The sequence below is a fragment of the Catellatospora sp. NPDC049111 genome, assembly GCF_040648615.1.
Classification (GTDB): domain Bacteria; phylum Actinomycetota; class Actinomycetes; order Mycobacteriales; family Micromonosporaceae; genus Catellatospora; species Catellatospora aurea.
On sequence record NZ_JBEZEB010000004.1, the window covers coordinates 343,174 to 400,844 of the forward strand.

General features: G+C 70.5%; 44 protein-coding genes and 1 pseudogene (2 of these 45 only partly in view). 22 read left to right on the forward strand and 23 right to left on the reverse strand.

What is annotated here, in order from left to right; translation table 11 throughout:
• Nucleotides 1–1,267, forward strand: the 3' portion of a protein-coding gene (locus tag AB0B66_RS08650; protein WP_360525052.1) for an alpha-galactosidase. The gene continues 812 nt to the left of window position 1, outside the view; 1,267 of the gene's 2,079 nt are visible here — the last part of the coding sequence; its start codon lies beyond the left edge, outside the window; its stop codon occupies nt 1,265–1,267.
• Nucleotides 1,268–1,344: 77 nt separating this feature from the next.
• On the opposite strand, the gene AB0B66_RS08655 is transcribed toward AB0B66_RS08650, so the two are convergent.
• The 4 genes from AB0B66_RS08655 to AB0B66_RS08670 form a co-directional block, all read right to left on the reverse strand.
• Nucleotides 1,345–2,193 carry a hypothetical protein gene (locus AB0B66_RS08655; protein ID WP_360525055.1) on the reverse strand — a complete coding sequence of 283 codons (849 nt, stop codon included), beginning with the start codon at nt 2,191–2,193 and terminating at the stop codon, nt 1,345–1,347.
• The gene (locus tag AB0B66_RS08660) at nt 2,190–2,705 is read right to left on the reverse strand and encodes a SigE family RNA polymerase sigma factor (protein WP_360525058.1); all 516 of its coding nucleotides are present in this window, start codon (nt 2,703–2,705) and stop codon (nt 2,190–2,192) included. The genes AB0B66_RS08655 and AB0B66_RS08660 overlap by 4 nt, the downstream gene beginning before the upstream one ends.
• A gap of 148 nt (nt 2,706–2,853) precedes the next feature.
• Nucleotides 2,854–4,473 (reverse strand): SigE family RNA polymerase sigma factor, encoded by a 1,620-nt coding sequence (locus AB0B66_RS08665; RefSeq protein WP_360525061.1) that lies wholly within the window; start codon nt 4,471–4,473, stop codon nt 2,854–2,856.
• Between the two features lie 98 nt (nt 4,474–4,571).
• Nucleotides 4,572–5,366 carry a methyltransferase domain-containing protein gene (locus tag AB0B66_RS08670; protein ID WP_360525064.1) on the reverse strand — a complete coding sequence of 265 codons (795 nt, stop codon included), beginning with the start codon at nt 5,364–5,366 and terminating at the stop codon, nt 4,572–4,574.
• A gap of 253 nt (nt 5,367–5,619) precedes the next feature.
• Here AB0B66_RS08670 and AB0B66_RS08675 point away from each other — a divergent pair, with 253 nt between their 5' ends.
• Nucleotides 5,620–6,012, forward strand: a complete 393-nt coding sequence (locus tag AB0B66_RS08675; RefSeq protein WP_360525067.1) for a hypothetical protein — start codon at nt 5,620–5,622, stop codon at nt 6,010–6,012.
• A gap of 222 nt (nt 6,013–6,234) precedes the next feature.
• Nucleotides 6,235–6,627, forward strand: a complete 393-nt coding sequence (locus AB0B66_RS08680; RefSeq protein ID WP_360525070.1) for a hypothetical protein — start codon at nt 6,235–6,237, stop codon at nt 6,625–6,627.
• A gap of 34 nt (nt 6,628–6,661) precedes the next feature.
• On the opposite strand, the gene AB0B66_RS08685 is transcribed toward AB0B66_RS08680, so the two are convergent.
• The 3 genes from AB0B66_RS08685 to AB0B66_RS08695 all read right to left on the reverse strand — a co-directional run bounded on the left by AB0B66_RS08685 (nt 6,662) and on the right by AB0B66_RS08695 (nt 8,416).
• Nucleotides 6,662–7,552, reverse strand: a complete 891-nt coding sequence (locus AB0B66_RS08685; RefSeq protein WP_360525073.1) for a permease prefix domain 1-containing protein — start codon at nt 7,550–7,552, stop codon at nt 6,662–6,664.
• Nucleotides 7,552–7,962, reverse strand: coding sequence for a PadR family transcriptional regulator (locus AB0B66_RS08690; protein WP_360525076.1), 411 nt, complete (start codon nt 7,960–7,962; stop codon nt 7,552–7,554). Before AB0B66_RS08690 ends, AB0B66_RS08685 begins: the two co-directional genes overlap by 1 nt.
• A 67-nt stretch (nt 7,963–8,029) precedes the next feature.
• Nucleotides 8,030–8,416 carry a VOC family protein gene (locus AB0B66_RS08695; protein ID WP_360525079.1) on the reverse strand — a complete coding sequence of 129 codons (387 nt, stop codon included), beginning with the start codon at nt 8,414–8,416 and terminating at the stop codon, nt 8,030–8,032.
• A gap of 181 nt (nt 8,417–8,597) precedes the next feature.
• Between AB0B66_RS08695 and AB0B66_RS08700 the strand changes: the two genes are divergently transcribed.
• The 3 genes from AB0B66_RS08700 to AB0B66_RS08710 all read left to right on the forward strand — a co-directional run bounded on the left by AB0B66_RS08700 (nt 8,598) and on the right by AB0B66_RS08710 (nt 11,113).
• On the forward strand, nt 8,598–9,944 hold the full coding sequence (locus AB0B66_RS08700) for a cellulase family glycosylhydrolase (protein ID WP_360525082.1): 1,347 nt from the start codon (nt 8,598–8,600) through the stop codon (nt 9,942–9,944).
• Nucleotides 9,945–10,038: 94 nt separating this feature from the next.
• On the forward strand, nt 10,039–10,680 hold the full coding sequence (locus AB0B66_RS08705) for a M23 family metallopeptidase (RefSeq protein ID WP_360525085.1): 642 nt from the start codon (nt 10,039–10,041) through the stop codon (nt 10,678–10,680).
• Between the two features lie 4 nt (nt 10,681–10,684).
• Nucleotides 10,685–11,113 (forward strand): hypothetical protein, encoded by a 429-nt coding sequence (locus AB0B66_RS08710; protein ID WP_360525087.1) that lies wholly within the window; start codon nt 10,685–10,687, stop codon nt 11,111–11,113.
• Between the two features lie 16 nt (nt 11,114–11,129).
• Here AB0B66_RS08710 and AB0B66_RS08715 read toward each other — a convergent pair whose 3' ends face one another.
• The 4 genes from AB0B66_RS08715 to AB0B66_RS08730 form a co-directional block, all read right to left on the reverse strand.
• Nucleotides 11,130–12,515 carry a carboxylesterase family protein gene (locus AB0B66_RS08715; RefSeq protein ID WP_360525090.1) on the reverse strand — a complete coding sequence of 462 codons (1,386 nt, stop codon included), beginning with the start codon at nt 12,513–12,515 and terminating at the stop codon, nt 11,130–11,132.
• Nucleotides 12,516–12,631: 116 nt separating this feature from the next.
• A complete protein-coding gene (locus AB0B66_RS08720; RefSeq protein WP_360525093.1) occupies nt 12,632–14,533 on the reverse strand; it encodes an FAD-dependent oxidoreductase in 1,902 nt (633 codons plus the stop codon).
• Nucleotides 14,534–14,642: 109 nt separating this feature from the next.
• The gene (locus tag AB0B66_RS08725; protein ID WP_360525096.1) at nt 14,643–16,310 is read right to left on the reverse strand and encodes a heparinase II/III family protein; all 1,668 of its coding nucleotides are present in this window, start codon (nt 16,308–16,310) and stop codon (nt 14,643–14,645) included.
• A gap of 1 nt (nt 16,311) precedes the next feature.
• Nucleotides 16,312–17,436 (reverse strand): substrate-binding domain-containing protein, encoded by a 1,125-nt coding sequence (locus AB0B66_RS08730; RefSeq protein ID WP_360525099.1) that lies wholly within the window; start codon nt 17,434–17,436, stop codon nt 16,312–16,314.
• Nucleotides 17,437–17,766: 330 nt separating this feature from the next.
• Here AB0B66_RS08730 and AB0B66_RS08735 point away from each other — a divergent pair, with 330 nt between their 5' ends.
• The 9 genes from AB0B66_RS08735 (at nt 17,767) to AB0B66_RS08775 (ending at nt 35,422) form a co-directional block, all read left to right on the forward strand.
• Complete coding sequence (locus AB0B66_RS08735) at nt 17,767–18,777, forward strand: hydroxyacid dehydrogenase (protein ID WP_360525102.1); 1,011 nt, start codon at nt 17,767–17,769, stop codon at nt 18,775–18,777.
• Entirely contained in the window at nt 18,774–20,756 is a 1,983-nt protein-coding gene (locus AB0B66_RS08740; RefSeq protein WP_360525105.1) for a DUF2264 domain-containing protein, read from the forward strand. The genes AB0B66_RS08735 and AB0B66_RS08740 overlap by 4 nt, the downstream gene beginning before the upstream one ends.
• A 26-nt stretch (nt 20,757–20,782) precedes the next feature.
• Nucleotides 20,783–22,051, forward strand: coding sequence for an extracellular solute-binding protein (locus AB0B66_RS08745; protein ID WP_360525108.1), 1,269 nt, complete (start codon nt 20,783–20,785; stop codon nt 22,049–22,051).
• Between the two features lie 50 nt (nt 22,052–22,101).
• On the forward strand, nt 22,102–23,043 hold the full coding sequence (locus AB0B66_RS08750) for a sugar ABC transporter permease (RefSeq protein ID WP_360525111.1): 942 nt from the start codon (nt 22,102–22,104) through the stop codon (nt 23,041–23,043).
• Nucleotides 23,040–23,903, forward strand: a complete 864-nt coding sequence (locus AB0B66_RS08755) for a carbohydrate ABC transporter permease (RefSeq protein ID WP_360525114.1) — start codon at nt 23,040–23,042, stop codon at nt 23,901–23,903. Before AB0B66_RS08750 ends, AB0B66_RS08755 begins: the two co-directional genes overlap by 4 nt.
• Before the next feature lie 5 nt (nt 23,904–23,908).
• Complete coding sequence (locus AB0B66_RS08760) at nt 23,909–24,553, forward strand: DUF624 domain-containing protein (protein ID WP_360525117.1); 645 nt, start codon at nt 23,909–23,911, stop codon at nt 24,551–24,553.
• 665 nt (nt 24,554–25,218) lie between these two features.
• Complete coding sequence (locus AB0B66_RS08765; protein WP_360525120.1) at nt 25,219–28,047, forward strand: LamG-like jellyroll fold domain-containing protein; 2,829 nt, start codon at nt 25,219–25,221, stop codon at nt 28,045–28,047.
• A 95-nt stretch (nt 28,048–28,142) separates the two neighbouring features.
• Nucleotides 28,143–34,940: a polymorphic toxin-type HINT domain-containing protein gene (locus tag AB0B66_RS08770; protein WP_360525123.1), complete on the forward strand. Its 6,798-nt coding sequence runs from the start codon at nt 28,143–28,145 to the stop codon at nt 34,938–34,940.
• Entirely contained in the window at nt 34,934–35,422 is a 489-nt protein-coding gene (locus tag AB0B66_RS08775) for a hypothetical protein (RefSeq protein ID WP_360525126.1), read from the forward strand. Before AB0B66_RS08770 ends, AB0B66_RS08775 begins: the two co-directional genes overlap by 7 nt.
• A 263-nt stretch (nt 35,423–35,685) precedes the next feature.
• Here AB0B66_RS08775 and AB0B66_RS08780 read toward each other — a convergent pair.
• The 3 genes and pseudogenes from AB0B66_RS08780 to AB0B66_RS08790 form a co-directional block, all read right to left on the reverse strand.
• A pseudogene (locus tag AB0B66_RS08780) lies at nt 35,686–35,916 on the reverse strand (NAD(P)-dependent oxidoreductase); the annotation flags it as partial.
• 161 nt (nt 35,917–36,077) lie between these two features.
• Complete coding sequence (locus AB0B66_RS08785; RefSeq protein ID WP_360525129.1) at nt 36,078–36,743, reverse strand: response regulator transcription factor; 666 nt, start codon at nt 36,741–36,743, stop codon at nt 36,078–36,080.
• Nucleotides 36,731–38,062: a sensor domain-containing protein gene (locus AB0B66_RS08790; protein ID WP_360525132.1), complete on the reverse strand. Its 1,332-nt coding sequence runs from the start codon at nt 38,060–38,062 to the stop codon at nt 36,731–36,733. The genes AB0B66_RS08785 and AB0B66_RS08790 overlap by 13 nt, the downstream gene beginning before the upstream one ends.
• A 326-nt stretch (nt 38,063–38,388) precedes the next feature.
• On the opposite strand from AB0B66_RS08790, the gene AB0B66_RS08795 reads away from it, so the two are divergent.
• Entirely contained in the window at nt 38,389–42,114 is a 3,726-nt protein-coding gene (locus AB0B66_RS08795) for a S8 family serine peptidase (protein WP_360525135.1), read from the forward strand.
• Nucleotides 42,115–42,166: 52 nt separating this feature from the next.
• Here the strand turns inward: AB0B66_RS08795 and AB0B66_RS08800 are convergent, their stop codons facing one another.
• Nucleotides 42,167–43,573, reverse strand: coding sequence for a family 43 glycosylhydrolase (locus AB0B66_RS08800; RefSeq protein ID WP_360525138.1), 1,407 nt, complete (start codon nt 43,571–43,573; stop codon nt 42,167–42,169).
• A gap of 191 nt (nt 43,574–43,764) precedes the next feature.
• Here AB0B66_RS08800 and AB0B66_RS08805 point away from each other — a divergent pair, with 191 nt between their 5' ends.
• Nucleotides 43,765–44,757, forward strand: coding sequence for a winged helix-turn-helix domain-containing protein (locus tag AB0B66_RS08805; protein ID WP_360525141.1), 993 nt, complete (start codon nt 43,765–43,767; stop codon nt 44,755–44,757).
• 173 nt (nt 44,758–44,930) lie between these two features.
• Here AB0B66_RS08805 and AB0B66_RS08810 read toward each other — a convergent pair whose 3' ends face one another.
• Nucleotides 44,931–45,917 carry an NAD(P)-dependent alcohol dehydrogenase gene (locus tag AB0B66_RS08810; RefSeq protein ID WP_360525144.1) on the reverse strand — a complete coding sequence of 329 codons (987 nt, stop codon included), beginning with the start codon at nt 45,915–45,917 and terminating at the stop codon, nt 44,931–44,933.
• 86 nt (nt 45,918–46,003) lie between these two features.
• Nucleotides 46,004–46,699, reverse strand: coding sequence for a TetR/AcrR family transcriptional regulator C-terminal domain-containing protein (locus tag AB0B66_RS08815; RefSeq protein WP_360525147.1), 696 nt, complete (start codon nt 46,697–46,699; stop codon nt 46,004–46,006).
• 153 nt (nt 46,700–46,852) lie between these two features.
• Between AB0B66_RS08815 and AB0B66_RS08820 the strand changes: the two genes are divergently transcribed.
• Both AB0B66_RS08820 and AB0B66_RS08825 read left to right on the forward strand, forming a co-directional pair.
• Nucleotides 46,853–47,398 carry a sigma-70 family RNA polymerase sigma factor gene (locus AB0B66_RS08820; RefSeq protein ID WP_360525150.1) on the forward strand — a complete coding sequence of 182 codons (546 nt, stop codon included), beginning with the start codon at nt 46,853–46,855 and terminating at the stop codon, nt 47,396–47,398.
• A gap of 8 nt (nt 47,399–47,406) precedes the next feature.
• Nucleotides 47,407–48,591, forward strand: coding sequence for a CU044_5270 family protein (locus AB0B66_RS08825; protein ID WP_360525153.1), 1,185 nt, complete (start codon nt 47,407–47,409; stop codon nt 48,589–48,591).
• Between the two features lie 78 nt (nt 48,592–48,669).
• Here the strand turns inward: AB0B66_RS08825 and AB0B66_RS08830 are convergent, their stop codons facing one another.
• Together AB0B66_RS08830 and AB0B66_RS08835 are read right to left on the reverse strand one after the other, a co-directional pair.
• A complete protein-coding gene (locus AB0B66_RS08830) occupies nt 48,670–49,788 on the reverse strand; it encodes a DNA alkylation repair protein (RefSeq protein WP_360525156.1) in 1,119 nt (372 codons plus the stop codon).
• A 104-nt stretch (nt 49,789–49,892) separates the two neighbouring features.
• Complete coding sequence (locus AB0B66_RS08835) at nt 49,893–50,327, reverse strand: SRPBCC family protein (RefSeq protein ID WP_360525160.1); 435 nt, start codon at nt 50,325–50,327, stop codon at nt 49,893–49,895.
• Between the two features lie 73 nt (nt 50,328–50,400).
• Here AB0B66_RS08835 and AB0B66_RS08840 point away from each other — a divergent pair, with 73 nt between their 5' ends.
• A complete protein-coding gene (locus AB0B66_RS08840) occupies nt 50,401–51,666 on the forward strand; it encodes a serine hydrolase domain-containing protein (RefSeq protein ID WP_360525163.1) in 1,266 nt (421 codons plus the stop codon).
• 6 nt (nt 51,667–51,672) lie between these two features.
• Here the strand turns inward: AB0B66_RS08840 and AB0B66_RS08845 are convergent, their stop codons facing one another.
• From AB0B66_RS08845 to AB0B66_RS08860, 4 genes are all read right to left on the reverse strand, one after another.
• On the reverse strand, nt 51,673–52,500 hold the full coding sequence (locus AB0B66_RS08845) for a DUF72 domain-containing protein (protein WP_360525256.1): 828 nt from the start codon (nt 52,498–52,500) through the stop codon (nt 51,673–51,675).
• 38 nt (nt 52,501–52,538) lie between these two features.
• On the reverse strand, nt 52,539–53,423 hold the full coding sequence (locus AB0B66_RS08850) for an exodeoxyribonuclease III (RefSeq protein WP_360525166.1): 885 nt from the start codon (nt 53,421–53,423) through the stop codon (nt 52,539–52,541).
• Nucleotides 53,424–53,610: 187 nt separating this feature from the next.
• On the reverse strand, nt 53,611–54,483 hold the full coding sequence (locus AB0B66_RS08855) for an alpha/beta hydrolase (protein WP_360525169.1): 873 nt from the start codon (nt 54,481–54,483) through the stop codon (nt 53,611–53,613).
• Between the two features lie 178 nt (nt 54,484–54,661).
• Nucleotides 54,662–55,693: a LacI family DNA-binding transcriptional regulator gene (locus AB0B66_RS08860; protein ID WP_360525172.1), complete on the reverse strand. Its 1,032-nt coding sequence runs from the start codon at nt 55,691–55,693 to the stop codon at nt 54,662–54,664.
• 247 nt (nt 55,694–55,940) lie between these two features.
• Between AB0B66_RS08860 and AB0B66_RS08865 the strand changes: the two genes are divergently transcribed.
• Both AB0B66_RS08865 and AB0B66_RS08870 read left to right on the forward strand, forming a co-directional pair.
• Nucleotides 55,941–56,867, forward strand: a complete 927-nt coding sequence (locus tag AB0B66_RS08865; RefSeq protein ID WP_360525175.1) for a sugar ABC transporter permease — start codon at nt 55,941–55,943, stop codon at nt 56,865–56,867.
• 2 nt (nt 56,868–56,869) lie between these two features.
• A protein-coding gene (locus AB0B66_RS08870) for a carbohydrate ABC transporter permease (protein ID WP_360525178.1) crosses the window boundary here: on the forward strand, nt 56,870–57,671 show its 5' portion. The gene runs 119 nt beyond the window's last position; only the first 802 of its 921 coding nucleotides appear in the window; the start codon lies at nt 56,870–56,872; its stop codon lies beyond the right edge, outside the window.

The window sequence follows — 57,671 nt, forward strand, 5'->3', positions numbered from 1 at the left end:
CGGCCTCGCCCGTGTCTGGCACACCTACCAGCGCAGACTCGCAGGCGATCGGCTCGACCGGGTCCGGCCGGTGCTCTACAACTCGTGGGAAGCCACCGGCTTCGCCGTCGACGCCGGCAACCAGCTCGCCCTGGCCCGCACCGCCGCCGACATCGGCGCGGAGGCGTTCGTCGTCGACGACGGCTGGTTCATCGGCCGCCACGACGACCGCGGCGGGCTCGGCGACTGGACCGTCGACGAGGCCAAGTTCCCCGACGGGTTCGACACGTTCATCGCGCAGATCCGCGCCATGGGACTCACCTTCGGCCTGTGGGTCGAACCCGAATGCGTCAGCCCCGCCTCACGGCTGTACGCCGAGCACCCCGACTGGGTGTACGCCGTCGACGGCCGCCCGCAGACGCTGGTGCGCAACCAGCTGCTGCTCGACCTCGGCCGGCCCGAGGTCGCCGAGTTCGTGCACGGCACCGTCGACGGACTGCTGCGCCGCCACGACATCGGCTACCTCAAGTGGGACTTCAACCGCCCCCGCACCGAACCCGGCCGGGCCGGAACCGCCGCACCCGTCGACCTCGACGGCGCACACGTGGCCAACCTGCACCGCATCTACGAGCAGCTGCGCCGCGACCACCCCGACGTCATCATCGAGGCGTGCGCGGGCGGCGGCGGCCGCACCGACCTGGCCATGGCCGCCCGCGCCGACGTGGTCTGGCCCAGCGACAACACCGGCCCACTGGACCGGCTCGCCATCCAGCACGGCTTCCTGCACGCCAACGCGCCGCACCTGCTCAGCTCCTGGGTCACCGACGCGCCCGGCCTGTTCGACCCGCGGCCGCGCTCGCTGGCGTTCCGGTTCGTGCTGGCGATGGCGGGCGTGCTCGGCATCGGCGCCGACATCCGGCACTGGAACGAGCAGCAGCGCGCCGAAGCAGCTTCGTGGATCGCCCGGTACAAGCAGATCCGCCAGGTGATCCAACACGGCGAGGTGCACCTCATCGGCGGCCCCGACCAGGCCCGCTGCGCCGTGCAGTACACCGCACCCGACGGCGCGACAGTGGTCGTGCTCGCCTGGAACACCGGGCGCCTCGACGGACCCGGGCTGCTGCCCTCGCGGCCGGTGCGCCTGCCCCTTGGCGGCCTCGGCCGCCAGGACGTCTACCGGCAGCAAGACGGACCGGAGTACTCCGGCAGCCACCTGAGCGCCGTCGGCCTGCCGGTCCAGTGGACCGCCGAACACGACGCGGAACTGATCGTGCTGCACCGGAGCTGACCGGACGGCGAACTCCCGGCTCCCGCCGGACGAGGGCGATCACCTGCGGGAAGTCCCGCAGGTGATCGCCCACCGGTTCAGCTCTTCGGCGCGGTCGTCGCCTTGAGCTCAGGCAGGTTCGCCGACGGAGTCGGCAGCGGGCCGACCGCGGTCGGGACGAGGCTCAGCAGTTCCTGGTCGGCGACCACGGCCTTCAGATCGTCGACGTCGATCACCGGAACCGGCTCCTCGCCGTCGCCGTTGCGCTCCATGACCACCGCCCGATGATCCGGGTAGACGGCTCCGACGGTGACCGTGGTGTCGGAATAGGCCGTCCCGTAGAGCAGCGGCGCGGCACCGACTCCCTCCTCGCAGAACAGCACGTCCAGGTCCTGTACCGTGCCCGCGAACGCGGTCAGGTCGGCGCAGGACTGCGGCACCCACGCGGCCGTCTCGTAGACGTACAGGTTCACGGTCAGGTGGCCGTGTTCGCGAAGGTGCCCCAGGTTGATCACCGTGTAGGCGTTGGAGGCTCCCGGCTCGCCCCAGTTGCAGACGTCGTAGGTGTTCTGCACGACGTAGTCGTCCCGGTCGGGCAGCAGCCGCAGCACCGTCCGCACATACTCCGGCCAATGCTCCTGCGCGACCTCCTTGGTGCTGGGGTTGACCATCGGCGCGTTCCGGCATTCACCCAGGCTCCCCGGCGACGCGGCGGCGCCCACCGGCAGGGTGAGTCCGGGCGAACTCGCCGGCGTCGTGCCCCGCATCGCGAACGGGGCGGCCAGCGCCGCGGTCGCGGTCACGGCGGCCACCGCCGTCACCAGTGCGCGCCTGCGCCGCAGGCCCTTCGCGCCCCGCAGCGCGGCATCGGCGAGGTCCGCCGGGCCGGCTACCTCCGACAGCCGCTGCATCGCCGCCTTCAATTCAGGTTCAGGTGGTGTGTTCACACTGGCTCCTCGATGTATCTCAGCTCCGGACACAGCACACGAAGGCGTGTCAGGGTGCGATGAACCTGACTGCGAACGGTCCCGATCGACGTGCCCATCAGCGCGGCCACCTCGGCCTCGGGCAGGTCCTCGTAGTAGCGCAGCACCACCACTGCCCGCTGCCTGCGGGTCAGCTCGCCCAGCACCCGTGCCAGCGCCAGCTTGAGGACCGTCTCACCGGCCGGGTCCTCGACAGCGCCCCGCTCGGGCACCAGCTCCGTCGCATACTCGCGGCGGTTGCGGCTGACCCGCCAGACGCTGATGTGCTGGCGATAGAGGATCTTGCGGACGTACGCGTCGGGTGACCCCGACCGGTGCACCCTGGGCCAGTGCAGCGCCAGTTTCGTCAGCGCGACCTGCAGCAGATCCTCGGCGTCCTGGTGATGCCCGGTGAGCAGGTAGGCGACGCGGTACAGGGCCCCTTGCCGCACCGCCACATACTCCCGGAACTCGCGCTCGGCGAGCTCATCCATCAGGTTCCTCCCTCGTGTCACCTGTCAACACGCGCCCGGGGAGGCGTCACTATGTCATGCGAGTCCCGTTTTCGCGGGCTCGCCCGCGGGGACTCGGCAACGGCCGGTGGCACCACTTCGCAGGTGCCACCGGCCGGCAAGAGCGGTCTCAGCCCTCCCGGTACGCGGCCTCGCGCCGGCAGCCGGGGAGGCGATAGGCGAAACCGTCGGCGGGCAGGTCGAGCGCCGCGCCGCCGGTCGTCGTCCCGAAGACGGCCCGCCGCAGCACCTTCCCGTCGCTCCAGATCAGGTCGCGGCCCTGCAGGCACGGGAACGCTGAGATCCCGGCCGACCCGCGGTGCCCGGCCAGGTCGATCCGATGCATCGCTGTGCCGTCCACCAGCGAGAACTCGACGTACGTGGCACGGTGCTCGCGGTCCTCGGCGGTGAAGACCAGGACCGCCGCGGTGCTGTCGGTGACGGGGACGACAACGGGCAGGTCCGCGTGGGCGAGCACGTGGTCATCCGGTTTCAGCAGGGCGGAGACGTCCACGTCGACATGGCGGGAACGGCCGGTACGCGGATCGGTCACCGACAGCGAGAAGCTGGTCCTGCCTGGTTTGTCGGCGGTGCCGCTCAGCACCTCGCCTGTGTCGAGCACGCCCTTGACGTCGTCCCATCGGCCACTGCGGGCCAACGGGTACTCCTTGCCGCCGGCCAGCGGGACGAGCCGCGTGCCGAAGGCGTCAGCCGGGTAGGGCACGTCGATGACGAGCCAGTTGCCCGAGCGGGACCAGAAGGAGGGGCTGCCGGCCAGGCGCCGCTGCGAGGTGCCGGTCAGGTCGCGCAGCATGACCTGCCCGTTCTGCTCGGTCCAGCTCAGCCAGCGCCCGTCGGGTGACAGCCAGAGTGTGGGCACATGCGGTTCCGGGGCGGCTATCCGCAGCCGGTACCAGCCTGACGCGGCGGCTATCTGCACCGTCATCACGCCGCCGTCGAGGTCCGCGCGCAGCAGCGACGCGGGCCCGACACCACGGTCTTTCGGCAGGTCCGGCAGCACCTCCCCGGCCGCCGGCACGCGCTCCGGCAGCGCGGGCGAGCCGGGCGGCGCGACCAGTGACGGGCGCGGTGACGAGGTCGGTGTGGGGGTCAGCGGCGGCGGGACCTTCGCCGGGCCGAGCGCCGCGTAGACGATCAGGCCGAGGGCGAGCGGCACCAGCGCCAATGCCGCGACCACGGCCGTACGCCGGGCCCGCCGCCTGGCTGCCGTGGCGACCGCGGCGTTCGCGTCGGCGTACTGGCCGGCCTGTTCGGCGAACAGCGGCAGCGCGCGGCGCAGGTGGCCCAGCGCCACGTGGGTCTGGCTCTTGACGGTGCCGATCGAGCAGCCCATGGCGGCCGCGGTCTCCGCTTCGGACAGGTCCTCGTAGAAACGCAGCACCACGACGGTGCGCTGACGCGGGCTCAGCGTGTCCAGCGCCTGCCCGAGCGCGATCCGGTCGACGATCTGGTGCGGTTCGTCGGGGCCGGGCAGGTCGGGCACGTACCCGACGGGCTTGGCCGGGCGCCGCCGCCACCACGTGATCCTCTCGTTGACCATGATCCGGCGTACGTACGCCTCGGGCTGGCCCTGGTCCACGATCTGCCGCCACCGGGCCGCAGCCTTGGCCAGCGCGGTCTGCACCAGATCCTCGGCCGCGTGATGCTCACCCGTGAGCAGGTATGCCGTGCGCGACAGCGCACCACCCCGCGCGACGACGAAGTCGTGGAAACCGTCGTACCTGTCCATCCGTCACCTCCGCCACCAACACGCGGTTCGCCGCCGGCGAGTTGGTGATCGCGCACCGGTATTTTCCCGAGCGGCCGGCGGCCTGTTCGCGCGTACGCTCAGCCGGGTTTGCGGCCGGACCAGACACCCGCGGTCCGCTGCAGGACCCGGTCCGTCGCGGGCAGCTCCATCCACCGGCGGTGGAACTCCTGGCGGTGCTCGTCCGGCAGGTCCTCGATGAACGCCCGGTAGCCGTGGCTCATCGCCCAGCGCCACAGCATCGCGTTGTCGGCGAACTCGACGGCGATCGTGGCGTGGTCCACCCGCAGGTCCACGAAACCCGCCTCTTGCAGCAGGTCCGCGGCGTCCACGACCCGGCCCATGCTCCCGTTCGGGGGCAGGTGGACCGCGAACTCCTCGAAAAGGGCGTCCATCCGGCGGGCGAGCGGCGGGGCTGCGGCGGCAGGCCGGGCGTCGCGCTCGAACTCGGCGGTGCGGGCGCTGCCGCCGGTGAACGCGAACCGCCCGCCCGGCGCGGCCACGCGATACGCCTCGGCGACGCCGGCCCTCGGATCGTCGAGCACATGGATGACGAACGAGGAGACGACGAGGTCGAAGGCGTCCGAGGGAAGATCCAGGGCCTGGGCGTCCATGACGTGGGCGGCCGCGGCCGGATGGTCGGCGGCCAGCCGCTCGACCATCGCCGGCGCCGCGTCGACGGCCGTCACGGCACAGCCCCGGGCCAGGGCCGGCGCGGTCAGCGCGCCCCGTCCGGAGCCGAGGTCGAGCAGCCGGCAGCCGGCGGGCGGGTCGAGCACGTCCACGATGGCGCGGCCGAACTCGGCGAAGAACGGGGCCACCTGGTCGTAGTCGGCGGCGACGCGATCGAAGAGCTTCCAGGTGGATACGTTCATGGCAGAGGAGTCTCGTGACGATCTCTCGGCCGCGCAAAGCAATTAGCCGCGCGCGGCTGCTGTTCGGTCGATGGTCCGATCCCGATGGTGCTCGCCGCCGGGACATCGTCAGGACACGCAGTTGTCATTGCCAAGCCCTTTCCGATGTCATGTTCGTCGATACCATGACGGTGTCCTGGAAGCCTCGGGAAGACGGCGGCGCATGGATCCTTTCGAAATCTTGGGGACCGGCAGCGGTGGTGGGACGTGGCTGGTGACCGACACGAACCGGCGGCTGACGGTGCACAACCACAGCGGCCGCGCCCTGTTCGTCGCCCTGTGCGGCGGCCGGGACTCCCACGCGGTGGGGTGGCGGCTGCTGCCGGACGGGCAGGGGCAGACCGTGCCCATCGCGGTGCCCCGCAACAGCTTCGGCACGGTCTACCTGTTCGCCAGGACCGCCGACGGCGGATGGTCCTTCGGCGGCGACGAGCGGTTCTATGTCGCCCAGCCGCGCGGCGACGACACGATCCGGCAGGGCTTCTCCTTCCAGGTCAGGGACGCGCGCACGCAGCGCCCGGCGATGGTGGCCGGCGCGGGGGAGCTGAGGGTCGTCGGCGGGATCGGCATCGCGATGACGGCCGACGTCTCATACCGGATCGCCTGACCCCGGGCTCGGCCGCCATCGCCCTGAGTTTTGCGAGTGCGGGAGCTGACCGCCGACGCCATGCACCCCTGACAGCAGCATGCCGAGGACCCGCGGCTGGGCCTGCACCAGCGGCGCGGGGCCGCCGCCGTCGTACGCAGCTGCGAGGGCATGCTGGTCGCCCTGGGAAACTGACGACGTCACCGGTCACGGCCGGTTGCCGATCACCGATAGCCTCGTGGCGTGAACGCGATCTGGCGTCATCTGCGCATCGTCGGCTTCGCCGCGGTGACCATCCCGGTGGTGATCGGCGTCCTCGGCGGAGCGGCCCTCGGCCTGCTGGCGCTCGCCGAGGGTGCCTACCGGATAGTCGCCGGGCTGCTCGTCATGGTCGCGGGTTTCCTGGCGGTCGCCGCCGTGCTCATCGTCGCGATACTGGTGTTCCTCGCTGTGCTGGGGCGCGGCCTCACCAGGAGACTGTTCTTCGTACGCGGCAGGGCGCTCACGGACGACGCGGTCAACGATCTGAAGGCGCAGCAGGGCGCTGCCGCCACGGTCCCCTTCTTCCGGCTGACCGCGGGCGCCGCCCTGCTCGTCGGCATCGGGTGCGCGGTCTGGCGGCTGACCACCGGATGACCGGCCGGGTGTCGGAGCACCCGGCCGGAGATCGCTAGGCGGCGGGGTGCGGCTCGGAGCCGCGCGGGCGGAACATGGTGCGGGCCATGATGACCAGCACCGCCAGCAGACCGCCGAGCAGCGCCAGCCACGACCAGGCCCAGCCGACCGTGAACGTCAGCACCGCGAAACCCGCGAGCGCGGCGAGCCAGATGGCCGCGGTGTAGATGCCGAACCGGGCGGCGGCGGCCGGGTCGCCCGCGAACACGTCGGCCATCTCCTGGTGCTCGCGCTGCAACCGGACCATCCACGGCTTGTGCCGGTTGGTCTGGGTCACGCCCAGGTAGGTGAACGCGACGGCGGAGGCGACCAGCAGCACCCCGGCGGCGACCAGCAGCCCGACCGGCCATTCGGGACGGGCGGCCGCCACGCATCCGGCACCGGCCAGGCCCAGGGTCGCGGCCGCGCCGTAGCCGAGTGCGCGAGCCGCGGGCAGGGGATAGCTGGAGGTGGTCTCCTGCCGCAGCGCGTCGGCCACGATGATGCCGCCGGTCAGTGCCAGCACCGCGGCGGCGAGCGGCTGCCAGCCGTGCACGGCCGTGTCGAGCACGGACCAGACGAGCACGGCCAGTGCCGCTGCGGCCGGCAGCGAGAGCAGCAGTGTCCGGATGACGTACGCCGGTCGTGGCCGCACCCGCTGGTCGAGCCAGGGCGCGGCGGTCGGCGTCGCGGCGGCCTCGGTCACGATCGCGCGGATGTCGCCCAGTTCGGCCATCGCGCGTCGCGCGGACTCGGCTCCGCTCACGCCGGATCCTTGGAGTTCGGCCATGCGGGCGACCAGGTTGGCGCGCATCTCCTCCTTGAGGTCGCGCGCCTCGGGGGTCATCTCGAGTCCGGCGTACGCCTCGTCGAGCAGGCGGTGGATCGCCAGGCTGTCGTCGGTCATCAGGGCCGCCTTCCGGGTCGGGGCATGCCCGTTCGGGCGGGCTTGCCCAGTTCGAGCAGGGTGTCGATGAGGCCTCGGGTGATCTCCCAGGCGTTGACGTTGTCGTGGTACACGGCGCGTCCGGCGTCGGTGATGCGGTAGTACTTGCGCCGCCCGCCCTGGGTCTCGTCGCCCCAGTACGCCTCGACCAGGCCGTCCTTGAGCAGTCGGCGGTAGCTCGCGTAGAGGGTCGCTTCTTTGATCTCGTACGCGCCGCCGGTGGCGTCGCGGATCGTCTTGAAGATCTCGAAGCCGTAGCTCTCGCCCTGGCTGAGGACCGCCAACACGATCGTGTCGGTATGCCCTCGCAGGAGGTCGGCGGCGAACGCGTCGCTCGCCAGGAAGGTATCGCTGGCAGGTATATCGGGCACGTCGAGTACTGTAACAGATAAAGTACTAGCGCACGAGGAGTCCAAGCAGGGCTTGCCCGCTGCTGCGTCAGCGCAGGTCGCGGCGCAATGGATGGTCGGCGGGCACCTCGACGAGCACGATGGGCACCCCGTCCGGGTCCGCGATCCACATCTCGTCGAGGCCCCAGAACTCGCGCCGCGGCTCGCGCGTGATCACCGCGCCCAGGGCGGCGAGCCGCTCGTGCTCGGCTCGCAGGTCGCGCACCTGCAACCAGATCCGGACCGGCCCGACGGGCCCGATGTCGGACCGGCCGGACACCTCCAGCAGCCCCTGGCCGAGGAAGAACACCACGCCCGGATGCTCGGGCGGCCCGAACTCGCGGTACACCGCCAGCCCGAGCACGTCGCGGTAGAAACGCAGCGACGACTCCAGGTCGGCCGGGCGGATCAGGATGCGGCTGCTGAGAACCTCCATGCCCCGATCATCGCCTGCCGTGGTGCCGCCTGGCCTGGCTTGCATTAGTTGCACGTACCGACGAATGCGCATACGCTGACCGGCGCGCGGATGGGCCAGGGCAGCGATCAGCGATCAGGCATGTGTGCCTGCGGGCATGACGCGATCCGCCCCTGTCCGGGGCCTCCTCCAGAGGTAGGTCATGAAAAGACTGCTCACATCCGTCGGTGTCGCCGTGCTGGCGGCCACCGCATCCATCCTCGTCGCCGTCAGCCCCGCTGAGGCGGCCGTCGGCCTGCACATCAGCGGCCGCAACATCGTCGAGGCCAACGGCCAGAACTTCATCATGCGCGGGGTGAACCACGAGCACGTCTGGTTCATCGGCCAGACCAGTTCGTTCGCCGACATCAAGGCCGCCGGCGCGAACACCGTGCGGGTCGTGCTGGGCAGCGGCAAACGCTGGGGCCCGTCCAACGACGTCGCCAACGTCATCAACCTGTGCAAGCAGAACCGGATGATCTGCGTCCTGGAGGTGCACGACACCACCGGGTACGGCGAGGACGGCGCGGCCGCCTCGCTCGACGAGGCCGTCAACTACTGGATCAGCCAGAAGAGCGTGCTGGTCGGCCAGGAGGACTACGTCGTCATCAATATCGGCAACGAGCCGATCGGCAACACCAACGCCGGCCAGTGGACCGCCGCGACGGTGTCCGCGATCCAGAAGATGCGCACCAACGGCTTCCAGCACCTGCTGATGGTCGACGCGCCGAACTGGGGCCAGGACTGGCAGTACGTGATGCGCGACAACGCCCAGACGGTCCTCAACGCCGACACCCAGCGCAACACGGTGCTGTCGATCCACATGTACGACGTGTTCAACACCGCCACCGCGATCCGCGACTACCTCGACCGGTTCCAGAACAACGGCTGGCCGCTGGTCATCGGCGAGTTCGGGTGGCAGCGCTCGTCGAACAACGTCGACGACCAGACCCTGATCGCCGAGGCCAACGCCCGCGGCCTGGGCTACCTCGGCTGGTCCTGGGCGGGCAACAACGATCCGTACCTGGACATGACGGTCAACTTCGACCCCGCTCAGCTCACCACGTGGGGCCTGCGGATCTTCAACGGCCCCAACGGCATCAAGGCCACCGCCAAGCAGGCCACGATCTTCGGTGGTACACCGTCGCCGAGCGCGTCGCCGTCGCCGAGTTCTTCGCCGTCACCGAGCGTGCCTCCGTCGCCGAGCGGGCGCGGCTGCACCGCCCTGTACTCGATCGTGGGCCAGTGGCCCGGCGGATTCCAGGCCGACGTGAAGGTGACCGCCGGCGCATCGGCGATCACCAGCTGGACGGTGACCTGGACGTACGCCAACGGCCAGACCGTCACCCAGGCCTGGAGCGCGACGGTGACCAGCAGCGGATCGGCGGTGACCGCCCGCAACGTGAGCTACAACGGCAGCCTGGCCGCCGAGGCGAGCACGAACTTCGGCTTCCTCGGCTCGTGGAACGGCACGAACGGCGTTCCCGCGGTGACCTGCACGGCGAGCTGACCGTCGGCGCGGAGCCGGGCCGGGCGTCGCTCGCCCTGGCCCGGCTCCGCGGCATCGGGCACACGGCCTTGCCACGGCCTGGCATGCTCGGTCCGTGCCGACCGTGTACCGCAGCAGCAAACGCCATCGCGGCAGCCGCCGACGTACACGCGTGCTGCGCACGCTCGGCATCGTCGCGGCGATCGCCGTCGTGGCCGGTGCGGCGCTGTGGCTGTGGCCGGCCGGGCCCCGCCCGCTGTTCCAGCTGCCCGTTGCGTGCGGCGAGAAGTGGCAGCTGGGCACCTATCCCGGCCACGGCGCGGACGACGTGGACATGTTCCCGATGTCCGGGCAGTCCTGGGGGCGGCCGGTGCTGGCGTCCTACGGCGGCACGGTCGTCGAGGCGGGGATCAACGGCGAGCTGGGCGGGCGTACGCAGAAGAATCCGCAGGGCCCCCGTGGCAGCGGCGGCGGCTACTGGGTGAAGATCGACCACGGCGGCCGGTGGACGACGGTGTACATGCACCTGCTCGAACCGCCGATCGTCGAGAAGGGTCAGGACGTCGAGCAGGGCCAGCAGCTCGGCAAGGTCGGCAGCACCGGCGACTCCGGCGCGGCGCACCTGCACTACGAGCAGCGCCGCGGCCTGCAGACGGTCGAGAGCTGGTTCGACGGCGCGCCGTCGGGCATCACGAACGACGACCGGGAGTACACCGTCCTGCGCACCAGCAACAACTGCGCCGACCGGGACCGGTAGCACGGTGGACGACCAGTGGAACCCGCAGTGGTGCATCGTCGGCAACCTGCTGCCGTACCCGTACCGCGAGGAAGGTCCGCACGCCGACTTCCGCAGTCAGAAGATCTTTCCCGCGGGCGCGAAGCTGTGCGTGCTCGGCGGCATGGGCAACGGGACGATCACCGTCGTCGGGTACGCCCATCGCCGGCCCCACCCGGTGACGGCGCACCTCAAGGCCAGGTACGTCGGCAACTGGCGGGCGCGGCTGATCTACCGGCCGGTCCTGCTCCGGGCGATCCACGCCGCGCAGCGGGAGGAGAACACCTGCCACCGCTGGCTGTACGGCTACCGCGACGACCAGCGCGGCGACTACCTGCCGACCGAGCCGGAGTACGGCGCGCACCTGGCCGAGATCGCCGCCTCCTTCCAGCGATCCTTGCACGGCGGCGGCTGACCGCGCAGCACGCGCGTCACGCGCCGAAGCGGCGCACAGCCGCGCGCCTGCCCCGGTAGGGCGTCCAGCCGTGCGCGGTCAGCGCGGCCGCCCCACCGGCGGCGAACGACAGCCACGCCGAGCGCAGCGGCCTGCCGTGCTCGTGCACGTCGTCCCAGAGCTGCCCGGCGAGCATCGGCACCTGCGCCCACGCCGCCTCGTCGCCCAGCAGCCACGGCAGGTCGCTGCAGTGACCGGCCCGGTAGGGCGAGGCCGAAGCCACGCCCTCGATGCCGTACACGAACACGCGCGCCCCGGCCGCGGCCAGCAGCCTGGCGAACCGTTGCGTCGGCCGGGTGAATGCCGTCCAGGTGAACACGCTGATCAGGCTGTTCTCGACGGCCCGTCCGAGCAGCGGCACCCGCTGCGACAGCGGGCCACCGGCCAGGAAGTACGCCATCTCGCGGCGGGTGGTGCCGAGCACCACGTCGAGGTCGCCGGCGCCCGCCCGGCACGCGGCGAGCCAGCCGTCGGCGTCGGGCAGCGGATCCGCGCCGGCCACCGGCCCGTACGCCGGGGTGAAGCCGCGCCCGGAGACGTCGCGCTCGGCTGCCTGCTGCGCGGTCAGCACCTGATCGAGCGACGCCGCCAGCGGATCGCCGTCGAGCCGGGCGAGGAAGCGCTCGCCCAGCCGCCCGGTGTCGGCCGCGCCGCCGAGCCCGAGTCCCAGCGGCGGGCTCTGCAGCACGACCCGGCGGAACAGCGGCCGGGCCGCCGCCACACCCAGCAGGCAGGCGATCGAGTGCGCGCCCGAGGACTGCCCCACCAGCGTGACGTTGTCCGGGTCGCCACCCAGGTCGGCCGCGTTGTCGCGGACCCAGCGCAGGGCCTCGATCTGGTCGAGCAGGCCCAGGTTGCCGGGGGAGACGCCCGGCGCGGCCAGGTAGCCCAGCGCCCCGAGCCGGGAGGTGACGCTGACCACGACCACGTCGCCCTCCCGGGCGAGCCCGTCGGTGCGGTAGCGGTCCCAGGAGCCCGCGCCGGACCGGTACGAGCCGCCGTGCAGCCAGACGATCACCGGCCGGCGGGCTCCGTCGGCGGCCGGGGTGACGATGGTCAGGTTGAGGCAGTCCTCGGACTGCACGCCGATCTCGGGCCGGCCACCGGCCGAACCGGGTCGGGCCTGCGGCTGCGGGCTGACCCCGCCGTGCTCGACCGCATCGCGCACGCCCGACCAGGCCGGTTCGGGCACTGGCGGGCAGAACCGCTGCGCGGTGGCATACCGCACGCCGCGCAGCACCGTCAGCCCGTCCTCCCGCCTTCCGCGCAGCGTGCCGCCACGGACCGTGACCAGCACCTCCGGCGCGGCCAGGCCGGTCGGGCCGAGCGTTTCGTCACCGGGGGCGGAGGGCTGCGGCAGCACTGGGGAACTGGCCTTTCGTTCGGAGGTCGACGTCGCGCCGACGGCCGGACGCCGTGACGCGACGTCGCCACCATATGCCGGAGACGTCCGTTGATGCACCGCACCGGCAGGCCGGATCAGCTCGTGGTGACCGCCTCATCGTCGTGTCGCGCGGCGCGCCGCTGCGCGCCCGGCAGCGCCCTCGCGCCCAGCGCGCTCTCCAGCTGCTCCCAACGGGTCACCAGATCCGAGATCATCAGCATCATGACGTCGGGGAACGCGTAGAGGAACGTCTTGTACCGGTAGTGGTCCAGGTAGTAGACCTCGATGTCGCCGACGGCGGTGACCGTGGCGGTGCGGGCGCTGAAGAACAGGTCGTGACCGCCCAGCAGGGCCCCGCGGGCCATCGTCGCGCGCTCGTACACGCCGCCGAAGTCGACCTCGACCTGCCCGGCGGCGATCAGGTAGACCCCGTGGGCGGCATCGTCCTCGCGGCACACCGCCTCACCCGGCCCGAAGGACAGCTCGTCGAACATCGAGGCCAGCGTCTCCAGCTCGGCCTCGACCAGCGGCGCGAACAGGCGCACGCCGTACGGGTCGACGCCGTCGCGCAGGCACGCCACCCGCTCCTTCAGGTCGTGGTCGGGCAGGTGGCTCATGCGCATGCGCGCGAACCGCTTCATGCGATCGATGTCGCGGCGCTGGCGGCGCGGGGTCTCGGCGCTCGGCGCGGTGTAGAGGGAGGCGTCACCGCTGATCCGGGCGGCCTCGCGCAGGCCCGACTCGTAGGCGCTGTGCACGCAGCCCCAGTGGTGGCCGTTGGTCGCCTCACCGGCGAAGAACAGCAGGTCGCCGACCGGTTCGGCGAGCACGCCGAGGTCCTTCGGCGACGCGTCGACGCCTATGCACGCGTACGAGCCGCGGGCGAACGGGTCCGCCGACCAGCCCGTGCGCGAGATGTGCTCGGGGGCGGGCGCGTCGGGGCCGAACAGGTCCCGCACGACGGTGGCGCTGTAGTCGGCGACCTGCTCGTCAGGCCAGGTCTCCAGCTCGCGGCCGAGCGAGCCGCCGAGCAGCATCACCAGCACGGGTCTGCCGTGCGACTTCCACATGCTGATCACGACGGTCGGATGGCGGTCGGTGTCGCGGCACAGGTAGCCGAACGCGTACTGCTCCAGGGGCCAGAACGGCTCGGCGAAATGCAGTGCGATCTTGTTGAGGGTGCCGAAGCCCAGCCGGGCGATCGCCGACTGCTTCGGCTCGGGCAGCGGCGGGTCGAAGACCACGGCCCCGGCCTTGAGGACGCCGAGCGGCAGGGTCACCAGCACCTTGTCCGCCGTGAAGTCACCCAGTCCGGTGACGACGCGCACGCTCGCCGCGCCGGTCTCGACCCGGGTCACGACGTGATCGCGCCGGATGTCCAGGCCGTCGGCGAGCGCGTCCACGACCGACTGGTAGCCGCGGTGCAGGACGCTGTCGCCGTGGCCGTAGACCAGGTAGCCGTCCTCCCAGAACTTCAGCGACAGCCGATCGGCGTCCTCGGCGACGTCCTCGCGCAGGACCACGTTGAGGTGGTACCGCACCGCGTGCTCGTCTTCGGGGCTGTAGCCGCGTTCGGCGAGGATCTGCCCGAGTGCTTCGGCCAGCGACATGTCCGGGTGCCCGTGCCTGCGGGCGTGTTCGGCGCGCTGTTCGAGTTCGTGCAGCACGCCGTCGGCGAGTTCCAGGGTGCGGTTCTTGGCGGCCTGGCTGGTGATCCGCCGATCCGGACCGAACAGGTCCAGGTTGTCGAAGCCGCCGGTGTAGGAGCTGTCGCCGCCGACGTAGCTGTAGGGGATCTCCAGCCGTTCGACCAGCTCGGTGATCGGGTTGCCTTCGGTGCCGTGGATCCAGTGCGCGCCGAGGTCGACGCCGTCGGCGTCGGTCCAGATGCGCCCGCCGACACGGTCGCGGGCCTCCAGGACGGTGACAGGATGGCCGAGCCCGTGCAGTGCCCGTGCCGCCGCGAGCCCGGAGATTCCGGCCCCGATCACGAGCACGCGTGGCAGATGATGACCGATTTGATCCGACATAGGGCGATTGTCGGGGAAGCCGGTCGGCAGGGGAAGGGCCGCATGACGGACACCAGGTGCGCGCCGTCGGCGTCGATCACCCGAGGTCGAACACGAACCGATGGACACCCCGGCCGGCCGGCGTCGTGGTCCTGCAGCTCAGCAGGTACACCCGGTCCGGCCGCGCATGGTGGTCGGCGGCCGTCACCTCCTCCACCGAGGCCTGCGCGCACCCGTGCCCGAGCCTGACCAGGCCGCCCCAGTCCGCCGCGCCGGCCGACAGCGTCGGCTCCACGCGGCTGACGAAGACCTCCTCGACGGGCAGCTCCCGGTCGGCGTCGATCTCGTCCATGAGTTCGAGGCGGCCGTCCGGCCACCACCGCAAGCGCCGTACCAGCGACCGCAGGCCCGGCACCTGGTATGCCGCGGTGAGGTCGAGGTCGAGGCAGACCGTCTGCCCGTCGTCGCGGTAGCGCAGCACCTTCGCCGCCCGGTCCGCGCCCGGCAGCTGGACCTGCCCGTCGATGACGGGAACGGAGTGCCCGCGCGCCGACGGGTGCAGGTGGTCGTAGCGGCCGGGTCCGAAGTAGCCGGCGGTGTACTCGCCCGCGCCGAGGTCGTCCAGCACGCTGCGGCCACCGGTGTGCAGTACGAAATGGCCCAGGTCGTTGTGGTTGTGCGGCTCGTCGTTGTGGCCGCCCTTGGCCGCGAACGCGAATCGGCCCCGGCTGACGACCCAGGCGAGGTCGGGCAGGAAACTCGTCGCCTCGACCGCGGACGCGGGCAGACCGGGCCGGAACCAGGCGAGGGTGCGCGACAGGTGCCCCCACCGGTAGCAGTGGTCGTCATGCAACGACGGCACGACCCGCGCCGGTGGTGTGCCGAACCGCTCTGCCAGCCGGGTGAGCAGCCCCGCCGGCAGCCACGGCCGCTCGGAGGCGTCCGAGAACGGGGCGTACGCGCCCGCGCCCAGCGCCACCCGGTGCGGGAACGCCGCGATCTCGGCGACATTCGCCGGGGCCAGCAGGTCCTCGCCGGTGTGCTCGCGCAGCGCCTCGGCGAAGTACACGAAGTAGCCGAAGCCGTAGACCCAGTAGTCCACGCCTTCGGCGCAGCCGCCGTCGCCGCCGAACCCGGCCAGGTAGCGGTCCATGGCCGCGCGGCTGCGGTCGAGCATCGCGGCCAGCCGGTCCGTGTCGGCGGGGCAGTCGCGCAGCAGCGCCAGGGCCGCCATACCGGCCGCGCCCGCGCACACCGCCTCCCAGTTGTTGCGGTAGCCCTCCCAGTTCAGCGGCCGGGGGTCGGTGTAGGGCACGAAGACGCGGCGCTCCACTTCGGCGCGTACCCGGTCGGCGACGCGCCGGTCGAGGCGGCCGTGCAGGGCGGCCACGGTCTCGGCGAGGGTGTGCGCGGTCTCGGCGGCGAACAGGTCCAGGCACTGCTCGGGGCCGCGGCCCTGATCGGCGCTGTGGCGCACGTGCGCGGGCAGCGCCCAGGTGTACTCGTCGCAGACCGACCACAGGGTGTCCGACAGCGGTCCGAGGTCGGTGTCCAGGTCGAGCAGGGCCTGGGCGGCGCGGGCGGCCAGCCGGGCGCGGCGGCGGAAGTACTGCCGCTCGTACCGCAGGCGGTTGCCGGTGTCGAAGTAGTCGCGGTAGGCGCGGTAGCCCAGTTCGGGCATCGTGTCGTCGGCGGCCGCGGCGCGGATGTCGCGCAGCAGCGAGGTCAGCTCGCCCGCCGGGCGGGGGAAGGCGCTGCCGGTCACGTCAGCCGCGCGGGCCGCTGGAGTCGCGCACGATCAGCTGCGGGCTGATCAGCACGCGGTGCACGGGCCGCGCCGGGTCCTGCAGGCGTTTGGACAGCAGCTGCATCGCGCTCTCGCCGATGGTGTACTTCGCCGGCCGGACCGCGCTCAGGGCCGGGTTGGCCAGGCCCGCGACCTCGTCGTCGAACGCGACCACGGCCAGGTCGTCCGGGACCCGGATGCCGCGCTCCTCGCAGCGGGCGACCAGGGAGATCGCCTCCCGGTCGGAGTGCGCCAGCAGCGCGGTCGTGCCGTCGGCCAGCCAGGCGTCGATCCCGCGGTCGATCTCGTCGTCCCAGCGCGGGTCGCGGTGATCGGGGCTGATCAGTTCGGGGGCGTCGGGTTCGAGCCCGATCGCGGTGACGGTCTGCTGCCAGCCGCGCCGCACCGCCGGAGTGTGCGGGCTGCTGGCCGAGGCCAGGAAACCGACCCGGCGGTGCCCGCGCGCGGCCAGGTGCCGCACGGCCAGGCTCGCGCCGAACGCGTGGTCGGTGGACACGGACTCGACGTGCTCCTGGTACAGGCCCACGGTGGCGGTGCGTTCGAGGAACACCACCGGGATGTCGAGCCCGGCCAGCCAGTCGATGAGCTGGGCGGCCTCGTCGCCGATGGTGGGCGGTGCGATGAGCAGGCCCTGGATGCCGGCCGTCTCCAGCAGCCAGGCGGTCTGCCGGCGTACGTCGGCGACGTCGTCATAGGAGGAGCCGCGCAGCACGATGCGCACCCCGGCGTCCGGGGCGGCGTCGCGCGCGCCGCGCACGATCTCCGGCCAGTAGTAGTCCAGCGACGGCACGACCATGCCGACGGCGGGCAGGGACGCCTCGTCGGTGCTTGTAGACCGGCCCGGCTCCTCGACGGCGGCGCTGAACTGCGGCCCGTCGCCGCCGCGGGGCAGCCGGATGCCACCGTGGACCCGCTCGATCGCGCCCTCGTCGGCGAGCTGGGCGATGTCGCGGCGCACGGTGACGGTGGTGACGCCCAGCGCGCGGGCGATCTCGCTGACCCGCAGCGTGCCGTGGGCGTGCAGGTCGGCCAGGAGCCGCTCGCGGCGCTGGTCCGGCAGCAGCGGGGGCTCGGACAGGGTCACGGCTGGGCCTCCACGGTGGTGTCGCGCGCGTCGGGCTCGATTGTGCACGGACGCGGGCGGTGGCACGGCACGCGGCATGCCGCCGTCCGGACGGACCTGACCGGCCCGGACGGGTATCGACGGCGGTCTTCTCGCACCATCATCCCCTTCCCTCGCCCTCGAAACGAACATATTCGTTCACAAAGAAAAGCCCAGGTCTACGCGTTACGTGTTACAGCTTCGTAACGGGCCCTTGTCGTGCAGTTTCCGGGCTGGTCTACTCATCGCACTGTTCGAATGAACATAAACAAACATATCAGCAACGCTGGGAACCCCGGGAGAGGCCACCGCATGTACCGTCCGCAGGCACTGCTCGTGATGGGGCCCGAACCGTTCCGGCTCCAATTCGGGCCGCAGGAGCTGCAACGGCTGCGGACGCTCGCCGACCTCGGCGATCCGGTCTGGACCGACGACCTCGACGACCCGCACGTGCGCGCCCGCATGGCCGACACCGAGGTGCTGCTCACCTCGTGGGGCGCACCCCGGCTCACCGCCGACCGGCTGGCCGCCGCACCCCGGCTGCGGGCCGTGCTGCACTGCGCCGGCAGCGTGCGCAACCTCGTCTCCGACGAGCTCTGGCGGCGCGGCATCCTGGTCACCAGCGCCGCCGAGGCCAACGCCACCCCGGTCGCCGAGTACACCCTCGCCGCGATCGTTTTCGCGGGCAAGAAGGCCCACGTGCTGGCCGCCGAGTCCCGGCTGCGCCCGGCGAACTGGGACGCCGTGCACCACCGCGAGGACCTGTCCAACTACGGGCGCACCATCGGCATCGTCGGCTTCTCCCGCATCGGCCGGCGCGTGCTCGAACGGCTGCGCACCCTCGACACCGCACACGTGCTCGTCACCGACCCGTACGCCGACCCGGCCGCCGTCGCCGCCGCCGGGGGCCGCCTCGTCGAGCTCGACGAGCTGCTGACCAAGGCCGACATCGTCTCGCTGCACCTGCCCGAGCTGCCGCAGACCCGGCACGCCATCGGGGCCCGGGAGCTGGCGCTGCTGCCCGACGGCGCGACCGTCATCAACACCGCCCGCGGCGCCGTGCTCGACACCGCAGCCCTGGAACGCGAATGCGCCACCGGCCGGCTCAACGCCATCCTCGACGTCACCGACCCCGAGCCGCTGCCCGCCGGATCGCTGCTGGCCCAGCTGCCCAACGTCATGATCACCCCGCACATCGCCGGGTCGCTCGGCTCCGAGACCCGCCGCCTGAGCGCCCAGGCCCTCGACGAACTCGACCACTTCGTCCACGGCCGCCCCCCGATCGACGCCGTCACCAGCGAAGCGATGGAAGTGATCGCATGATTTCTCCGTACACGGGGTGGACCCGGACCGAATGGGCGGCGTTGGCCGACCACCTGCTCGCCTCGGCCTGGCGGCACGCCTCGCCGACCGGAGCGCGGATCACCCCGCCCGGTGCGCCCGGCGGTTACGGCACCGCCGTCGACGGACTCGAAGGCTTCGCCCGCACGTTCCTGCTCGCCGGGTTCCGGATCGCCGGCGAAAACGGCCGCTACCCCGGCAACCTGCTCGAACGCTACGCGCAGGGCATCGCCGCGGGCACCGACCCGCACTCGCCCGAACGCTGGGTCACCCCCCGCGAGCACGGCCAGGCCAAAGTGGAGGCGGCGTCGATCGCGCTGATCCTCGACCTCACCCGGCCCTGGCTGTGGGACAACCTCGACCCCGGCGTGCAGGCCCGGACCGTGGACTACCTCGCCCAGGTCGTCGGCGACCACACCTACCCGCAGACGAACTGGGTCTGGTTCCGCATCGTCGTCGAGCAGTTCCTCGCCTCCGTCGGCGGCCCCTGGTCACCCGACGACATCGCCGCCGACCTGGCCCGGCATGAGTCGTTCGCCCGCGACGGCGGCTGGTACTGCGACGGGCCCGAACGCAGCTACGACCACTACGCGGGCTGGGCGCTGCACCTGTATCCGATCCTGTGGAGCCGGATGACCGGCGCGCAGGCGCAGGCCGCGCCGCTACTGCCCGAGTACACCCGGCGCCTGGACCGCTACCTGCTCGACGCGGTGCGCCTGGTCGGCGCGGACGGCTCGCCGCTGATCCAAGGCCGCAGCCTGGCCTACCGGTTCGCGGCCGCCGCCCCGTTCTGGGCCGGTGCGATCGCGGGAACCGACGCGCTCGCGCCGGGTCTGCTGCGCCGGGCCGCGTCCGGGATCGTCAAGCACTTCGCCGACCGCGGCGCACCCGGCGAGGACGGGCTGCTCACCCTGGGCTGGTTCCACCCGTGGCGGCGCATCGCCCAGCGCTACTCCGGGCCAGGCTCGCCCTACTGGGCGTCCAAGGGCCTGCTCGGCCTCGCCCTGCCCGCCGAGCATCCGGTGTGGACCGCCGTCGAGCAGCCGCTGCCCGTCGAACAGGCCGACCAGCTCGCCGTCATCACCGCCCCCGGCTGGGCGCTGTCGGCGACGGCGGCCGACGGGGTCGTACGCGTCTACAACCACGGCACCGACCACGCCCGCCCCGGCGACCGCAGCACCGACTCGCCGCTGTACGCCCGGCTGGGCTACTCGACCGCGACCGCGCCCGCGATGGACGACGACGGCTGGGACTCCCCGCTGGACCAGTCCGTGGTGCTGCTCGACGCGCACGGCGAGGCGACCCACCGCAGCGGCTTCACCACCCTCGACGTACAGGCCCTCGACGGCGCGGCGGTGCTGGCCTCGCGGGCCCGCTGCCACTGGGTCAAGCCCGACCGCGGCGCCCCCGACCACGGCTCCGGCTACCCGGGCGACGCCACGGACGCCGCCACCGTCACCACGGTGTCGGTGGTGCGCGGCGCATGGGAGGTGCGGCTCATCCACGTCGACCCGGCCGGTGCGCCCGGCTGGGAGCAGGTCACCGCCGTGCGGGTCGGCGGCTGGCCCGTCCCGGCGACCGCCGACGACCGGTCGAGCCGACCCGCGTCGGACCCCGCGGGCCGCCCCGTCGCCGAGGCCGTGGGCACGACGCTCACCTCGACCGCGGTCGGCCTGCACGGCCTCGACGTCGCCGGGGTGCACACCGTGCACGACGCCACCCCGCTGGCCGAGCACACCGCCATCCCCTGGCTGCAGACCCGACCGGGGCAGGCGGCCTGGCACGTCGCGGCGTTCGCGCTCAACGGCGGCGACCGGTGGCCGCTGGCACAGATTTCGGGACCCGAGGACGCGCCGGTCGTCCGGGTCACCTGGCCCGACCAGGCCACCACGACGGCGGCGCTGCCCGTGCCGCCGACCGGCCCGCACCACCACGCACAGAACAGATCCTCCGCCGCGTGAGCGGCCGTCCTTAGGAAGGAACGTTCGTGAAAAGAAGGAAGATGCTGGCAGCGGTCGGTCTGGCGATGGCAGTCGCGCTGCCGCTGACCGCGTGCGGCTCCGGCGGCGACAGCGCCGAGAGCGGCCCCGTAGAGCTGACCGTCGCGGTGTGGAGCCTCGCCTCCACGCCCGAGTTCCAGACCCTGTTCGACGCCTTCCACCAGGCGAACCCCGACATCACCATCAAGCCCGTCGACATCCTTGCCGCCGACTACCCGACCAAGGTCACCACGATGCTCGCCGGCGGCGACACCACCGACGTCATCACCATGAAGACGCTGGCCGACTACGTGCGCTTCGCCGGGCGCGGCCAGCTCAAGGACGTCAGCTCGCTGGCGACCTCGGCCGACGCGGGCAAGCTCGCCGGGCTGGACCAGTACAAGCAGGACGGCGACAAGTACTACGCGCTGCCGTACCGGCAGGACTTCTGGGTCCTGTACTACAACAAGAAGATGTTCGACGCCGCCGGCCAGCCGTACCCGACGAACCTGACCTGGGACCAGTACGTCGAGCTGGCCAAGAAGCTCACCACGGGCAGCGGCGAGAAGAAGGTCTACGGCGCCTACCAGCACACCTGGCGCTCGATCGTGCAGGCGATCTCCGCCGCGCAGACCGGCGGCGACCAGCTCGGCGGCGACTACAAGTTCTTCGCCGACCAGTACAAGACCGCGCTGGCGCTGCAGGAGGCCGGGGCCACGCTCGACTTCGGCACCGCGGTCACCCAGAAGACCGGCTACGCCTCGATGTTCGAGTCCGGCAAGACCGCGATGCTGCCGATGGGCACCTGGTACATCGCCAAGGTGCTGTCGGAGAAGAAGAAGGGCACCACCGACGCCGACTGGGCCATCGCGCCGCTGCCGCAGCGCACCGGCTCGGCCGGGATCACCACGTTCGGCGCGCCGACCGCGTTCGCGGTGAACAAGAAGGCCAAGCACGCCGCGGCGGCGGAGAAGTTCGTCCAGTTCGCGGCCTCGGCCGCGGGCGCCAAGGCGATCGCCGGCATCGGCGTGGTCCCGGCATACTCCAGCGACGAGATCCGCTCGCAGTACTTCGCGCTGCCGGGCATGCCCACCGACGAGCTGTCGAAGAAGGCCTTCACCCCAGACAAGATCAACCCTGAGATGCCGGTCAGCGACAAGACCGCCAAGGTCGACACCATCCTCAACGAGGAACACCAGCTGATCATGACCAAGCAGAAGTCGATCGACGACGCGATCAAGGAGATGGAGACCCGCGTCAAGAACGAGGTCAACTGACGCAGCTACGCGGGGACGGCCGCCCGGCCGTCCCCGCCCGGGAGGACGAGATGGCAGACCTGCTCACCGCGACGCCGGCGACCGCGAGCGCCGCGCCCCCGCCGCGGGCCCGCGACAGGCGGCGCGCCCGGCGCAACACGCTCATCGGCTGGAGCTTCATCCTGCCGAACTTCCTCGGCTTCGCCGTGCTCACCCTCGTGCCGGTGCTCGCCGCGTTCGCGCTGTCGTTCATGGAGTGGGACTCCTACAACCCGCCCGAGTGGGTCGGCCTGGACAACTTCGAACGGCTGCTCAACGACGAATCCACCAAGATCGCGCTGCGCAACACGGCCTACTACGCCCTGGGCCACGTGCCGCTGACCATGCTCGCCGCGCTCGGACTGGCCCTGCTGCTCAACCGGAAGATCGCCGGCCTCGGCTTCTTCCGGGCCGCGGCGTTCTTCCCGTACGTCACCTCGCTGGTCGCCGTCGCCATCGTCTGGAACATGCTGTTCAACCCCGAGTTCGGGCCGGTCAACCAGTTCCTGCAGTTCCTCGGCGTGGACAGCCCGCCCGGCTGGACCACCAGCACCACCTGGGCCATGCCCGCGGTCATCCTCACCAGCGTCTGGCGCGACATGGGTTACTACATGGTGCTGTTCCTGGCCGGGCTGCAGGCGATCCCCGTCGAGCAGTACGAAGCCGCCAAGGTCGACGGCGCGAGCACCTGGCAGCGCTTCCGCGCGGTCACCCTGCCGGGCCTGCGGCCGGTCACCTTCCTCGTGCTCGTCCTGCTGACCGTGCAGAGCTTCAAGGTCTTCGACCTCATCGTCGTCATGACCGACGGCGGGCCCGGCCGGGCCACCCTGGTGCTGTCGCAGCAGATCTACCGCCGCGGCATCGTCGAGGGCGAGTTCGGCTACGCCTCGGCGATCTCGTTCGTGCTGTTCCTGCTCGTGCTGGTCCTCACCCTCGCCCAGTTCTGGTTCAACAACCGCCGGGAGCGCAGATGACCACCGCCGACACGGCCGCGGCCCCGCGCGTACGCGGCCCGCTCGCCCTCGCCCGCCGGATCGCCCTGTACGCGGTGCTGGCCCTGACCGCACTGGCGATCCTGGTCCCGTTCCTGTGGATGGTCAGCGCCTCGCTCAAACGCAACAACGACGTGTTCACCATCCCGATCAAGTGGATCCCCGACGAATTCCAGTGGGGCAACTTCACCGAGATCTGGAGCCGGGTGCCGCTGTCGACCTACCTCGGCAACACCGTGTTCCTCAGCCTGGTCATCACGTTCCTGCAGGTGCTGACCGGCAGCTTCGCCGCGTACGGGTTCGCCAAGGTGCGCTTCCGCGGCCGGGACACGCTGTTCGTGCTGTACATCGCGACCATCGCCGTGCCCTGGCAGGCGTACATGATCCCGCAGTACATCATGATGCAGAAGGCGGAGCTGACCGACACGTTCCTGTCGCTGATCCTGATCCAGGCGTTCGGCGCGTTCGGCGTCTTCCTGATGCGCCAGTACTACCTGACCATCCCCGACGAACTGTGCGAGGCCGCCCGCGTCGACGGCCTGTCCGAGTACGGCATCTGGGCCCGGATCATGCTGCCGCTGTCCAAGCCGGCGCTGGCCAGCCTCGCCCTGCTGACCTTCGTCAACACCTGGAACGACTACATGGGTCCGTTCATCTACCTGACCAGCAACGACCTGTGGACGATCCAGCTCGGCCTGCGTTCGTTCGTCGGCCAGTACGACGCCGACTACGCGATGATGATGACGGGCTCGGTGCTGTCCATCCTGCCCATCACGATCATCTTCCTGCTCGGCCAGCGGCACTTCATCCAGGGCATCGCCTCCTCCGGCATGAAGGGCTGACCGCCATGCGCCTGCTCGCCCGCCTGCCCTACGACACCGTCTTCGGCACCGTGTACGCCGCCCTGAAAATCAACCTCTGCCTCGTCGCCACCTGCCTGCCCCTGCTGACGGCTCTCGCCCTCAGCGGCGGCAGCCCCCTGCAGGCCTGGCCGTTCTACACCGCGCTGTCCGCACTCTGCGGCCCGGCCGCCGCCGCAGCCTTCGCCGCCTTCCAGGCGCTGTCCGAAGGCGAACACCACGTCGGCCGCACCTTCTGGACCGCCTACCGCGCGACGTTCGCCCGATCCCTGGCGATCGCCGCCGCCGCGGCCGCCGCCGTCATCGTGCTCGCCGCCGACTTCCAGCTCGCCCTCGGCAGCCCCTTCGGCGCGGTCACCCCGCTGCTTGCCCTGCTCATCGCCCTGGTCGCCGTCACGGTCACCGCCCTCCTGGCCGCCGACGCCAAACCGACCTGGCGAACAACCCTGGCCTGCGCCTACCTGTCGATCCGCCACTGGTACCTGAGCCTGGCCAACCTCGCGATCCTCGGCATCCTGGCCGCCGCAGTGGTCGCCAAACCCGCGATCGGTCTGTTACTCCTGCCCGCTCCTGCCCTCTACGCCGTCTGGGCCAACACCCGCCACCTCACGGCAGTTCTCACCCGCGGCTAGCGCAAGGGCATGGGCGCCCTCACCTTTGCGCGGGCATCCCGTATTGCATTGCCCTGAGTTCGCGACCTTTGAACGGACGTCGAGCCTGAACTCGCCACCATCTCATGCTGCCGTCGAAGCCGGTGCTACGGACCTGCCCGAATGGCCTTCAACGCCATTCGGGCTGGCAGCGTCGAAACAGTAAACGCCTGCTACCTGTCGGGTGGATGAGTCATCCATTGCAGACGGGGATGTACTCGATTAGTGCCGAACGTGCCGCGTCACTGGTGCGTATCGAATGACTGGTGTCCTGTAATCGACTCATCGCGACGAACGGTCGTGCAGCCTGATCATCTAGGCAATCTCGGCAGTGCTCGCCTACCGGAATTCTGCTTCCATCAGAAGCCGATGCGGAACCCCTCGGCTAGCGAGCTGGATGACCGAAGCCAAGCCGTAACTTAGCGTAGTTCCGATCCGGGCATCCCGTAGCAACGGGCCGACTGTGAACTGCAATGGCGTCCAATAGTCTGGCTTCACTGCGTGTAGTGGTCCGTTTTGGGATCTTGACGTCGACCTGGATCGATCGTAGGTTCCCGATCACTGTTTGTGATCGATCGTGTGTCAGTTCTACGGGGGTTGCCGCCGTGTTGCGGTCAGGCGTTGTTCGTGTGCGTTTGGTAAGCGCGTTGGTCGTCGCGATGGTGGCGGGGATGGCGCCGTTCGGTGCGACGCCCGCGGTCGCGGTTGTGCAGGAATGTGCATCCGGGGTCGATACGGAGGCCGCGGCGCTGGAGATGGCGGCCCGGTGCGGGCAGCCAGTGGAGATCGTATCGGCGCGCACGCCCTGGGAGTTCCTGTCAGCACGTCCGGATGGCCAGCTGACGTGGACCGGTGGTGTGCTCGCGGAGCGGACCAAGGTAGATGGCACATGGCGGGCGGTGGACACGACCGTCACCGTGGCCTCTGATGCAGTCAAGCCGGTGGCGCCGGTGCTGCCGATGAGCTTTTCGCCCGGTGGCGATCGAGCACCGCTGGCGCGTATCGAGCATGCGGGCAGGAGTTTGGAGGTGTTCTGGCCACTGGGCGCGCTGCCGCCGCCGACGGTCGCGGGTCCGCAGGTTACCTACATGTCAGTACTGCCGGACGTCGACCTGGTGCTGACGGTCGATGAGGACGCGACCGGCTTCTCCCAGGTGCTCGTGGTTCACACCGCGCAGGCGGCAGCGAACCCGGCTCTGGCGCGGATCAGCTTCCCGGTGAGGACGAGCGCGGGCCTGACGGTGGCCGAAGCCGACGGCGGATTGACCGTCACGGATGCGGCAGGCCAGGAGGTGTTCGACTCCCCTACGCCGATCATGTGGGACTCGTCAGGTGCTGTGGCCGGCGTTCAGGCGATGGCGATGCGGGGCGAGACGGTGGCCGCTGCAGATCGTGCGATTGCCCCGCTCGACGGCGACCAGGTCACGGTGATGGGTGTGGACGTATCGACGTCCGCGGTGACGATCACACCGGATCAGGCGATGTTGGCCGACACCGGCACTTCGTGGCCCGTGTATATCGACCCGGCATGGGATGCCGGTGAGGGCGTATCGCTGAACGAGCGGCAGATGATCGCCGAGGCGTGGCCGACAGAGCGATCGGCAGGCACGTACTACAACTTCACCAGCCCAAGCGGTGTGGGGTTGTGCTCCACCGCGAATGATTCGACGTGTAACTCCACGGGCCGCAAGCGGTTGATCTATGAGTTCAACATTCCGGCGGGAATCCGCGGAGCGAAGGTCTCATCGGCGGAGTTCAAAGCATACAAGACGTCTCAGTGGAGCTGCAGCGACACGAGCTGGGTACGGCTATACCGGGTCAACAGCATCACGGCATCGACGAACTGGAGCAACCACTACGCTCACTGGAACGAAGCCGCCGACGACGGCCTGATCCTGGATTCGCATGCGCCCAGGGTGTGCACGGGTTGGGAGAACTGGGACGCAACCAGCGGGGCGGCGATGGCCGCCGACAATTCGTGGACGTCGTTGACCCTGGGGTTGCGGTCCACCAACGAGACGTACATGGCCGGTAACTGGCGCAAGTTCCGCAGCGATGCCACGTTGTCGATCACGTTCAACAGCTTTCCGAACACCCCGGTCAAGCCGTGGCTCGACGGAGCCCATGCCGTGCCGAAGGGCACCGACGAGTATTGGGTGCGTGACACCACGCCGACGCTGTATTCGACGGTGACCGATCCCGACAACGACAACGTCAAGGCGAAGTTCACGGTCTACTACTGGGGTAGTTCGACGGTCGCGTGGGAGGGGACCTCACCCAGCTGCGTGGCATCCGGGTCGACGGTGTCGACCACGGTCAGCACCGAGTTGACGCAGGGCACCTCGTACTACATCCGCGTCGTCGGCATCGACTGCGGCGTCGGCGGTCTGCAGTCGAAGACGTGGTCGGACTACATCCGGTTCACCCCTGACATCACCGAACCGGGGACGCCGGGCGCAACCGCGCAGAGTGTGGGCACCGGTATCGCCGCGCAGTACAGCGAGAACAGCTGGGCGGGTGGTATCGGTCAGGTCGGCAAGTTCCAGTTCACGCCGGCAGCTGGGACCACGGACACGGACCGGTACCGGTACTCGTTCGACTCTGCCACCTACACCGCAGAGGTCGACGCGGACGCCGTGGGAAACTCAGCCGATCTGGTGTCCTACACGCCGAGCGCACCAGGCCTGCACACGCTGCGGGTGTGGGGCGTGGACCAGGCCGGCTGGGTCACTGCCAGCCCCAAGGTCTACAACTTCTACGTCTACGCGACCGCGAAGTCCGCATGGTGGAACCTCGATGGCAACGGCACCGACTCCGTGACCAGCAATCCGAACCCGTTGACGACGACGGGCACGGTGTCATGGACGGATGGCATCGTCGGACCGGTGCCGGACGACAAGGCTCTGCTGTTCAACGGCACCGATACGGGTGCCAACACTGCTGGGGCGGTGGTGCACACCACGGGTAGCTACACGGTGGCTGCTCTGGTGAAGCCGGTCAGCGCCGCAGGCCCCGCGATGGTGGTGAGCCAGGACGGTTTGCAACTCAGCGGGTTCCGGTTGGGCGTGTACGCCAATGCGTCGTGTCCGGTCGGGTTCGGCTCGACATGCTGGGGTCTGTCTGCACCTACCAGCGACAACGCGGCTGCTCCGGGGTGGGTTTATGCCATGCCCGCCGGCTCGGACCAGTTCAGGATCCTGCCGGGGGAGTGGACGGCTCTTGCCGCGGTGTATGACTCGGCCGCGCATGAGCTCCGGCTCTACATCAACGGTGTGCTGGCAGGCACGACGTCGTACACGGCTACGTGGGATGCCGTGGGCCGGTTCCGGGTCGGCTACTCCGTCGTCAACGGCACGCCCGACTTCAGGTGGAACGGCGAGATCGATGACGTACGTGTGTACAAGGTGGCCCTTGACCCGGCGAGCATCTTCCGCATCTCGCAGGGTTCCAGGGACGGCCAGGACGTCCCGCAGTAGGCAGCAGCTCGGCAACGCAACAACCGACGCACACCGCACCGCAGACTTTGTTGATGGTCCACCCCTGGGCGGGTGGATTCGGGGGAGGAACACGCATGTTCGGCACGAGGCGTATCGGCTGGGGCAGCGGCCGGCGGGCGGTGATCGTCGGGGTAACCGCGGTGCTCACCGTGACCATGGCGATGTTCGTGCCGCCGGTCGCGGCCGTTGCGGGAGGCGACTCGCAGGAGGATCCGAACTGGCGGGCCAAGCGTCTGGCCATGTGGCCGGAGCTTCCTAAGACACCCTCCGTGCCGGGCTATAACCACAAGCCCAGCGCCTCAGCCGAGCAGCGCGGCACACAGTCGGCCACGGTGAAGGCCGTGCGCTGGCCGGCAGCAGGGGCCACAACCGTGAGCGTGCCTGGGGGTAAGCCGGTTGCGACCGCGCCGCAGCCATACGGGGAAGCGGCTCCGGGCGGGCTGCCCGTGCGCCTGTCTCGCCCGGTGGGGGCCACGGACGCATCAGCGGCCAACGCGAAGGTGCAGGTGTTCGACCAGGCGGCGGCGAAGGCCGCCGGGCTGACCGGCGTGCTGCTACAGGTCACCGCGGCTGACGCCGACGACCGCGGGCAGGTGCAGCTCAGCGTCGACTACTCGTCGTTCGCCGAGGGCTCGGGCGGTGACTGGGCGTCGCGACTTCGGCTGGTGCGGCTGCCGGAGTGCGCGGCGCGCACCCCACAGCTGCGCGAGTGCCAGACCGCGACACCGGTCAAGTCAGTCAACAACCTCCAACAGCACACGGTCAGCGCATCAGTCGCTCTCACCGGTGCGCCGACTGCCGACGTGTCGGGGCGGACCGGGAGGTTGCTCGCGGCCGAGGATGGTGCAGCGCCTGCGGGTGGCGTGATGCTGGCGTTGCAGGCAGCAACCTCGGGTGCGAACGGCGACTGGTCCGCCACGCCGCTCGCCGCGTCGGCGACGTGGCAGGTGTCGGCGCAGACCGGTGACTTCTCTTGGGCGTATCCGCTGAGGACGCCGCCGTCGGTGGGCGGCCCGGCTCCGGCGCTGGGATTGTCGTATTCGTCAGGTTCTGTGGATGGCCGGGTGGCCTCGACCAACAACCAGAGCTCCTGGATCGGTGACGGCTGGGACATGAACCCCGGATCGGTGGAACGAAAGTACGTATCCTGCGTCGGGGACGACACAACCGGTGCGAACAACATCGGGCATGAGACCGGCGACCTGTGCTGGAAGTCCGACAACGCCACCCTGTCGCTGAACGGCCAGGCCTCGGAGCTGGTCAAGGACGAGGACACCGGCAAGTGGCGGTTGAAGAACGACGACGGGTCCAAGGTCGAGCGCTTCAACACGGGCTGGAACAGCGACAACGACAAGGAGTACTGGAAGGTCACTACGAGTGACGGGACGCAGTACTTCTTCGGTCGGGGCCAACGCTCGCAGACGGACACGACCGCGCTCAACTCAGCGTGGACGGTGCCGGTCTTCGGCAACCACGTCAACGAGCCGGGATATGCGGTCGGCGACTTCGCCGCATCGTGGCGCAACCAGGCGTGGAAGTGGAACCTCGACTACGTCGTCGACCCGCATGGCAACACCATGACCTACGTCTACACGCCGGAAACCAACTACTACGGCCGGAACCGCAATACAGCCGTGTCCCCCTATACCCGGGGCGGCTTCCTGAGCACGATCGAGTACGGGGAGCGGTCGGGGTCGGAGGCGTCCACGACGGCCCCCATGCGCGTCGAGTTCGGCGTCGTAGAGAGGTGCCTGAGCAACTGTGCGACGCTGGACGCGTCGACAAAGGCGAACTGGCCCGACGTGCCGTACGACCAGATCTGCTCCTCGACCACCTCGTGCCCGAACGTGATGTCGCCGGCCTTCTTCACCCGCAAGCGCCTGACCAGTGTGAAGACGAGGGTGTACAACGGTTCGGCGTATGACGACGTGGAGTCGTGGACTCTGGCGCACAGCTTCCCCGATCCGGGCGACGGTGAGTCAGATCCTGTCTTGTGGCTGGACTCGATCTTGCACCAGGGACTGCGCGGCGGCACTGCGGTCACCCTGCCGACGGTTACTTTCGCCAAGGTGCAGATGGCCAACCGCGTCGACGCCGCCGGTGATGTGGCCACTGCCATGATCCGCTACCGAATCCAGTCGATCAGCAGTGAGACCGGCGGCCGGATCACGATCAACTACGATCCCGTCGACTGCACTCCGGCGAGTCTTCCCTCCTCGCCGGAGTCGAATACACGGCGCTGCATGCCGGTCTACTGGACGCCGGAGGGCTTCCAGAACCCGATCCGGGAGTACTTCCACAGGTACCGGGTCGACAATGTGGTTGCCGACCCGTACGCATACTTGATCGCCAGTCGCGACCCGATGGTGACCACAGACTACGTCTATGTCGACGCTCCGGCCTGGCACTACGACGACAACGAGCTCATCCAGCCGAAACATCGCACTTGGAGTGAATTCCGCGGTTACGGCACTGTCGATGTTCTCACCGGCGACGCCGGTGACCAGAGCAAGGTGCGTCACCGGTTCTTCCGGGGCATGGACGAAGACGACCTGCCGGGCGGAGGCAAGCGCCAGGTGACCGTCGATGGCATCGACGACCACGAGCGTTATGCCGGGTTCACCCGAGAGCAGATCACGTACAACGGTGCCGCCGGTGTGGAGATCTCGGCAACGGTGAATACGCCGTGGCTGTCGGCCGCGACAGCGACTGGCGTGGATGGCACCAAGGCGCACTTCCTGAACACCGGCATCGTGGAGACTCGCACCGCCGCACCGGCGCTGCCCGGCGCGGTCCGCAACACCAAGATCGTAACCGCCTTCGACGACATGTACGGCATGGCCACGCAGGTCGACGACCGGGGCGACACCGCCACCGATGCCGACGACCTGTGCACGCGTTACGAGTACGCCCGTGACACCACCGTCGATCTGACCATCGTCGGTGCCGTTGCGCGCACCGAGACCGTGTCGGCAGCTTGTGCAACCGCTCCGCAACGTCCCGGCGATGTCGTGAGTGATGAGCGCAGTTTCTACGACGGCGGCGCCTTCGGTGCGGCGCCGACCCGAGGGCTGGTTACCAAGGTCGAGCAGGTCCGCTCCTTCACCGGGTCCACGCCGAACTACGGCGCGCCGGCTGCGACCACCACCTATGACGCCCAAGGCCGGATCGCCAGTGTCACCGACGCCCTCGGGCGAACGACCACCACCAGCCTGACACCGTCCTCGGGTGGGCCCCTCACCAAGATGAAGGTAACGACCCCGGACCCCGACGGCACCGGAGTCCTGACTTCGCACGAGGTCACCACCGACCTCGACCCGGCGTTCGGAGTACCGAAGAAGGTCACCGACGCGAACAACAAGGTCACCGAGGCCGCCTACGATGCGCTAGGCAGGCTGGTCAAGGCGTGGCTGCCTGGGCGCACCACCGCGCAGACGCCGAACCTCGAGTACGGGTACCTGCTGCGCACCGACGCACCTAACGCGATCGTGACCAAGACGCTGATCCACGACGGAACGCAGATCGCAAGTCTGGAACTGTTCGACGGCCTGCTGCGCCCCCGCCAGACCCAGGCCGCTGCAGCCGGCGAAGGCGGCCGGGTGATCACCGACACCCGCTACGACGCCCGCGGCCAGGCTTGGCGGGTCAACCACGCATACAAGGACACCGCGGCGGTCGACCCAGCCAACGCGCCCCTGTTTATACCGTCGACGTCAGTACCAGGACGTACCGAGTACCGCTTCGACGGCACCGGACGTGTCACCGATGAGATCTTCTTCAAAGGCGTAACCGAGGCCTGGCGCACCGTGACGAGTTACGGCGGGGACCGGGTCACCGTCGACCCACCCACGGGTGGCACACCGACGACCACGATCAGCGACGCCCGCGGGCGCACTACACAGCTGCGGCAATATCTGAGCGGCTCACCGACGGGCTCCCACCAGGACACCGTCTACAGCTACGACCACGCCGGCCGGATCGAGGCGGTCACGGACCCGGCACTCAACCGGTGGAGCTACGGCTACGACCTGCTCGGCCGGCAGACCTCTGCCATCGACCCGGACAAGGGCACGACGAACAGCACATATGACGACGCCGGGCAGCTGAAGAGCACCACCGACGTTGGCCGCAATCTGAAGCTGGCCTACAAGTACGACAACCTAGGCCGCAGGATCGAACTACGAGACACCAACGACACCGGCGCGTTGCGCGCGAAGTGGACCTACGACACCCTCGCCGAGGGCGAGCTCACTTCGTCCACCCGGTACTCCGGCACGGCCGCCTACACGACTGCCATCACCGCGTACGACGACGGCTACCGGCCGCTCGGCCACAAGGTCACCCTCCCCACCACGGGGATGCCCGCGGACGAGGGCGTGATCGGCGGTGATTACACCACCGATTACACCTACACCATCGACGGGCAGCTCAAGACCCTCAAGCACTACGCCACCGCGAACCTCGGCGCCGAGACCGTCACCACCTACTACGACACTGTCGGCATGCCCGACTTCATGGGCGGCGGCCTGGGCTGGGGCGCTTACGTCGCGGGCTCGAACTGGTCTGCCTACGGTCAGCTGACGTTCCTGGACCTGGGCAACACCTACTTCTACCACCTCAAACAGGGCTTCGAGGAGAGCACCAAGCGCCTCAAGACCAGCGAACTGGTGCGCCAGAACGCGTCGGGTGCCGACCGTTTGGCCACCTACGACTACGACGCCGCCGGTAACGTGCTGTCGGTCATCGACAGGCCCGCCGGGCAGGCAGTCGACGCGCAGTGCTTCCGCTACCCCGACGACCAACTGCGCCGGATGACCGAAGCCTGGACGCCGGCGAACGCCGACTGCACCCCCAACCCCAGCGTCGCCGCACTCGGCGGACCCGCCCCGTACTGGAACTCCTACGAATTCACCGGCGCCGCTGGGATGACCGGCAGCCGCACCAAGGAGACCCTGCACGCGCTGGGCGGCGACACCAGCCGCACCTACACCTACCCCGCCCAGGGCGGCGCGCGCCCGCACGCAGTCACCCAGGTCTACGAGACCGGTCCCGGCGGCGACAAGACCTACAAGTACGACTACGACTCGGCCGGCAACATGACCTGCCGACCGGCTGGCACCGCTTCCAACACCTGCACGCAACCCACCACCGGATCACAAGGTCTGGCCTGGGACGCCGAAGAGCACCTCACGTCGGTCACCTCGGGCGGGCAGACCAGCACCTACGTATACACCGCCGACGGTGAACGGCTCCTCCGCCGGGAGGCGGGCGAGACCACCGTGTATCTGCCCGGCGGCCAGGAACTGCGACTCACCGTCGCCACCGGCGTCAAGACTGCGCAACGCTATTACACCTTCGCCGGGCAGACAGTCGCGGTGCGCACCGGTACCGGCCTGGCCGGCGTGTCCACCCTGATCGCCGACCACCACGGCACAGCCGAAATCTCCATCACGAACACCACCAACACTCTCGCCCGCCGCCGCCACGACCCCTACGGCAACGCCCGCCCACGCGGCAGCACACCCGCCTGGCCCGGCGACCACGGCTTCCTCGACAAACCCAAGGACGCCAACGGCCTCACCCACATCGGCGCACGCGAATACGATCCGCTGATCGGCAAGTTCGTCTCGGTCGACCCGATCATGGACCTCGGCGACCCCCAGCATTGGAACGGGTACGCCTACAGCAACAACAACCCCGTGACCCTGAGTGATCCGACAGGACTCGACCCCTGCCCAGGCGGCGGCCACGGTTGCTACTACGACGGCACCACGTCCGATCGTGACGGTGTCACGTCAGAACAACACGAGCAGGGCCTTGCCGAGTCGAAACTCGAAGTGACGTCGCTGGGGCTCACTGGTAAGCCCTTTAAGAAGTTGCCTGCCAACCTGCAGCGGCGCGTCGAGGAGATGAGCTTCTGCGAGAACAACCCGGAGGTGTGCGCGGAGTACGGGTGTACGCCGGGAGCGGACCTTCAGCGCTCCTCGTCGTGCGCCGCCGCCATGAATCCGCAAGGGTACGGTCCACTCGAAGGCCTCCTGGTCGTCGCGGTGCAAGCGGGATTCGGGCTGTTTTACGTGTCGATATTTACCCGGACAGGGTTCGGCATCGTATTCGGCGTAGGCGGCAAGGGGCGCGGTAAGAATGACGGCTGCAACAGTTTTGATCCGAATACTCCGGTGCTCCTCGCCGACGGAACTGCGAAGAAGATCAAGGACATTGAAGTCGGCGACCAGGTACTGGCCACCGACCCTGACACGGGGCAGACCGCGGCGAAGGCGGTCACGCAACTACACCTCAACCAGGATCGGCAGCTCACCCTGGTAACCGTCGTCGACGAGTCAGGCGCCCGCCGGGTCATCGACACCACCTGGGAACACCCGTTCTGGTCCGCGACTCGCCAGGAATGGGTGGCTGCTGCCGAGCTGCGTGCGGGCGAGGTGCTCCGTACGCATAGCGGCACGCCGGTCACGGTGGCCAAGGTCGACAACTACATCGGTTCCAAGGCCATGCACAACCTGACCGTCGCCGACATTCACACATACTATGTTCTCGCAGGGGATACGCCCGTACTCGTTCACAACGACAATGGACCCAGCGGAGTCATCGCTCGCGGCCCGAAGGGGATGAGCATCTCGATCTATGCGAATGATCATTGGCCGCCACATGCCCACTTGAAGGGCAATGGCTTCGACATCCGGATTGGGCAGAACGGCAAGCCGGTCAATAAGGGCGTCGTTTTGACGAGCGCGCAAGAAAAGTTCGTCAAGGACAATCTCAAGACGCTCAGGAATTCGATGCGTGCCAAGATGGCTGAGTACAACAAAAACCACCCGAAGGACCCGGTAACCGGAAAGAGGACAGGGTGCTAGAAGCTGGCGAGTTTGAAGTCGCAATTAGCCGGCTTGCGCTTTGTCTCGGCGAAGCCGGTCCAGAGAACCTTGATGATGAGCATCAGCGGTGGGAGCTCTACAGAAAGGCAATGCAAACCGGCACCTGCCGCGAAGAGTTGCTAAAAGCTGTGTCGCTAGACCCCGATGTCGTGCTCGGCACAGGTGTGGCATTGCATATGCTCGAAATTGAGGACCCTAATTCTAGGCAAGACTGGATAGGGATACTGAGGGACGATCATCAGCGGGAGTATGCATTCCGGCGAGCGCGGGAGGTCGAAATCCTCGAAGCGTTTGGAAATATCTCTGGCTTGAGTGGGGATGTTGTCGAGACTTGGTCCGACTGGTTGCAGATTCGGCTGGCAGAGGTTTCGAACGTCACCGAGGTGCTGGAGTTACTGGCGAAATTTGGAAGAACCAAACGAATTAGGCGAATAGCATCAGCGAGGCATAAGGTGCGATAGTTCCACAAGGGCCATGGGTCGAGTTGTAGTTGTCCAGAACGGAAGGCGTGAAGCTGGTGCCACGCGGCTGGGCCGGTACTGTTTGGCGGCGCCAGCCTAGAGGCGGTAATCCTTGACTGCGTACCGGCTTTCTGCTCGGCTGGTGGTGGGCCGACCAGGTCGCGGTCAAGGAACGCCGCGAACCCTGGCCCGGTCAGGCGCTGGAGGCGAGGCGTTCGGGCCGCACCGGGTGCGCGAACGGCAGTCCCGCTGTAGGTGGTCGGCAGCTCGAGGGCGTGGACGCTGACCACGTCGCTGTGGGCGCATAGGTCGTCGAGGCCGCCGGCGCGGACGCCGAGCGCCGCGGCGTCGGCGGGGTCCAGGAGCGGGTCATACACCAGGACTGTGAGATCGTACGGCAGCAGCAGCTCGATGAAGCGGCGGCCGATCCGCGATGCGCCGATGATGCCGATGGTGCGCCGGTAGTTGCCGACGTGCGGCAGTTCGGCGCGCCGGTCGACGCGGACGGCACGGGCGTCCCGCGCGACGAAGCCATCAAGTAGGTCAGGTTAATGCTGGCGCAGTGGTTCGGCCTCGAACCGTCCTCGATGCCGAACCACTTCCGTGGCCTGTTACGCCGCACGAACTTGCCGAACCGCCCTGACCTCGGACCGGTTCAGCGTTCCGGGTTCGAGCGCAGGTACGCGAGCACGGCCAGGACCCGCCGGTTGGTGTCGTCGTCGGGTGGCAGGCCGAGCTTGGCGAGGATGTTGCCGACGTGTTTGCCGACGGCGGCCTCGGTGACCGTGAGGCGGCGGGCGATCGCCGCGTTGGAGTGGCCCTCGGCGACCAGCGCCAGCACCTCCCGCTCGCGGCCGGACAGCTCGCCGACCGGGTCGCGGCGGTGGGCCAGCAGCCGCCGCACCACGTCGGGGTCGATGACGGTGCCGCCGCCGAGCACCGAGCGCAGCGCCCCGACGAAGTCGGCGATGTCGACGACCCGGTCCTTGAGCAGGTAGCCGACCCGCCGCCCGTCACCGCTGTCGAGCAGCCGGGACGCGTACTCGGCCTGCACGTACTGGCTGAGCACCACGACCGCGCGGCCCGGGTCCGCGGCCCGCAACGCCAACGCGGCGCGCAGTCCGTCGTCGGTGAAGTCGGGCGGCATCCGGATGTCGGTGATCACGAGCTCGGGGTTCTCGGCGGCCACGGCGGCGAGCAGCGCGTCGGCGTCGCCGACCGCGGCCACCACCGTGAACCCGAAGCGCTCCAGCACCCCGGCCAGGCCCTCGCGCAGCAGGACGCCGTCCTCGGCCAGCACGACCCTGGTCACGGCAGGCACGGCAACTCCACCCGTACGAGCGTAGGGCCTCCGGCCGGGCTGGACAGCAGCAGCCGTCCGCCGACGGCCGCGACCCGGTCGGCCAGGCCCGTCAAGCCGGTGCCGCGAGCCGGGTCCGCCCCGCCTTTGCCCCCGTCGCGCACCTCGACGACCAGCGCGTCACCGTGCCGGGCGAGTCGGATCGCCGCTGTCGTGGCCCCTGCGTGCTTGGCGACGTTGCCCAGCGCCTCGGAGGCGGCGAAGTACGCGGTGTTCTCCACTCGCGACGGGTAGCGGTCGGCGACGTCCGGTTCGACGGTGACCGTGACGTCGAGCGGGCTGCGGTCGGCGAGGTCGCGCAGCGCGGCGGGCAGGCCCAGGTCGGCCAGCGTCTGCGGGCTGATGCCGTGCACGAGATCGCGCATCAGCACCATCAGGTCCTTGGCCTCGGCGTGCGCCCGGTCCAGCGCCTGCGCGGCGGGGGTGTCGTCGGGCAGGTCCAGCCGGGCGACGCCCAGTTGCAAGGTGAGGCTGGTGAGCCGGTGCTGCGCGACGTCGTGCAGGTCGCGTTCGATGCGGCGGCGTTCGGCGTCGAACGCGTCGACCAGGCGGCTCCGCGACCGGGCCACCTCGCGCAGCTCGGCCTGCCCTCCGCCGCCGAGCAGCACCCGGGCCGTGGCCGCGTGACCGGCCGCGACCAGCCCGGTCAGATAGGCCAGCGCGGGCAGCAGGGCCAGGCCCAGCAGCGCGACCGGGATCGCCTGAGCGGGCGTGCTCGCCTGCCACGGGCCCAGGTTGATCGCACTGTCGATCCCGTAGCGGCCGTCGGCGTTCCGGGGCACCAGCAGCGGGCTGATGATCAGTGTGCCGACGATGAACGCGGTGAAGGCCAGGGTGGCGTACACGAGTGGGGCCACCGTCGCCAGCAGTACCAGGTACAGCAGCTCACGCCAGGCGGCGGGCTCGGCGTAGCGGGCGGCGAACCAGGACGCCACGTTGCCGGCCCGGGGCAGGTGGTCGACCGGGCGCGGGTCGACGATGCCCACGCGGCGACGTTCCAGCGCGGCGAACGGGGCGGCCAGCAGCGTGCCGAACATGGCGAGCCCGGCTGTCGTGAGCCCCGACACCAACACCAGCGGCGCGGTGTGCAGCCCGCCGTTGGAGAACTGCACGAGCCAGCCGGCCCACGGCAGCGTGATCGGCGACAGCAGCAGCGCGGCGACGCCGAGGACGGGCAGCGCGGTGAGCACGGACAGCAGGGCGCGCCAGGGCCATTCCGAGATCAGGTAGCGGCGCGTGGCGAGTGCGGCGAAGAGGTGATGTGGCTGCTCAGAGGGCATGTGGACACGCTAGCCAGCGGGAGCGTCCCGGCCCAGCCGCCCAGCGGGCCGAACCGAGGTAGTGCCAGGCATACCCGCTGGGGCGGCAACGGCCCCGGCCGCCCCAAGATCGTCGGACTTGCCTGGCAGGTGTGCGTATCTTGAGGCCGGTTTCGCCCAGGTGCCTGGCAAGTCCGACGATCTTGGCGTGCTGGACGTCCACCCGGCGAAAGCGGATGGCGCGAAGGGGCGAGTCACATCTGCGCCATCGCCGACCTGTCCCGTGTGGCCTGCGACGTTGCGACGATCTTCGGGCGTTCACCCCCCGCACGAACGGAGTCCGCCTCGTGGCAGCACTTCCCTCACCGAGACGCCGCGCCCCCGCGCACGCCCTGCTGGCGATAACGCTGGCACTGGGCACGATCTCGGCCATATCCCCAGGCAGCGCCGTCGCCGCCGGGCCCGCCGGGAAAGCCCCGGTCAAGCCCAGCGGATCGCACACCATCACGCTGATCACCGGCGACCGGGTCACCGTCACCGCGCTGCCCGGCGGCCGCACCACCACCAGCGTCCGCAGCAAGCACGGCGGCCCTGTCGGCGCACACGTGCTGACCTACGGCACCGACACCTACGTCTACCCGGACGCGGCCGCGCCGTACGTCGCCGCGGGCCTGCTCGACGAGCGCCTGTTCAACGTCACCGACCTCATCGCCGACGGCTACGACGACGCCCGTCGGCCTCAGCTGCCGCTTATTGTGCAGTACGCCGACGGCGCGACCGCCCGCCGGACCCCGCTGCCCGGCTCGGTGCAGGTACGCGGCCTCGACAGCGTGCACGGCGCGGCCGTCGAGCAGCAGCGCGGCGACGCCGACCGGTTCTGGGCGGCGCTGACCGCCCCGGCCGCCGCCAAGCGCGCCGACGCCCGGCCCGCGCTGGCCGGCGGCGTCACCAAGGTGTGGCTGGACGGCAAAGTCCGCGCCGCGCTGGCCGACACGACCGCGCAGATCGGCGCGCCGCAGGTCTGGGCGACCGGCAACACCGGCTCGGGCGTCGCGGTCGCGGTGCTCGACACCGGCGTCGACGTCACCCACCCGGACCTGGCCGGCCAGATCGCGCAGACCGCCAGCTTCGTACCCGGGCAGGAGGTGACCGACAAGCACGGCCACGGCACCCACGTCGCGTCGACGATCGCGGGCACCGGCGCGGCATCGGACGGCAGGGAGCGCGGCGTAGCCCCCGGGGCGCGCCTGCACGTCGGCAAGGTCCTCAACGACCTGGGCGAGGGCCAGGACTCCTGGATCATCGCCGGGATGGAGTGGGCCGCCCGCCAGCAGGGCGCGAAGGTCGTCAGCATGAGCCTGGGCGGTGCGCCAACCGACGGCACCGACCCGCTGAGCAGCGCCGTCAACGAGCTCAGCGCCCAGACCGGCGCGCTGTTCACCATCGCGGCCGGCAACTCCGGCCCGGACATGCAGACCGTCGGCGCACCCGGCGCGGCCGACGCCGCGCTGACCGTCGGCGCGGTCGACAGCCTCGACCGGCTCGCGTTCTTCTCCAGCCGCGGCCCGCGCCGCGGCGACAACGCCCTCAAGCCCGACATCACCGCCCCCGGCGTGGACGTGTACGCGGCCCGCTCGCAGCAGTCGAGCGAGGGCGAGGGCCTGTACACCACGATGAGCGGCACGTCGATGGCGACGCCGCACGTCGCGGGCGTGGCGGCGCTGCTGGCGGCCGCGCACCCGGACTGGACCGGGCAGCGGCTCAAGGACGTGCTGATGAGCACGAGCCGCAACGGCGAGCGGATCGACCCGTACTTCGAGGGCATCGGCCGCGTCGACGCCGTCGCGGCGACCGGCGCGACCGTGTTCGCGACCGGCACCGACTTCACCGACCTGGCCTGGCCTTACCAGCCGGGGCAGCGCGTCGACCGCAAGGTCGTCTACACCAACACCGGCGACGCGCCGGTGGACCTGGACCTGGCCGTCCGCGCGCCCACCGCGCCGGCGGGCCTGTTCACCCTCGACGCCCAGCGGATCACCGTGCCCGCGCACGGCACCGCCGAGGCGACCGTCCACATCGCCCTGGACAACGCGCAGGACGACACCTACGCCCATGTCGCGGTCGACGCGACCGGCCCCGGCGGGCAGCGGCTGCGCACCCTGGTCGGGCTGAACAAGGAGGGCGAGCGCGCCGACCTGACCTTCCAGACCCGCGACCGCGCCGGACGCGGCCTGGCCGGGGTGATCCTGCTCAAGGACATCACCCGCGACACCGTGCCGAAGCTGTACACGGTGGACGGCACCGGCCGGCTCACCGCGAGCCTGCAGCCGGGCACCTACAGCGCGATCATGCACGCGGACCTGCCCGGCATCGCCGGACCCCACTCGCTGGGCCTGGGCGTGCTGCTCGCCCCGGAGATCGTGCTGACCGGCGACCGCACGGTCGTGCTCGACGCCCGGCAGCTGCGGCAGGTCTCCGCCGAGGTGAAGACGCCGACCGCGCGGGCCGAGGTGCGCATCGACTACGGCCGCACCTACGCCGACCTGTCGCCGTTCTTCGACAACTACACGGTCCACAGCCGCTACCACGGCATCTGGGCCACCCCGACCGGCCGCGCCGTCAAGCAGGGCGCGTTCAGCCTCGGGTTCCGCTGGAGCCTCGTCGAGCCGCCGCTGACCATCAGCGGGTACGGGCAGCGCTACGACGACCTGCTCATGCAGACCGCCTCGCGCAGCCTGCCGGACGGCCGCGAGCAGCTCGACCTCGCCTACGCCGGCCTCGGCACCGCCGCCGAGCTGCAGCGGGCACGGGTCCGCGGGAAGGCCGCCGTGGTACGGCACCGGGCGGGCGGCGACGTCGTCGCGCAGGCCGACGCGGCCGCCGCGGCCGGGGCGCGGATGATGCTGCTGGTCAACGACGGCGACGGCCGCCTGGACGCCTGGTACGAGCTGGACAACCCGAACCCGGCGCTGCCGGTCGCCGCCATCGGCCGCGACCAGGGCGAGCAGCTGATCACGCAGCTGGCCAAGGGCAGGCAGCGCTACGGCGTCGAGTCGCACCCGGTCCCGTCCTACGTGTACGACCTGGTCCACCGCTACCGCGGCGTGGTCCCGAAGGACGTGTCCTACCGGCCCGGCCCGCGTGACCTGGCCCGCATCGACGTCGCCTACCGCAGCCCGGTGCCCGGCTCGGGGCTGGGGCTGCGCTACGACGTGTCCCCGGACCAGCCGGGGTCGGCGCTGGGCGGCGCGGTGCTGCCGGTGCCCGCGCAGGGCGCCCGCACCGACTGGGTGTCGGCCGACCACGGCAACCAGTGGTTCGAGCAGGCCACCGTGCAGCCGCTGACGTTCTCGTCGGAGCTGCTCGGCTACCGGCCGGGCAGCCGCAGCCAGGTGCGCTGGTTCGCGCCGGTCGGCCGGCCCGCCATGCTGCAGGACAGTCTCGTGTCGGGCCGCCCGACGATGCTCGGCAACGACCTGATGGTGTGGGCGCTGCCGAACTGGGGCGACTCCGACCCGCACCACCAGGCACTGGTCTGGGAAGGGGAGATCAGCCAGAAGACCAGCCTGTACCAGGGCGACGAGCTGATCGCCGAGAACCCGGGCAGCAGCATGTACGGCACGCTCACGCCCGGCCCGCGGCCGGTGCGGCTGATCACCGAGACCAGCCAGTCGGTGGTGTCGCCGTACTCGGTCAGCACCCGCACCGAGTGGACGTTCCCGTTCACCGGGGCCGCACCGGACGAGATCCGGCGGCTGCCGCTGATGGGCGTGCACTACACGGTCGACACCGACCTCGCGGGCCGGGCCGACCGCCGCGCCCGCCTGGAGGTGAGCGCCCGGCAGTTCGAAGGCGTCCACCAGGGCGGCAAGGTCGGCAAGGTCGAGCTGGAGGTGTCGTACGACGACGGCCGCACCTGGCAGCGCGTGCCGCTCGACCGGCGTGACGGCTCCTGGCAGACGACCCTGCACGCGCCGGGGTGGGCGATGTTCGCCTCGATCCGCGTCAGCGCCGCCGACTCCGCCGGCAACACGGTCACCCAGACCGTCGTGCGGGCCTTCGGACTGCGCTAGTTTCCGGGTCTGGGAGAGCCGCGTCGCCCCGGCTCTCCCAGACCCATTCCGATCAGACCCGGGTGATGCGGATCGCGTCGGCGATCACCAGGCCGGTGCCGTTGGTCCAGCGGCTCACGGCCACCTTGTTCTCATCCCCGGCGGTCAGCGTGAAGGTGCCCAGCGTGCGCCACGAGCCGCCGTTGAAGCGCTGATCGACGTTGACCGTCTGGTTGCCGCTCGCGGTGACGATCACGTACGGCGCCTTCGTGCTGTACCCGGACAGCGACGGCCACCACGCGTCGACCCGGTACGTGCCGGTCTCCGGGATCGCGAACCGGTACCATGCCGCGTCACTGGCCGACACCGGCTCGGCGAACCGGTAGTCGGCCCCGTACCGCTGCACCGAATACGACGACACGCCCCAGCTCGCGCTCGCCGTGAACCGGCCCTCGGTGGTGTTGTCGACGATCGCCGACCAAGCCGTGGACGGGTTGTCCGGGTCACCCGACGGCGGCGTCAGCGCCGCGCCGAGCGCCACCGGCCGGCCGAGGTTCGGCGTGCCGTCGCCGTTCCAGCCGATCTTCTGCGCCCGGGTGGTGCGACCCGCGTACGTGTACGCCGACGTCGTCTTGCCGTGGTAGACGATCCAGTCCTCCGTGCCGTCCGGCGACTTGAAGAAACCGTTGTGTCCCGGGCCGTACACGCCCGCGGCGTCGTTGCGCCAGAACACCGGCCCCGCGTGCTGCACCCAGTTGCCCGCCACCAGCGGGTCCGCCCCGTCGGCGATCGACTTCATCCACAACTGGTAGTCGGGCTTGCCGGTGTCGCAGGTGGAGTACACGAGGAACAGCCGCCCGCTGCCGCGCAACCCGACCGCGCCCTCGCGCACCTCGGTGCAGCCGCCGCTCGCGGGCAGCGCCATCCGCGAACCCGTCGTCGACCAGGGCGTGTCCATGCGCTGCAGGTAGATCTGCGCCGGGCCGCCCATGCCGCGGCCCGGACCGCTCCATGCGAAGTACATCTGCCCGTTGTGCACGAACGGCTCACCGTCGATCGCGTACTCGCCGTGGTCGGCGATGCGGGCCTTGAAGTGGTACGGCCCGAGCGGGTCGTCGCCGTCGGACTCGATCACATACGTGCGGTGGTTGGCGTCGACACCGTTGCTGGCCGTGTAGTAGACGTACCAGCGCTGCCCGAACCGGTACAGCCCAGGGGCCCACATCTGCTGGTTGCGGCTGGGATCGCTGTCGCGCCACACGGTGTTCTCACCGGCCGTGGCCAGCCCCTTCAGCGTCGGCGACTTCCAGATCCCGATCCGGTCCCCGAGCGTGGTGGCCAGGTAGTAGTTGCCGTTGACGTAGGTCAGCGTCGGGTCCGCGCTGCCGTTGAGCGGGTTGGTGAACGTGCCCGCCGCCAGCGCGGGCGCGGCCGGAACAAGCAGCACGAGGGTCAGGAACAGCAGCGCCAGGCGTCGCATCGGATCAGCTCCCGTCGTCGGATGGTGCAGCGTGGTCGCGACAGAGCATGCGACCTGCCCGTCCAGCCGAGCCAGTCGCTTCGGGCAGGACCGAAACGTGCCCCCGGCAGCAGCGGCGATCGCCGCATGTACATCACTGATTGCCCGCATTGCCGGTATCGCGGTAGAGTCCGCGCAGCGGAGGCCCGACCATGCTGCGTATCCATTTCACCGCCGCAGACCTGGGCTCGCTACGGCTGGCCGCAGGCGCCGATCCGCTGTGGGAATCCCTGCTCAGCCAGCACGCCCTGACCGGCGGGCACGCCCCGGCCGCCCTCGGGGCGTGGCGGCGGCGGGCGATCGCCCGGCTCACCCCCGAGATGCGGGCACTGCTCAGCCTCGCCCCGCCCACCGGCTACTCACCGGACTTCCTGACCCCGACCAGAGGCCTGCACGACATCGACGACGCGCTCGACGCAGGCCTCGGCGAAGTGCTGGCCACACCCGTCGACCACCTGCGTGCGGATCTGCGCCGGGTGCTGCCGCGGCACTGCCCGCGCGAGCGGGCCGAGCGGCTGGCCGACGGCGACCGCACGGCGGTGGCCGCGCTGGCCTCGGCGATGCGCGCCTACTTCGAGGCGGTGCTCGCCGCGCACTGGGAACTGATCTCGGGACAGGTCGCCGGGGCACGGGCGCGGGCAGCCAGGTTCCTGGTCGACGGCGGCGTCGACCGGCTGCTCGCCACGCTGCATCCGACGATCCGGTGGGACGCGCCGACCCTGCACGTGGCCTACCCGGCCGACCGCGACATCCACCTCGCCGGCCGAGGGCTGGTGCTGCTGCCCTCGTACTTCTGCCGGAGCACGCCCGTCACGCTGCGGGCCGCCGACCGGCCGCCGGTGCTGGTGTACCCGATCGACCACGATCCCGACTGGGACGCCGAACGGGCGCCGCCTCCCGACGCCGAGCTGGTCGCGCTGCTGGGCAACACCCGCGCCGCGGTGCTGCGGGCGGCGCAGCTGCACCCGCACGGCTGCACCACCACCGAACTCGCCCGCCGGGTCCGCATCTCGCTGTCCAGCGCCAGCGAGCATGCCACCACGCTGCGCCGGGCCGGCCTGCTGCGAACCCGCCCCTACGGCCGACACATGCTCCACGTCCTCACCCCACTGGGCCGCGCCCTGCTCACCGGCCGCCCCCGATGAAAGCAAGGGCACCTTCACATCGCCATGCGTTGTGGAAGGTGCCCTTCCTAACGTCAATCGGCCGCTGCCTGCGGGAACGACCGCCGTAGCAGTGTGCGGATCAGCGGCGGCGCTGCCACCAGCGGCGGAGCGTAGCAATCTTGGCCGATACCCGCGGGCCCGCCTTCGCGGTCTCATTCGACGGTGACGACCACCTTGCCGCGGGCGCGTCCCGTCTCGACATGGCGGATCGCCTCCGGCAGCTGGGCGAACGGGAACGTGCGCTCGACGACCGGCTTGACCGCGCCGCTGTCGAACAGCGTGGTGAGTTCCGCCAGACCGCGGGCGCTGGCAGGGCCGATGGGGGTGCCGGTGACGGCGACGCGCTGGGAGGTGATTTTGCCCAGCGCGGTGGTGGCGATCATGTGGTCGACGGGCCGGAACCACCTGCCGGCGTCGCCGCCGACGACGACGTGGACGCCCCCTGGGCGCAGCACGCGCCGGGCAGCCCGGGCCGGCGGGCTGCCGGCGATGTCCACGAGCGCGTCGAATCCGCGGGCGACCTCGGTGAAGTCCTGCGTCGTGTAGTCGATGACCGCAGCGCCGAGGGATCGGACGAGGTCCACGTTGCGGCTGCTGCACACGCCGGTGACCTCCGCGCCCGCCGACCGCGCCAACTGCACCGCGAACGTCCCGACGCCGCCGGAGGCCCCGTTGACGATGACGCGCTGCCCGCTGCGCGCCCCGGCGTCGTCGCGGATCGCGACGAGCGCGGTCATCGCCGCCATCGGCACGGCGGCGGCCTGCTCGAACGTGAGGGTGTGCGGTTTGGTGGCCAGGTGGTCCTCGGGAATGCAGGTGTACTGCGCGAAGGCTCCGTGTTTCACGAGCGCGTAGACGTCGTCGCCGGGCCGGAAGCGGGTCACGCCCGGTCCGACCGCGGCCACCTCGCCGGCGACGTCGCAGCCGAGGATCGGGTGGTTCGGGCGGCGCTTGCCGAAGCCGCCGCCCATGAACCGCGCCACGACCGGCTCGCCGCGCAGGTGGTGCCAGTCGTACGGGTTGATCGAGGTGGCGCGGACCCGGACGAGCACCTCACCGGGCCCCGGCACGGGCTCGTCGACGTCGGTGAGGTGCAGATTCTCGGGCGGGCCGTAGGAGCGGAGCACGTACGCCTTCATCGAGGTCTCCTGACCTTACGTTGTAAGTCTTACGTTGTAAGTTAGCCTTACGCCGTAAGGCGGTCAATGGGGGAGAACCCGTAAGGTCAGCGCCGCCGGTCGAGGCCGTCGAGGAGCAGATCCAGTCCGAACTCGAACTCCGCCTGGTCGTCGCACCAGCCGATCGTCGAATCCGGATCGTCGTGCATGACCTCCGCCAGCATGCCGACCAGGTGCGGCAGCCGCCCGGCCATGCCGGCCAGCACCGGATCGGGTTCACCCGCGGCCGGCCCGGCACCCGGGGTGAACAGCTCCTGGCTGAACCCGATCGCCCGGCTGCCCAGGGCGTGCATCGCGTGATGGGCCAGGTCGTTGGAGAACCCGCCGTCGCGCATGATGCCGACCAGGCCGTCGAAGTACAGCAGCACCTCGGGACTGGTCGCACTCCGCGACTCGAACAGCGCCGCCGCCCAGCGATGCCGCAGCAGCACCCGCCGCGCCGTCAGGATGCGCTCGCGGGCCGCGCTGCGCCAGGCCGCGCCGCGAGCCGGCAGCGCGAGCCGGCCGACCGCCTCGTTGATCTCCGCGGCGATGACGTCGACGACGCCGTCGAGGACCTGCTCCTTGTTGGCCACATGGTGGTAGAGCGACATCGCCTCGGCGCCGAGGCTCTCGGCCAGCCGGCGCATCGTCACCGCGGCGATACCGCCCTCGTCGGCGATCTCGATCGCCGCCCGCAGCACGCGGTCCCGGCTCAACGCGGGCCGTGACTCGGTGCGCTTGCTTCGGGTAGCCAACGACATCAGGCCCTTCACTCGCAGGTCATCGTACAGCCAAGGCTACGGGCCGCCGGTCGCGTGAAATCCGGCCGCAGATGATGATCGTCGCGGCAGGCCTGTAATTCCCGGCGCGCGGTTCGACAAGTACCCGTCGACAGCGCGACACACGGAGGTGCCATGCGAGAACGGCAAGAACGGCTGACGGAACTGTTCCGCCGACATGCCGACGACATCCACGCGTACGCGACCTGGCGCGTCGGCCGCCAGGACGCCCCGGACGTGGTCGGGGAGGTGTTCCTGGCCGCCTGGCGGTCCCTGGACCGGATCCGCGGCGGCGAGGAGCGCGGCTGGCTGTTCGGCGCGGCCCGCAACGTCGTGCTGGCCCGCCGCCGCCACGGGGCCGCCTCGGCCGCCCTGGGACAGCGCCTGGTCACCCTGGCCGTCGACGAGTCCGAACGGGACGGACTCGCCGACGAGGTCGCCCGCCGCGACCAGGTCTGCCGGGCACTGGACACGCTCGGTGAGCGCGACCGCGAAGTCCTCGTCACCGCGACCTGGTTCGACCTGACCCCGGCCGAGGCCGCCCGGGTCCTGGACATCTCCCGCCCGGCCTACCTGGTCCGGCTGCACCGTGCCCGCAACCGCTTCCGTTCGGCGTACCAGCAGGTCACCGAAGCCGAAGACAACCACCCGTCGGCCGCCCGCAAACCCTTGGCAGTGTGAGGAGCACCATGAACATCGACGAACTGGTACGCAGCACACGGCCGCGCGCCTCGACCGGCTGGGCCGGCAGCGACGGGGGACAGCAGGTGCTCGACGGCATCGTCGCGGCATCCCCGGCCGATCGTGCGGTGGGGGCCGCCGCGGGCCGCACCCGGCGGCCCGCACTGCGGATCGCGATGGCGGCGGCACTGCCCGCGGCCGCCCTGACCGCTGCGGCCGCGGTCTTCCTGGCCGGGGGCACCGGCACGGCACCGCCCCGGGCCGAGGGCACGCCATCGCCCCAAGTCCCTGGCACTGCTGCACCCGCCTCCGCGGTGCCGGTCCCGCAGACGGCCCAGCAGTTCTTCCTGGTCGCCGCGGAACGGACCGAGGCGGCGAGCACTGCGACCAGCGGCCGGTACTGGGTGCTGTCCAAGGAGCATGCCGAACCGATGCGCGTCGGCCCGGCGGCCCGGCCCTATCACGTCCTGTACCGGATGGAGATCGCGTACTGGGACAACCTGAGCACCGCCTACGAAGGCGCGGTCCTGCGGCGCAACGCCGGAGCCGCCCCGATCACGGCCGAGGACATCGCCGCCTGGACGGCCGACGGCTCCCCGACGCAGTGGGTCGTGGCCGGTGGCAAGCTCGTCATCACCGCCGAGCCCGGACCGTGGACCGCGATGGGTGGCCGTCCCGCCCCCCGTGAGTCCCGGGAGCAGGCCAACCGGTTGCCGACCTATGACCTCGCGGGCGGCCAGGTCACCCTCGCCCAGCTGAACGCCCTGCCCACCGAACCCCGGGCGCTGCGGCGCAAGCTGTCCGACATGCTCCACCGCAGCGAGGTGCTGATCGCCAACGACCACACCCTGTTCGTGGCCGTGCAGCAGCTCGTCTCCGACCTGCCGGTGACCCCGCAGGTGCGGGCCGCCGCCTACCGGGTGCTCGCCGAGGTCAAGGGTGCCACCCTGCTGGGCACCGTCCAGGACCAGAACGGGCGCACCGGCACCGCCGTCGGTTTCGTCCGCAAGGACGACGGGGGCAGGTGGTACCAGACCCGCCTGATCGTCGACCTGACCACCGGCAAAGCGCTGGCCGAGGAGACCTGGGACCTCGGCTCGGGCCGCAAACCGGCCACCACCGGCACCCTGCGCAGCAGCGACCTCGTGGTGCGGGCCGAGTTCACCGACGAGAACCCGCCCGCGGCGAGCTGACGGCGACGCGGCGAGCGGTGATCGCCGTTTCGGGTCGGGAACTGCGGTCGGACCGCAGATCCCGCCCTGAAACGGCGATCACCGCTCGGTGGCCGGTGTGCCTGCGCCGGCTCGGTCGCCGTCCTGCAGCGTGATCTCGGTTCCGGCCAGGATGCGGCCGTTGACCTGGATGTCGATGCGATGCGGGCCCGGGTACAGCCGGCGCACGCTGACGTGCTGGAACGTGTGGCGGCGGGTGATCTGGCGGGGCAGGCCCGGCTCGATGTCGGCCGTGGTCAGTTTGAACACCTTCGGCGCACGAGGCCCGCGCGCGCCCGCGTGGTGCACGACGTAATCGACGGCGGCCCGTACGCCGGTGTCCGCGGTGAGCGTGAACGCGATGGTGACCTGCCCGCCGATCGGCAGCGTCGCCGGTGTGACGGTCAGGCCGGTGACGGTCACGTCCGCGCCGTGGTCGAAGCCGAGCAGCCCGAGCGCCTCGGGATGGCCCTGCTTGACCAGCGAGCGCAGCGCGTGGCGGATCACCCAGGCGGTGCCGTCGCCGCCGCTCGCGGCCCAGCGCCGGGCCGTGGCGAGGGCGACGTCGGGGTGGTCCTTGGTGATGTCGTTGAGGTGGTTGGCGACCGAGCGCCGGACGTACAGCTCGGGGTCGTCGTGCAGCCGGTTGAGCACCGGGAGGGTGACCTGCGGGTCGGCCAGCATCGGCACCCGCGACGCCCACGGCAGCCGGGGCCGCGAGCCCTCCGAGGCCAGTCGGCGCAGGTGCTGGTCCGGATCGGTGGCCCAGATGTGCACCTGGGCGAGGGTGCGCTCGGGGTGGGCGGCCAGGTAGGGGCGGATCGCGAACTCGGCCGTGGCGTGCGGGGTCAACGCGGCGAGGGCGGCCAGCGCGTCGTCGGGGTGGGCCAGGCCGTGCACGGCGACGTAGTCGGTGGCGGGCCAGCCGCTCCACATGTCCAGCGGGGTTGCCGCGACGGCTTCGCGAAGGACGCGCGCGGCGTGCGGGAACGGCTCGGGCAGGAACCGGGCGAGCTGCGCGGACACCGCCGACACCCGCTGCTTGAGCGCGAGCGGCTTCAGCCCCCGGCCTGCGGCGGCCCGGAAGTCCGCGGCGGGGAACGCGGGGTGGACCCGGGTGAGGGCGGCGGCCAGCCGGGTGATGCTGGCGTCGTCGATGTGGTCCTTGAGATCGGCCATGGCGGCTGTGTTCCCCTTCGTGCCCTGCTCGCTCCGGCACCCTGGTCGAGCCGGTGTGATCAGTAGACACGACCCCTCTGACATGCCCGGATACGGCGGCGTGGTCAGCGCGGGGCGAAGCGGGCTTCGAGCCGGTCGAGGCTGCCGGTGATCGCCCGGCGGTTGCGGCGCGGGAACCAGCTGACGCTGATCAGCAGCGGCACGCGCGCGGTCGACCAGTCGAACTCTTCGGTGACCAGCGTGGTCCCGTCGGCGGCCGGTTCCAGCCGCCAGCGCCAGCGGTGCCCGTTGAAGTGCCGCCAGGCGATCAGGCGGCCCTCCTCGAACTCGACCACCGTGTTGAGGATGCGGTAGCCCGCGCCCATGCGCATGTCCATGCCGAACTTCATCCCGAGCGCCAGCCGGCGCGGCGCGCCCCGGGCGGCCAGCACCGACCCCGACCCGTCGATGAGGGGGTGCTGGGCGGGGTCGGCGAGCAGTTCGAAGATCTCCGCCGGTGGGGCGGGGACGATCCGGCTCTCGCGGATGAGACGGCGCATCCGCGCACTCTACCGACCGTACAGTTGGCGGAATGCGACCTATTTGGTCGATCTGTGCCGATACGATCCGGGGATGACCAGGTCGATGGCGGGAGCCGTCCGCCGGGCGGCTGTCGCCGGAGCCGCCGCGATGCTCGTGCTGGGCGGGTGCACCGTCGCCGCGGACGTGTCGACGGCGACGGTGGCGCGGCCGATCCCGACGCCGCAGGCGCAGGGCATCGCCGACATCGTGCGCAAGGCGATGGCGGACCAGTCACTGCGGGCCGTCATCGTCAAGGTGACCAGAGGCGACGAGGTCGTCACGATCCAGGCGTTCGGCGAGTCCCTCGACGGGGTGCCCGCCACCACGGACATGCGCTTCCGCAACGGCGCGGTCGTGTTCGCGTACCTGGGCACGCTGCTGCTGCTGTTCGTCGAGGAGGGCAAGGCCAAGCTCGACGACACCGTCGGCCGCTGGCTGCCGGAACTGCCCGAGTCCGGCAAGGTCACCCTGAAGATGCTGACCAACCAGACCACGGGCTACCCCGACTTCGAGACCGACCCGGGCTGGAACGCGGCGTTCAACGCCGACCCGTTCCAGTCGTGGACGTTCGAGCGGCGCCTGAAGTACGCGTTCTCCCGGCCGATCCAGTTCGCGCCCGGCACGAACTGGAGTTACTCCCACACCAACTTCATGATCCTCGGGGAGATCCTGGCGAAGATCGGCGGCAAGCCGCTCGACGAGCTGCTGCGCGAGAAGGTCATGGAGCCGATGGGTCTGAAGAGCACCGTCGGCAGCCAGACCGGGGCCGTGCCCGAGCCCGCGCTGCACTCGTACAGCTCGGAGCGGCGTGAGGCGCTGGGCGTCCCGGCGAAGACGGCGTTCTACGAGGAGGCGACGTACTGGAACTCCGACTGGGGCACCCCGGTCGGCGCCAACCAGACCTCGACCATCGACGACCTGGCGACCACCGCGATCGCCGTCGGCACCGGCATGCTGCTGTCGGAGGACAGCTACAAGGCGATGACCGACCCGAACCTGCTGGGCTTCGGGCAGGCGCAGGCCGACTGCGCGCCGTCGTGCTTCAAGCAGATCGTCGGCTACAACTACGGCCTGGGCGTGGTCCGCTCCGGCGACTGGATCCTGCAGGACCCCCTGCTCGGCGGCTACAGCGCCACGGAGGCGTTCCTGCCCCAGGAGAAGATCGGCATCTCGGTGGCCACCACGTTCCTGCCGGGCGCGTTCGACTGCAAGGGCGTCTACCCGAACTCCAGCGACACGGTGTTCCGGCTGATCGGGGCGTACGTGGCCCCGGACAACGCCCCGCCGATGCCGCCGCCGTACAAGAAGGCCTGCTGAGGCGGCTCAGAACAGGGTCAGCGGCTCGACCGGCTCCGGCTCGGGCAGCGGACGCAGTTGCGGCACCCGGGCCCGCACCTCGTCGTGGAAGCGGCGGCACAGCTCGGGAACGTCGGCGTTGTCGGGGGTGTGGAGGAACACGGTCGGCGAGCGCCCCTCGCGCAGCCAGCCGGTGACCGTCTCGACCCACGGCTGCCAGCCCTCGACGGTCGCGGCGGTGTCGTCGCGGCCCAGGTAGCGGACGATCGGCTGGTCGGTGAGCGCGTGGCAGCGGTAGGGCATGCGGGGCTTCCTGGTCCACGCCTCGCGTTCGGCGTCGCTGGTCGGCGGGGACCGGAAGAGCACGCGGGTGTCGAACGGCACCCATTCGGCGTCCGCCGCGGTGAGCGCGTCTTCGAGCAGCCGCGCCGAGCGCTGCTCGTCGAAGAAAGCGCGGTGGCGGACCTCGACGGCGTACCGGTGCTCGGCGGGCAGGTTCTTCAGGAAGGCCCCCAGCACGGGCACGTCCGACGGGCCGAACGAGCTCGGCAGTTGCAGCCACACGGCGTGGTTGCGCGGGCCGAGCGGTTCGACGGCGTCGAGGAAGGCGCGCAGTTCGGCGTCGGCGCCGAGCAGGCGGCTTTCGTGGGTGATCGGTTTGGGCAGCTTGACCACGAACCGGAAGTCCGGGTCGGTCTGCTGCGCCCAGGTGGCCACGGTGGCACGTGCCGGGGTCGCGTAGAAGGTGGTGTTGCCCTCGACGGCGTTGCACCAGCCGGCGTACGCCCGCAGCCGCTGCTCGGCGGTGGCCGGATGCGGCAGGAAGCGCCCCTGCCAGGCCTTGAGGCTCCACATCGCGCCGCCGACGTGCAGGCGTGGGGTGTGCTCGCCGGTCACTTGTCGTCCGGGGCTGCCGGTGCGGCCTGGGGCAGGCGGGCTTTGCCGCGCCGGGCGGCGGGTGCCGACGGGGGCGGCACGACCGGCCCGATGTCGCCGTCCGGGGCCTCGTCGAGGTCGACGATGACGGGGGCGTGGTCGCTGGGGCCGGTGCCCTTGCGGGCGTGCCGGTCGACCCAGGCGGCCTTGACGCGCTCGGCGACCGGCGTGCCGGCCAGCACCAGGTCGATGCGCATGCCGAGGTCCTGGTGGAACATGCCGGCGCGGTAGTCCCAGTAGGAGTAGACGCGCTTGTCGGGCCAGTGGTCGCGCACGACGTCGTGCAGCCCGGCCGATTGGAGGTCGGCCAGGGCGGCTCGTTCGGGGGCGGTGACGTGGGTCTGGCCGGCGAACGCGTCGGGGTCGAACACGTCGGCGTCGGTCGGGGCGATGTTGATGTCGCCGGCCACGATCACGGCGTCAGGTCCGGCGGTGACGAGGTCGCGCAGCGCGCTCAGCCAGGCGAGTTTGTACTGGTAGTGGTCGGAGTCGGGGGTGCGGCCGTTGGGCACGTACACCGAGTGCACGCGGATGCCGCCGCAGGTCGCCGACACGGCCCGCGCCTCGGGGTGGGGGAAGCCGGGGCCGCCGGGGATGCCTGTCACGACGTCGTCGAGCCCGACCCGGGACAGGATCGCCACGCCGTTCCACCGCGCCTCGCCGTGTGCGGCGTACTCGTAGCCGCGGTCGGCCAGCTCCTCGCCGAGCAGCTCGGCGAAGGCGGCGTCGGCGAGCTTGGTCTCCTGCAGGCAGAGCACGTCGGGTCGGCGTTGGTCCAGCCAGGGCAGCAGCCGGGGCAGCCGCTGCTTCACCGAGTTCACGTTCCAGGTCGTCACCCGCATCGGGTCCACGATATACGCGCCGAGCCGAGCCTGCGGTGGCACACCGCGCGGCGCCTGTCATCGACGGTGGCCTATCACATCGAGTTCGATCGCGAAAAAGTCGATGTGATAGGCCACCGTCTATGAAAAATGAGGTGCCGCGCCGGAGGCGGCGTGCCTCCGGCGCGGCGGTGGAGCGGATCGGTGGTCAGCAGGCGTTGGTGCGGAAGTCCGAGATCGCGGTGCCGCTGTAGCCGCAGGTGAACGGCGTGAAGCGGGAGTCCTGGTTGAGGTAGCGCTTGAACCAGGAGACCAGCGCCCGGGACAGGGTCGAGTTGGTGGTCTGCGGGAAGAAGTGGCTGGCGCCGTTCAGCTCGACGTAGCTCTTCTGCCCGGCGAGGGAGTTGTAGAACGGGATCGAGTGCGAGCTGACCCCGGCGACGGTGTCGCTCTCTCCGCCGACGATCTGCACGGCCTCGTTGACGTTGTTCCAGGTCTTGTCGGAGTTCCACGGTGCGATCGGCACACCGGCCTTGACGTTGCCGGTGGTGTCGGCGGCCAGGGCCTCCAGGGTGCCGCCGCCGCCCATGGAGTGGCCGGCGACGCCGCGGCGGCTGCCGTCGGCGCGGGAGGTGATGGCGCTGGGGGCCGAGTTGACGGCCCAGTTCAGTGCGGCCAGCAGCTGGCTGCCGCGACTGGCGGGCTGGTCGTAGACGCTGTTGGTCTCGATGCCGACCACGACGAAGCCCCACGAGGCCAGGCGCGGCCCGATCCAGCTGATGCTGGACCAGCGGGCGGTGAAGCCGGGGGAGATGGCGATGACCGGGTAGCGGCCGGCGGTGCTCGGGTAGTACGCCACGCCGCCGCCGAAGCCGCTGACGAGGCTGGAGATGCTGTACGTCGAGACGGAGAAGCTGCCGTTGCCGGTGATGTTCGACGAGGTCGGCGCCTGGCCGATCTCGTCGGCGTACGCCGGTGCGGCGGCACCGAGCGCGGTTCCGCCGGCCAGAGCGGTGGCGACGAACGCGGTGGCGATCAGGCGGGTGAGCCGCCGGCGGGGGGACGAGACGGATTGCTGCACTGTTCCACTCCTGACGGTGAGGAACCAGCTGCCCAGCAGCGGTGCTGCGGGGGACGGGAAGCTGGTCGATCGAGCAGTGGAGTCAGTTTCATCGATGTTAACGGGACCGGCATCGGCAGAATCGCCGGTCGAACCGGTGGCATCGGGGCGTTGGTGTCAATCCGGGCGATGGGCGGAATCACCGGCGGGGATCGGCCTGCCGCGGCGGTGCGGTGCTGGCGCGGACCTCCAGGCGGGTGGGCACCAGCGCGGTGCCGGGCCCGGTCTCGCCGCGGTCGATCTGCTGCAGGATGCCCTCCACGCAGCGGCGTCCGACCTCGGCGAAGTCCTGGTGCACGGTGGTCAGCGGCGGGATGAAGGAGCCTGCGTCGGGGATGTCGTCGAAGCCGACGACGCTGACGTCGGCGGGCACGGCGCGGCCCCGCTCGTGCAGGGCGCGCAGCACGCCGAGCGCCATCTGGTCGTTGGCCGCGAAGACGGCGGTGCAGTCGGGTTCGTCGGCCAGGGCGAGCCCGGCGCGGTAGCCGGACTCGGCCGACCAGTCGCCGTGCAGCGGCGGGGGCGCCTCGCGGCCGGCGGCGGTGAGGGTGTCGCGCCAGGCCTGGGCCCGGCGCTGGCTGGCGAACGAGTCCTGCGGCCCGGTGACGTGCCACACGGTGCGGTGGCCCAGTCCGAGCAGGTGCGCCACGGCCTGGCGGGCGCCGTCGGCCTGGTCGGTGTCGACGACGGCATACCGGTCGCCGGCGTCGGAGTCGACGACGACCACCTGCACGTTCGGCGGTAGCGTCACCGTCGCCGCGTCGAGCAGGTGCACCTCCATGATCACGATCACGCCGTCGACGGCTAGCTCGCCGAGGCGGGTGAACGCGCCGAGCACGCTGTCCTGGGTGGGCACGGCCACGGGGATGAGCGTGATGGCGTATCCCTGCAGCGCCGCGTGGGTGGCGATGGCCTCCAGGGTGCGGCTGTTGCCGGTGCTGGACAGGGTGAACAGGATCACGCCGATGGTGCGGAACTCGCCGCTCTTGAGCGCGCGGGCGGCGCTGTTGGGGCGGTAGTGCAGCTCCTTCATGGCGGCGAGGACCTGCTGGCGGGTGCTGCCGACGACGCTGGGGTGGCCGTTGGCCACGCGGGAGACGGTCTGCGAGGAGACGCCTGCGAGCCGGGCCACGTCGGCCATCGACACCCGGGGCGCCTTCGGCCGGCTCATCCCGTGCTCCCTTCGTGCGGCGTACGCGGGCGTCGGAGTGCTTCGTGTAACGAATCCGAAACCGGTCCTTGACGCCTGTTCGGCGTCGGTGACACTATCACCGAGCTGATGTTTACGTAAACATTACGCAATGTGATCGAGTCGTACCCTCATGCACATGCCCGGGTGTGATTCGGCAGCAGCGCTATGTTTGCGTAAACATCTGGTGTGACCAGCCATTCTTGAGAACTTGCCGGAAGGAGGAGACATGACGGTGCTTGCCCCTCCGACCATCTCGCGCACCGGCCAAGCCGCCACCCGACCACCGCGCCGCCGCCGGTCCTGGACGGGATGGGCGTTCGTCGGCCCGTTCATGGCCGTGTTCGCCTTCGTCTTCGTCGCGCCGATCGCCTACGCGCTCTACCTCAGCGTGTTCCGCACCCGGTTGATCGGCGGGACCAGTTTCGTCGGGCTGGAGAACTACCAGCAGGCCTTCACCGACCCGCAGTTCTGGTCGGGGACCTGGCGGGTGACGCTGTTCCTGCTCGTCCAGGTGCCGATCATGCTGTTCCTGGCGCTGCTGGTCGCCCTGGCCATCGACAGCGGCCGGCTCTACGGCAAGGCCTTCTTCCGCGTCGCGGTGTTCATGCCGTACGCCGTGCCCGCCGTGGTGGCGACGCTGATGTGGGGCTTCATGTACGGCACCCGGTTCGGCCTGATCGGCAACCTCAACGACGCGCTCGGCGTGATCCTGCCCGACCCGCTCTCCCCAGACCTGGTGCTCGCCTCCATCGGCAACATCGTCACCTGGGAGTTCGTCGGCTACAACATGCTGATCTTCTACAGTGCGCTGCAGGTCGTACCGAAGTCGCTGTACGAGGCCGCCGAACTCGACGGCGCGAGCCAGTTCCAGGTCATCCGGGCGATCAAGCTCCCGGCGATCAAGGGTGCGCTGCTCATCGCCACCATCTTCTCGATCATCGGCAGCTTCCAGCTGTTCAACGAGCCCAGCATCCTGCAGAGCCTGGCGCCCAACGCGATCACCACGTACTTCACCCCGAACATGTACGCGTACTCGCTGTCGTTCTCCGGCCAGCAGTACAACTACTCCGCGACCGTCGCGATCGTCATGGGTGTGCTGACCATGATCGTCGCCTACGCCGTCCAGCTGCGTGGCACGCGGAAGGACAAGTAGCCATGACGACGCAGACCACCCCCACGACCGCCGCCGCGCCACGTCCGGCGTCACCCGCCCGCAACCGCGTACGCCGCAAGGAGCAGCGGCGCAGCCCGCTGCTGACCGCGCTCACCGCGCTCATGCTGATCTACAGCCTGGTGCCGCTGGTATGGCTGCTCATCAACGCCAGCAAGACGCAGGAGGGCCTGTTCAGCTCGTTCGGGCTGTGGTTCGACGACGACTTCGCGCTGTTCGACAACATCCGCGCCACGCTCACCTACGACGACGGCGTGTTCGTCCGCTGGCTGCTCAACACGCTGCTCTACGTGGTGCTGGGGGCGGGTGGCGCGACCGCGCTGGCGACGCTGGGCGGCTACGCCCTGGCGAAGTTCGACTTCCCCGGCAAGCGCGGCGTGTTCGCCGTCGTCATCGGCGCGGTCGCCGTGCCGGCCACGGCCCTGGCGGTGCCGACGTTCCTCATGTTCTCCAAGCTCGGGCTGACCAACACCCCGTGGGCGGTGATCATCCCGTCGCTCATCTCGCCGTTCGGCCTGTACCTGATGTGGACCTTCGCGGCCTCGGCGATCCCCGGCGAGCTGCTGGAGGCCGCCCGGGTCGACGGCGCGGGCGAGCTGCGCACCTTCATCCGCATCTGCATGCCGCTGCTCGCCCCCGGCATCGTCACCGTGGCGCTGTTCACCATGGTCGCGACCTGGAACAACTACTTCCTGCCGCTGATCATGCTCAAGGACCCGGACTGGTACCCGCTGACCCTGGGCCTCAACGCGTGGAACGACCAGGCCGCCACCGCCGGCGGGCAGG

Bases quoted from the DNA above. Each gene is read 5' to 3' on its own strand.
- AB0B66_RS08660 (WP_360525058.1), bottom strand. From the start codon at position 2,705: ATGGATGAGCTCGCCGAGCGCGAGTTCCGGGAGTATGTGGCGGTGCGG.
- AB0B66_RS08665 (WP_360525061.1), bottom strand. From the start codon at position 4,473: ATGGACAGGTACGACGGTTTCCACGACTTCGTCGTCGCGCGGGGTGGT.
- AB0B66_RS08670 (WP_360525064.1), bottom strand. From the start codon at position 5,366: ATGAACGTATCCACCTGGAAGCTCTTCGATCGCGTCGCCGCCGACTAC.
- AB0B66_RS08685 (WP_360525073.1), bottom strand. From the start codon at position 7,552: ATGACCGACGACAGCCTGGCGATCCACCGCCTGCTCGACGAGGCGTAC.
- AB0B66_RS08695 (WP_360525079.1), bottom strand. From the start codon at position 8,416: ATGGAGGTTCTCAGCAGCCGCATCCTGATCCGCCCGGCCGACCTGGAG.
- AB0B66_RS08700 (WP_360525082.1), top strand. From the start codon at position 8,598: ATGAAAAGACTGCTCACATCCGTCGGTGTCGCCGTGCTGGCGGCCACC.
- AB0B66_RS08735 (WP_360525102.1), top strand. From the start codon at position 17,767: ATGTACCGTCCGCAGGCACTGCTCGTGATGGGGCCCGAACCGTTCCGG.
- AB0B66_RS08740 (WP_360525105.1), top strand. From the start codon at position 18,774: ATGATTTCTCCGTACACGGGGTGGACCCGGACCGAATGGGCGGCGTTG.
- AB0B66_RS08750 (WP_360525111.1), top strand. From the start codon at position 22,102: ATGGCAGACCTGCTCACCGCGACGCCGGCGACCGCGAGCGCCGCGCCC.
- AB0B66_RS08755 (WP_360525114.1), top strand. From the start codon at position 23,040: ATGACCACCGCCGACACGGCCGCGGCCCCGCGCGTACGCGGCCCGCTC.
- AB0B66_RS08760 (WP_360525117.1), top strand. From the start codon at position 23,909: ATGCGCCTGCTCGCCCGCCTGCCCTACGACACCGTCTTCGGCACCGTG.
- AB0B66_RS08770 (WP_360525123.1), top strand. From the start codon at position 28,143: ATGTTCGGCACGAGGCGTATCGGCTGGGGCAGCGGCCGGCGGGCGGTG.
- AB0B66_RS08790 (WP_360525132.1), bottom strand. From the start codon at position 38,062: ATGCCCTCTGAGCAGCCACATCACCTCTTCGCCGCACTCGCCACGCGC.
- AB0B66_RS08800 (WP_360525138.1), bottom strand. From the start codon at position 43,573: ATGCGACGCCTGGCGCTGCTGTTCCTGACCCTCGTGCTGCTTGTTCCG.
- AB0B66_RS08805 (WP_360525141.1), top strand. From the start codon at position 43,765: ATGCTGCGTATCCATTTCACCGCCGCAGACCTGGGCTCGCTACGGCTG.
- AB0B66_RS08810 (WP_360525144.1), bottom strand. From the start codon at position 45,917: ATGAAGGCGTACGTGCTCCGCTCCTACGGCCCGCCCGAGAATCTGCAC.
- AB0B66_RS08815 (WP_360525147.1), bottom strand. From the start codon at position 46,699: ATGTCGTTGGCTACCCGAAGCAAGCGCACCGAGTCACGGCCCGCGTTG.
- AB0B66_RS08820 (WP_360525150.1), top strand. From the start codon at position 46,853: ATGCGAGAACGGCAAGAACGGCTGACGGAACTGTTCCGCCGACATGCC.
- AB0B66_RS08825 (WP_360525153.1), top strand. From the start codon at position 47,407: ATGAACATCGACGAACTGGTACGCAGCACACGGCCGCGCGCCTCGACC.
- AB0B66_RS08830 (WP_360525156.1), bottom strand. From the start codon at position 49,788: ATGGCCGATCTCAAGGACCACATCGACGACGCCAGCATCACCCGGCTG.
- AB0B66_RS08835 (WP_360525160.1), bottom strand. From the start codon at position 50,327: ATGCGCCGTCTCATCCGCGAGAGCCGGATCGTCCCCGCCCCACCGGCG.
- AB0B66_RS08840 (WP_360525163.1), top strand. From the start codon at position 50,401: ATGACCAGGTCGATGGCGGGAGCCGTCCGCCGGGCGGCTGTCGCCGGA.
- AB0B66_RS08845 (WP_360525256.1), bottom strand. From the start codon at position 52,500: ATGTGGAGCCTCAAGGCCTGGCAGGGGCGCTTCCTGCCGCATCCGGCC.
- AB0B66_RS08850 (WP_360525166.1), bottom strand. From the start codon at position 53,423: ATGCGGGTGACGACCTGGAACGTGAACTCGGTGAAGCAGCGGCTGCCC.
- AB0B66_RS08860 (WP_360525172.1), bottom strand. From the start codon at position 55,693: ATGAGCCGGCCGAAGGCGCCCCGGGTGTCGATGGCCGACGTGGCCCGG.
- AB0B66_RS08865 (WP_360525175.1), top strand. From the start codon at position 55,941: ATGACGGTGCTTGCCCCTCCGACCATCTCGCGCACCGGCCAAGCCGCC.